Origin of the sequence: Pseudoalteromonas sp. C8 (assembly GCF_011378685.1) — a bacterium.
Classification (GTDB): domain Bacteria; phylum Pseudomonadota; class Gammaproteobacteria; order Enterobacterales; family Alteromonadaceae; genus Pseudoalteromonas; species Pseudoalteromonas arctica.
Window position 1 is genome coordinate 1 of record NZ_WTKT01000026.1, and the last position, 48,636, is coordinate 48,636.

Here is a 48,636-nt window from a genome sequence, read left to right on the forward strand (position 1 = left end):
CTTAACTGAATGGTGTTAGCTGACTAAGGCGGCTTTAATGGAGTATGCTTAAATATTGATTACTGTACTTTTGAAAACTCTTCTTTAGAGATTTCACCATTACCATCAGTATCCAAATCATCAAAAATCTTTACAAGCTGAGGGTTAACCTTTGCTTCTTCCATTGTAATAGCACCGTTACCATCTGCATCAAAAGAGGCAAAATCTACTGCGGCATATGCTGCTGATGAAGATGCTAAAACGATAACTGCAAGTGTTGTATTTAATGTTTTCATAATAATATTCCTAGTAATATGGGAAGTCCTTTTCAAAGATCCCTGACTGTGAAAAATGTTTAATCTGAAAAGATTAATTAGTAATTAGCGAATTCTTCTTTAGAAAGCTCGCCGCTACCGTCGGTATCTAGCTCAATAAATTCAGCCATTAAATCTGTATCGACTGCCGCTTCGCTTGGGCTAATTGTGCCGCTACCATCGATATCAAGGCTGTCAAAATCTGATGCTGCAAATGCAGCGGAAGAAGATGCTAGTACTATAAGTGCTAATGCTTTATTTAAATGTTTCATAACTTAATCCTTCAATGTTCTATCAAAAAAATTGCTTCGTTTAACTCAAAACGTAATTTTTCACTTCCTTGTTATCCTCTTTCGTAAGCTCCCTTGCCTACTTAGGTGTCTTTGGCAACTCAGGATAAATACTTTTTAATTAAGCTTCTGAAAATTCTTCTTTTGATAACTCACCATTTTGGTCAGTATCAAGCTCAGAAAACATGCTCATTAGCTTTGCATCTACTGATGCTTCTGCTTGGCTAATTGTGCCACTGCCGTCTACATCCAGTGTGTCAAAATCTGTTGCAGCAAAAGCGGCTGAAGAAGATGCAATAGCGATAAGTGCTAAAGTTTTATTAATACTTTTCATAATATGTATCCTTCAAATTTATGTGTGTGCGATTAAGTATTTCACTTTGAATCACGATTTCGTTCAGTACACTTAGACTATTACAACTTAGATGCCAACATTTAAAAGCTATTAATTTTCAATAAGTTAAATATAAAACGTACAACAAGAAGGCGTTTTTAGAATAGTTATTGTTGCCCTTTAGCAACACGTTTTAAAGAGATGATATTAAAGTCATTAAAAACATATAGTTATGTTTATATAAAAAGATACATTTTTAAATGTACGGTTTTAAAAGGAGGGATTTAAAATAATAATTGAGATAAATTTTAACGAGGTAGCTTTAATAACAAAAAACAAGCTGTAAAAAACAATACGTAATCAATTGTTTTATTTAAATAATAATTTTAATTATGAAAGAGAGAAAAAACATTTTATAAATACTGACATAAAATGCCTTTTTGTTGCAAATAAGCGAAAACCTATTTATTCAACGGTAGGCTCAAGCGCAGAAGGGTCTATAAAATGCTCTTTCATAAAGGCTTTCATTTCATCCTCGCTTGCTAGTAGCTTAATTCCACAGTGCACGCCTGCGGCATGCTCTTTAACACTGCAAATTTCACCTTCAAAATCTTTATCACTGCTATTAAGTACGACAGTGCATTGCATATCTTTAATACTTTCAACTTGCTGATCGCCTCTAATATCAAACATTACACCAGTGAGTGAAATGTCTTTAATAAGGCCTTCAAGTACCCTATCGTCACTTAGCTTTAGCTTTGCAGGTAATAAGGTAGGTATGCGTGTTTGTGAGCGTAGCGCAAATAACTGCACTTGCTTTGGAAAGTTTATAAACACGAGTTTAGCGGGATGAGAGGCTACCGACATAATTTGCTGGCGAAACGCAATAACTTGCCCACCACTACCTTCAATAAGCGCTCTTACAACAACCATTACGCCATCACGTAAATAGTCACTCGCCGCAGGTAAACGCTTTGCATTGGGATAATTTAAAATAATAAACTGTTTATCGAGTAAACCAACTAATTCAGTTTTAACACGCTTACTGCTTGTAGGTGTTAATATTTCTAGGTCGACTAAGCTGCCTACACTTATATGCTTTAGCTTTTCTAAATTTGTTGGCATATCCCTTTCCCAATAGTTCGTAATTAAAACTTAAGCCGCTCGTTTATCCACGCCAAAAAGTAGGCGTAAATAGCACTAATAAAGTAAATATTTCTAAACGACCAAACACCATTGCAATGGTAAGCAACCATTTAGCACCATCGGTTATAGCGCCATAATGCGATGCTACATCTCCTAAACCAGGCCCTAAGTTATTTAAACAAGCCGCAGTGGCTGAGAACGCAGTTATGTTATCCATACCCGTGCCCATAAGCGCTAACATAATAATAATAAACACCAACGCATATGCAGAGAAAAATCCCCACACGGCTTCTACTACTTTGTCTGGCAACGCCTTTCGACCCAGCTTGATTGAATATATAGCCCGTGGGTGCACCAAACGATTAAGCTCACGCACACCCTGCAAGTAAAGTAAGAACACGCGTACTACTTTCATACCACCACCGGTAGAGCCTGCACAACCACCAATAAAGCTCGAAAATATAAGTAAAATAGGTAAAAATAAAGGCCATGTTGAAAAGTTATCAGTAGCAAAGCCTGCTGTTGTACTCATAGAAACAGCCTGAAATAACGCCTGATCGAGGGTTTCATCGCCATTAGCAAATATTTCGTTAGAGGAAAGTACGGTAAAACAAATAACCACCAGCGCTAATTGAATACACAAAAACACCTTAAACTCAGGGTCTCGAATATAAACTTGTACGTTTCGACTCGCCACTGCAGCGTAGTGCAGGGAGAAGTTAACAGCGGCAATAATTAAAAAGAACACACAAATAAAGTTAATTACAGGGCTGTCAAAGTGCCCCATGGAAGCATCGTAAGTAGAAAAACCACCTATCGCCACCGTTGAGAATGCATGACATATCGCATCAAACCACTCCATCCCTGCTGCCCAATAAGCCAGCATACAAGCAATAGTCAGCGACACATAAATATACCAAAGGTGCTTTGCTGTATCGGCAATTCGCGGGGTCATTTTGGAATCTTTTACAGGCCCAGGTATTTCAGCGCGATATAACTGCATACCACCAACACCTAGCATAGGTAGTATAGCGACAGCGAGTACGATTATACCCATACCGCCAAACCACTGGAGTTGCTGGCGATAAAACAACACCGACTTAGGTAAGTACTCAATACCGGTAAGTACTGTAGCGCCGGTGGTTGTTAAGCCAGAGAATGCTTCAAACACCGCATCGGCGAGCGATAAATTAGGTTCTTGTAAAAATATAAGCGGCAAGGACGCAAACGCCCCAAGTACCAGCCAAAACAAAACAACAATTAAAAAGCCTTCACGTGCTTTTAAGTCACCGTTTTCATGGCGGTTTGGGTAATAAGCCATCATGCCAATAACAACACTAAAGATAAATGCTAAAACAAAAGGAACACCACCACCGTCTTTATATATTAAAGACACCAGTGCCGGAGGCACCATGGTAATACTAAACAGCGCAACAAGTTGGCCAAGAATTTTTATGATGGTACGAAATTGCATTTAGCTTGTCGCTTTTATTATTAGTAAATTCAGGCTGAGTAGTATCAACCAAATTAAATAGGGTCAGTATGCATTACATGCAATTTGTGTAGGTTATTACTCTTTAATAGTTAACTCAACTGCGCCGTGACTTAAATCAAAAATATCTTTGATTGCTTGCTGAGCTTCGCGGCTATCTATTGTAATCACCCATTCAATATTAGCAGTAAATTGCTTATCAATATTAAGCACTTGATACTTTGTTTTTAATAACTGCTCAATCGCACCTTGCATGCTGTACTCGCTACTCCCTGTAATTTCAACACTGGGAACTTTAAGTACCGTTTGCAATTTTACTAATGCATTATTTAATGAGCCACCATAAGCACGTACTAATCCGCCCGTGCCTAATTTTATGCCGCCAAAGTAACGTGTAACAACAGCTGTGATTTCGCCAAGGCCTGAACCCACCAGCACATTTAACATAGGCTTTCCTGCAGTGCCATTTGGTTCACCATCGTCCGAAAAACCATAAACATGGCTGCCACCGGGGTTGCCTGCCACATGTGCCCAGCAGTTATGACGCGCATCGCTATACTTTTCTTCAATGCTTTTAATAAATGCTTTAGCTGAATTTAAATCGGGGGTATGTGCAATGTGAACTATAAACGTACTTTTTTTAATTTCTTCTTGATGAAAAACGTCAGCAGCGGGATATTTATATTCAGGCATATTTTAAACTTGTAAAAAGGGGGCCAAAAGGCCCCTTTAAATAATGTACGTATTTTAACGTGTATAAACTAATTAGTGTTAACTAGAATTAATCGAGCGCTAAATCTCGTGTCATATTCTCTAAGCTATCTTCGTGAACAATAATGTTATCTTCAATACGAATACCGCCAAATGGTTTAAATGACTCAACCTTTTCCCAATTAATAAACTGCTTATTATCGGTTTGCGCTAAATCGCTAAGTAGTGAATCAATAAAATATAAACCTGGCTCAATAGTAAATACTTGGTTTTTTTCGATCAGGCGAGTACAACGCAAGAACGGATGCCCTTCAGGCGATGGCTGATGTGCGCCCTTTTCGTCACTCATAAAACCGCCCATATCATGCACTTGTAAACCTAGGTGATGCCCTAGTCCATGCGGGAAGAAAGTAGAGGTAATTTTACGCTCAACAATTTCCTCAGCGGGTAGGTTAACAATTTTAAAGTCACTGAGTATTTGTGCAATACGGTTATGGCACTCAACGTGTAAGTCACCATAAAGCATACCCGGCTTTAAACCTTTACCTAACTCTATTTGTTGAACTGTCATAGCTTGTACAAGCTCAGCAAACTCACCCTGCTTTTTAAAATCATACGTACGAGTAATATCAGCAGCATAACCATTAAAGTTTGCACCAGCATCAATTAAAAATGAGTTATGAGTGTGTGGCGCTTTTGGATCAAAGTGCGTGTAGTGCAAAATAGCGCAGTTTTCGTTAAGCGCAACAATGTTGCCGTACGGCATTTCATTTTCGCTTTGACGTGTTGCCATTAAGTACGCTTGCTGAATATCGAACTCGCTACCACCATTAAAGAATGTGTCGCGTGCAGCTTTATGCCCATCTACTGCAATGCGGTTAGCGTTGCGTAAACATTCAAGTTCGTACTGCGTTTTATAAGCGCGGTGGTAATGAAAATAGTTAAGTACAGGCTCAGGGTTCATAATACTAAAACCAAGTGCTTGCGCTACTTCAATATATTCGCCCATGTAAGCGTATTTAGCTTTGTCGTATGGTAATAACTTTTCAACTTGATCAGGCTGAAGTAATAGCTCTATATCAAAGTACTCAGCCCAAAAGTCGCGAGGCTCGTCTGGTACTTTATGCCAAAAATCTACCGGGCGATAAAATATTAGTTTTGGTTTGTCGCTGCCATTTACCACAATCCAGCAATGAGGATTATCAATAACCGGTAACCACGCTTTAAACTGTGGATTAACTTTAAATGGATAATACATATCATCTAAAAACTGGCGCTTAGCTTGGCCTGAATGAATTACTAATCCTTCTAACCCTTCGCTATTACAAATTGTACGAGTACGCTGTTGCAGTGTTGCAATATGTTCGGCGTATAAAACGGCTAATTTATCCATTGTTAATCCATCTGTTAAATTTAACTTGCTCTGAGTCTATCACTTATACCAATTGCATTAAATTAATGATCTATTATAGCGACAAGAAAATAGCTTAATAACAAGGCTAAAATTATGATACATAGTTGTTCTATATAAATAATTTTTAACGCAGTTATTGAGTTATTTAATACGCTAGAATGATCATGTTTTTAATAAAATTGGTATTACCCTCAGCGCTCAAAAAAGGGGGATATTTAACATGTAAACATCCCCCTTATTAATACCTATCGTGTTAAGTTATTGGTCGATTGGTCGATTGGTATCATATATTCAACCGCCCATTTTCATTTCGAGTAGCGGCGCTAATACATTACCTTCTCGGCCCATTCTTGTATGGTAAACCTGCCTGTACGCAAATACATTTTTTACGTAATCGCGGGTTTCGCGATACGGAATAAGCTCTACCCATAACTCAGCCGGAATAGCGTCATCAGGTAACCAACGCTTTATACGGTGATAACCCGCATTATAAGAAGCTGTTGCCAGCACCTCATTGCCATGGTTTTTCTTTTTTAAGTACTGTAAGTAACTCGTACCCAACCTAATATTTGTTTTAGGTTGATATAAACGACTACTTGTCACACTGCCTTTATTTACATACTCAGCAGTACTAGGTAATAACTGCATTAAACCACGTGCATTAGCATGCGAGCGTGCATCTGGCGCAAAAGAGCTTTCGCGCCTTGCAATAGCAATACTCCAGGCAACATCTATCTTGCTACGTTTACTGTAGCGCTCAAAAACATCTTGAAACGCAAACGGAAAACGTTGCTCTACGTTATCCCACGCTTTAATTTTTGCTAAAGTAAAAATAGTACTGTCGTGCCAACCTAAATCGGTAGATAGTTGTGATGCTGCTAGCTTTTCTTCATTGCTAGACGTATCCGTTAAATAATTCCACTCACGGCGCGCCGACGTAAAGCGCTCAATATCATAAAGTGCTTTTGCACGCTTAAAGCCAGGTGCATTACTTACTTTATCTACAAGCACCTTATCGACTGCTAAAGGTTGATTATTTAAATCAACGGGCAAACCTAAACGTGCTGCTGCTAAAAAGCCGTAATAATCACGATTAGCCGCTACTTTTTTCCAAATATCGTCTGCTTTTTGTTGCTCGCCACGTTTAGCATAGCTATAAGCTAACCAATATTGCTGGCCAAGGCTTAAATCCTCTTTACCCGTAAAAAATGCAGCAATCCCTTCCCAATCTTGGGTTTTGAGCATATTGCCCAGTTGCCATTGAATAAGCTTGCTGTCTAATCGCTCTTTCGGCACTTTATTTAGCCAAAAGCTCGCTTGCTTATGCCCGCTTGAAGCAAGTGACAACGCAAAGGTGTAATACACGTCAGCTTTATCTTCATCACTATACTTAAATATTTTTTCTAGTTTTTCCCATGCTTTTAAAGCAAGCTCTTTATCGCGCCAAACCAAACGTTTAACACCATAAATTGCTATTTGGCCTTCTTTAGCCGACTTATTTTTATATCGATATAATCCAGCTGCCGTGCTTGGATCTTTTCGCACTTTTAAGTATAAATCAGCTAAGTAACGCTCCTTACTTGGCAGTAAAGTTTTTAAGTAAGGCAATAAGCTTTGCGTCCCGCCTTGTGCAGCAAGTGTTACACGCTTCCAAACCGTTTCTTCTTTCATGTAGCCTTTTTTACGCCACGTAGAAAACAAACTATCACAGCCATTAGGTTGCGATTTACCAACGGCCCATAAGTCGGTCACCTGATTTAGAATCGCCTTTTCAGGCGCGCCCAAGTCGAGCTGAAAATCTAAATAAGTACAGGTAAGCCCAGTATTAGAAGTTTCACGGTAGTTGCGTATATACGCCGCTTTTTCATTGTTCTCTTTTAAATACTCCAACCACGCTTTGCGCACAGGCCACTCAAGCGGTGTATGCTGATATATATTTAAATAGTCTTCTATCTCTGCCTGATGCTTAATACTCGGGTGACGTTGCCAATATGTTTTTTCAACATACGGTTTTAACGGATGATTTAGGTTACTAACCGCTTGTTTAAAGTCTTGGTAACTTCCGTACCTTACTTTTTTTTCGGCATCTAAAAAGGCATCGTTATCGATACTTGCCTCGGCAGAGTGAAGAGGGAAAATGAATGCAGCTGCCGCAACACTTAGTAAATATTTTTTCATAATGTCCTTTAATAAAAATTAAAGTAGTGAATAAAAACTTTTCAACCACCTTAGCACCAAACCAGCTATATTTTAACCAGTCGATTGTAACCGAGTTAAATTTTTCGTTGCATTTTTAATTTAAAGCAAGCACACTGATTGAAATGCAAACTCATCGTACCAGTCTTAGTTCGTCAACTAGGGAGAATAATAATGTTATATAAAAGCGATTCCTTTGAAGTTAGCTTCCTAAAGGAAAACATCGCCGAGTTTAAGTTTTGTGTTGCAGGTTCTGTAAACACATTATCTCAAAAAACTCTTTCAGATTGCGCAGCAGCATTAAAAGAATTAGCTGCCAATACTGATGTCAAAGGCATGATTTTTACCAGTGATAAAGACCACTTTATTATTGGTGCCGATATCTTCGAATTTTTACCTACATTTACTAAACCTGAAGAAGAATTAGTAGTGTGGATCAAAAACGCAACCGACGTTTTTGATGCAATCGAAGATTTGCCATTCCCAACTCTAAGCGCTATAAACGGTATGGCACTTGGCGGTGGTTGTGAGTGGGCACTTGCTACCGATTATCGTGTGGCAAGCGAAACAGCTAAAATGGGCCTACCAGAAGTTAAACTTGGCATAATGCCTGGTTTTGGTGGCACAGTGCGCTTACCACGTATCATTGGCGCCGATAACGCGATGATGTGGATTACCTCAGGCGCAGAAAACCGCGCAGAAGATGCCCTTAAAGTAGGTGCGTTTGACGCGGTAGTTAGTGCTGACAAACTTTTAGAGTCAAGTGTGTCAACACTTGAGCTAGCGATTTCTGGCAAGCTAGATTGGCAAGCAAAACGTAACGTAAAACTACAGCCACTTAAATTAAACCGTGTTGAGCAAGGCATGAGCTTTGCTATGGCAGAAGGTATGGTAATGGGTAAAACCAAAGGCCACTATCCTGCACCGGTTATGGCTGTACGTACTATTAAAGCAGCGGCAAACTGTACTCGCGATGAAGCAATGGCAATCGAAAATGCTAACTTTGCTAAATTAGCACGTACACCAGAAGCAGCTGCACAGACAGGTATATTCCTAGCTGACCAATACATTAAAGGTAAAGCACGTAAATTTGCTAAACAAAGCGATGTAGAAATTAAACAAGCCGCTGTATTAGGGGCTGGTATTATGGGTGGCGGTATTGCATATCAGTCTGCTTATAAAGGCACACCTATTATAATGAAAGACATCCAACAAGATGCGCTTGATTTAGGTATGGGTGAAGCGTCTAAGTTATTAGGTGCAAAAGTTAAGCGTGGCCACATGCCAATGGAAAAAATGTTGGCAACACTTAGCAAAATTAAGCCAACACTTAACGCGTCAGACCTACAAAGTGCCAACATTATTGTTGAAGCCGTTGTAGAAAACCCTAAAGTTAAGCAAGCAGTACTCGCTGATCTTGAAAAGACCATGCCAGAAGGTACGGTACTTACTTCAAACACATCAACTATTTGTATTGATTTACTAGCACAAGCGCTAGATAAGCCAGAAAACTTCTGTGGTATGCACTTTTTCAACCCTGTGCCAAAAATGCCATTAGTAGAAATTATCCGTGGCGCAAAAACCTCAGATAAAACAATTAATGCAGTAGTTGATTACGCACTTAAATTAGGTAAATCGCCAATTGTTGTTAACGATTGCCCAGGCTTTTTTGTAAACCGTGTTTTATTCCCTTACTTTGCAGGTTTTAGCAAATTAGTGGTTGAAGGCGCTAACTTTGCAAAAGTAGATAAAGTAATGGAAAACGTATTTGGCTGGCCTATGGGTCCGGCTTACTTACTTGATGTTGTAGGTATTGATACAGCATTCCATTGTACTGGCGTAATGGCTGACGGTTTCCCTGAGCGTATGGCGCGTGCTGATAAAGACCCAGTGACTATTTTTGCCAACGAAAAACGTTTTGGTCAAAAGAACAAAGCCGGTTTTTACAAATACGAAACAGATCGTCGCGGTCGTCTTAAAAAGTCTCATGACGAGACAGCAGTTGAGCTACTAAGCCCAATTACAGACGCACCAAAAGAATTTGATAAACAAGAAATCATCGACCGTTGTATGATTCCAATGATTAACGAAGTGCTACTGTGTTTGCAAGAAGGCATAGTTGCCTCGCCGCAAGAAGCAGATATGGCATTAGTTTACGGTGTTGGTTTCCCTCCATTTAGAGGCGGCGCGTTCCGTTACTTAGATCAAACTGGTTTAGCTAACTTTGTTGCAGCAGCAGACAAATACGCTCACCTAGGTGCGATTTACCAAGTATCTGAGCAAACTCGCAAGTGGGCCGAAGAAGGTCGTGTTTTCTATAAGGTGGAAGGTTAATATCATGAATAATCCAGTAATTGTAGATTGTATCCGCACACCAATGGGTCGCTCTAAAAGTGGTGTATTCAAACATAAACGTGCTGAAGACTTAAGCGCACATTTAATGAAAGGCTTACTTGATCGCAACCCAGCAGTTGATCCAGCATCAATTGACGATATTTATTGGGGTTGTGTACAGCAAACATTAGAGCAAGGCTTTAACGTAGCACGTAACGCAGCATTACTTGCCGGTATCCCACACAGCGTACCTGCTGTAACGGTTAACCGTTTATGTGGATCGTCAATGCAAGCATTGCATGACGCTGCACGCGCAATAATGACAGGCGCTGGCGACACTTACCTAATTGGTGGTGTTGAGCACATGGGTCACGTACCTATGACTCACGGCAACGACTTTCACCCAGGCCTTGCAACAACGATTGCACAAGCATCGGGCTCAATGGGTTTAACAGCAGAATACCTTGCTACGCTTCATGGCATTAGCCGTGAGCAACAAGATGAATTTGCTTACCGCTCACATCAACGTGCACAAGCGGCAACTGTTGAAGGCCGTTTCCGTCGCGAAATTTTAGCAATGGAAGGTCACGCAGCAGATGGTTCGCTTATATTAGTTGAAGACGACGAAGTAATTCGCCCAGAAACAACAGTAGAAGGCCTATCAAAGCTTCGCCCTGTATTTAATCCTGCATCGGGTACGGTAACAGCCGGTACTTCTTCTGCACTTTCTGACGGCGCATCTGCAATGTTAGTAATGAGCGAAGAGAAAGCAAAAGAACTTGGCTTACCAATTCGTGCACGCATTAAAGCAATGGCAGTCGCTGGTTGCGATCCATCAATCATGGGTTACGGCCCAGTACCAGCAAGTAAAAAAGCACTTGCTCAAGCCGGTATTACAATTGATGACTTAGGCGTAGTAGAGCTTAACGAAGCCTTTGCAGCACAATCATTACCTGTAATGAAAGATTTAGGGTTAATGGATGTTGTTGACGAAAAAGTGAATTTAAATGGCGGCGCAATCGCACTTGGTCACCCACTGGGTTGTTCGGGTTCGCGTATTAGCACATCGCTTATTCACTTAATGGAAGACAAAAATGTACGATACGGTTTAGCAACTATGTGTATTGGTTTAGGCCAAGGCATTGCCACTGTATTTGAACGTGTTCAAGACTAATTAGTTTTAAACATGTAAAACCATCTTGGTGATTAAAAAGGCGGACTGATTTTATTCAGTTCGCCTTTTTTATTAGCTTTAATTAAGTGAAAACGACCCTTTATCAAACAAGCATGTAACAGCGTAATTATGTGATCGGGCGTATTATTAAATAAAGTCTTTTGCAGCAATAAAGTTTCAAATAATATGGGCATATTAAGATAAGTAAAATAGTTAAATTACACTTAAAATTGCGTTAAACTCCCAAACTTATTAATTGCTATACCTAAGCACTCGCGTACACAGCAATCACTTTAATTAAACAGGCCAATTTATTATGAGCTTTGATAATCCCGATCACCAATTAGATGCCATAGGCCTTCGCTGCCCAGAGCCAGTAATGATGGTACGTGCTGCTATTCGTAAAATGAGTGATGGTGAAACGTTATTAATAACTGCTGATGACCCGTCAACAACTCGCGACATTCCGAGTTTTTGTACGTTTATGGATCACACGCTGGTGGCTAAAGATGCAGAAGAAGCACCGTATAGATATGTGGTTAAGAAAGGGCTTTAAAATAACGTAGGTTGGGTTGAGTTTTACGAAACCCAACGTATCTTATAATAATCGAAATAATTTCACTCATCGTATATATCGTTTAACTTATTATCACTCCCTCAGTTACTCGGTAATTTTGAATCTTTAACATATCGATGAAAACTCGAAAAAGGCCAATTACTGACTTTAGAAACATATTTATGTTTCACAGGGTTGTAGTGGATATAATTAATATGGTTATTTAAGTCTTCTTCATCTCTAATTTTATGCTCCCAATAACGGCGCTGCCAAATTCCACGCTCTCCCTTCGCTATTCGACTTTTATTACAAAATTCTGTTGCTGGAAGCTCTCGAGAAAAGCCTGATTTTATAAGCCGCCAACGCATTGCATAATTATTATCGCCTTTTGGTAATTGCCAAATAACATGAAGGTGATCGGGCATGATAACGATTGCAATCGTCTTTATTGGATGCTTTTTTGCCACCTTTGAATACACACGACGTAATAACTCTATATTTTCCACGAGCAAATGCTGAGATCTATCTTCTAAATTTACCGTAAAAAAATAACATGCGCCCGCCTCTAACATACGCTTATAACGCATATTTTTACCTATAGAATAAACAGATAAATAAGAGTATAGATTAGTTTTGTTAATTATAATCAAGACAATTTTAAGTCAAACTTATCCATGATATTGTTACACGCTTATAGCAACCACATAAACTTGTGTCTGGCGTAGGTTGTTTAATAACCACCAAAATAGTTTTATTCGCCACACATGTTGGGTTTCGTTTCACTCTACCCAACCTACGAAACCCCCTTGGTGTTAATGCTGAATAAACACTACAACGTCCTTGTCACAAATCCATTAATTCACTCGGGCTGCTTTAAAAATACAGCTATCACTTCTTCGTTATCGTCACTTGTGGCTTGTCGTAGTCACTGTAATCAATACTTACTATGTATATGCCTTTTATTGCTGGTGTGAAACTAAAGTAGTTATAAATAGTATTACAGTCTGCGATAGCTGGTTGGCCGAGTGTTAGGCTTTGCCCTGCTGGTTGTGCGTCGCTGTAACCACAGTTGTAACCTTCACTAAAATCGACATCGGCTATTTTAAATTCGTACACTTTACCAGGCGTCGAAAATTTCACTTCTGCTTGATAAAGCGCAGGGCCAACTGGTGCAAACTGATACTGGGGTTCTGCATCCCACAGTGTAAAGTCGCCACGTAAGTAAATTGTGCGGTCAAGCTCTTGCTGTGGTAATACATCATTAATCGAAATTTGGCTTGTACAGGCAGTAAGTAAAGCAGCAATTGCTAAGGTTAAAATTCGTTTCATAGAAATCATCAATGGGGTTTCCTTTGCATACAGTGAAAACTAAAAAGCCAGCAAAACGCTGGCTTTTAAAATTGCTAATCGGTGTTATTTTTGTAAAACAGAAATATCTGCAATACCTAAAAACAATCCGCTTAACTGGCTTAGCAGCGCAAGACGATTTTGCTTAACAGCTTCATCGTCGGCCATAACCATTACGTTGTCAAAAAAGTTATCAACACTTTCGCGAATACCTGCCAATTGGCTTAATGCTTCTTGGTAGTTTCCATCTGCGTAAAGTGGTGCAAGGTCAGTGGCAAATTTTGCTACTTGTGATGCTAATACTTTTTCAGCGTCGTCGCTTAATAAGCTCTCATCAACACTACCTTGGCTGGTAATGTCGTTTTTAGCCAGAATATTACCTACACGCTTATTAGCTGCTGCAAGCGCTTCTGCTGCGTCTAATGTACGGAAGTGGCTTACGGCTTTAACACGGCGATCAAAATCAACAGGTTTAGTCGGACGACGTGCAAGCACTGCTTGAATTACGTCTACTTCAATACCTTCGTCTTGATACCAAGCACGGAAGCGCCCTAGCATAAATTCAAATACGTCAGTTGATACATTTAAGTTAGTTAACTTGTCGCCAAACAATGTTTGCGATTTAGCTACTAGGTCTAAAATATCAAGTGGTAGTTCTTTTTCTACCATAATGCGAAGTGCACCAATAGCAGCACGACGAAGAGCAAATGGGTCTTTGTCACCTTTAGGTGCTTGGCCTATACCAAAAATACCCACCAGCGTATCAAACTTATCAGCAATCGCTACTGCGCAGCTAATTAAATTTGTAGGTAAGTTGTCGCCTGCAAAGCGTGGCATGTACTGCTCGTTTTGCGCTACGGCTACATCTTCGGCTTCACCATCGTGGCGAGCGTAATGCATTCCCATTACACCTTGCACGTCGGTAAATTCCATTACCATTTCAGTCATTAGGTCAGTTTTACTTAATAAGCCTGCACGCTGCGCTAACACTTTATCAGCACCTAATTGCTCAGCAATATAACCTGCAAGCTCACTAATGCGCTCAGACTTATCTTTAAGCGTACCAAGTTGCTTTTGGAACAATACGCTATCAAGCGATTCTAATCGGCTTTCTAGAGTTTTCTTTTTATCTGTTTCAAAGAAGAACTGTGCATCGGCTAAACGCGGGCGCACTACTTTTTCGTTACCAGAAATAACCACACTTGGATCTTTACTTTCTATGTTAGATACAAACAAAAATTTATTTAAAAGTTTGCCGTTTTGATCTAATAACGGAAAGTATTTTTGATCGTCTTTCATGGTGTAAATTAACGCTTCGGCTGGTACATCTAAAAATGCTTCTTCAAATGTTGCCGTTAAAGTAACTGGCCACTCTACAAGTGATGTTACTTCTTCTAGTAAATCTTCATCCATTGCAACAACAGCATTAACTGCTTTTGCAGCCTCTTCTATTTGCGTACGAATTTGTGCTTTACGTTGTTCGTAATCGGCAATAACGTAAGCAGATTTAAGTACGTCAAAAACGTCATCTGCATGGTTTATGCTAATTTTTTCTGGGTGGTGAAAGCGATGACCCTGAAGCTGGTTAGTTATTTTCTTACCAAGGATCTCACCTTCAAGTAACTCATCACCAAACAAAATAGTTACCGTATGCACAGGACGAATAAATTGTGTTTTATTCGCGCCCCAACGCATTGGTTTAGGAATTGGTAATTTAGCCAACGCTTTAGTAATTGCACCTGTCATTAGCGTTTTAGTTTCTTGCCCTGCTACTTTAGCAATGTGCAATAACCATGCGCCTTTGTCTGTTTCGAGTGTTTGTGCGTCTTTTACTTCAATACCACAACCACGTGCCCAACCCATTGCTGCTTTTGTTGGGTTACCGTCACCGTCAAATGCAGCTTTAGTTGCTGGACCGCGTTTTTCAACTTCTTTGTCTTGTTGCTTAGCTTCAAGCGCTTTTACTTGTAAACCTAAACGACGAGGCGATGCATACCAGCTTACGCCTTGATGTGCTAACTCTAGTGTTTCAAGCTCTGCAGTTAAGTTTGCAGCAAAAGCTTCTGCTAATTTACGCAGCGCTTTTGGTGGCAACTCTTCTGTGCCAATTTCTACTAATAAATTTTGTGCTGACATACTTACTTATCCTTACACAGCGGGAAACCAAGCGCTTCGCGTTTGTCATAGTAACTTTGTGCACACGCTTTTGATAACGCACGAACGCGTAAAATATAACGTTGACGTTCAGTTACCGAAATTGCGTGGCGTGCGTCTAGTAAGTTAAATGCGTGCGATGCTTTCATTACTTGCTCGTAAGCCGGTAGTGGTAAGTTTGCTTCAATTAACTTTTGGCTCTCTGCTTCACATTTATCAAACTGAGCAAATAAGTCTTCTACGTTTGCGTGTTCAAAATTGTAAGTAGACTGCTCTACTTCATTTTGATGGAACACGTCGCCGTAGGTTACGCGCCCTAGTGGACCGTCTGCCCATACTAAGTCGTAAATACTATCTACGCCTTGAATGTACATTGCTAAACGCTCTAGGCCGTAAGTGATCTCACCCGTTACTGGTGAACACTCAATACCACCAACTTGTTGGAAGTAGGTAAACTGCGTTACTTCCATGCCGTTTAACCAAATTTCCCAACCTAGGCCCCACGCACCTAACGTAGGTGATTCCCAGTTGTCTTCTACAAAGCGAACTTCGTGAGTTAGTGTATCGATACCCATAGCCGCTAAAGAGCCTAAATAAAGCTCTTGGATGTTATCTGGCGATGGCTTTAAAACTACCTGAAATTGGTAGTAGTGTTGTAAGCGATTTGGATTTTCACCGTAGCGACCATCGGTAGGACGACGACACGGTTGCACGTATGCACTCGCCATTGGCTCTGGACCAATAGACTTTAAAAAAGTTTGCGGGTGAAATGTCCCTGCGCCCACTTCCATATCAAGTGGTTGAATAATGACACAGCCTTGCTGCGCCCAATAATCCTGTAAAGCCAGGATCAAACCTTGAAAGGTTTTTACGTCATATTTTTGCATATTTGGCTTTTTACTATCTAAGAAGTAGCGTGAAAATTACCCTTAGTATACCGTGTGTACACTCAGGTTTTAAGCAGTTTGTGTAATTGAAGAAAATAAAAAAGGAGCCATTAGGCTCCTTTTTCTATGTAAGCAATATTTTTTACACGTCTAAGTTAACTACACGTAGTGCGTTCTTTTCAATAAACTCACGACGAGGCTCTACTTGGTCACCCATTAAGGTCGCAAATAATTGATCCGCGCCAACAGCATCTTCGATCGTTACTTGTAACATACGGCGAGCACTAGGATCCATTGTGGTCTCCCAAAGCTGGCTTGGGTTCATTTCGCCCAGTCCTTTATAGCGTTGAATATAGATCCCGCGTTTCGATTCTGTGATCAACCATTCCAAAGCATCCACAAAGTTATCAACAGGTTTTGTTTTCTCACCACGTTGAATATATGCACCTTCGCTAAGGATGTTTGCGATGTTAGTACCAGTCACAGCAATGCGTTGGTAGTCACGTGACGCAATAAAGTCATAATGAAGTACGTGTGCTTTATCTACACCGTGCTGACGAATATTCACAACCGGGTAATACATATTACGCTCAGCATCATGCTCTGTACCAGCATGGAAAATAGTCGCATCTTCATCACGTGCAATCAGGTCGTCAACCAACACTTTAGTCCAAGCAATTACTTTAGCTTCATCTGAAAGGTCATCAGTTTTCAATTCTGTTTGATAAATTAAGCGTTCCATTACCGTGTTAGGGTATTTACGCTTTAAACGCTCAATTACTTTAACTGTGTTTTGATAATCGTGAACGATTTCTTCTAGTGCCTCACCTTCAAGAGCTGGTGCATCTGTACTTGCATACAACGCTGCACCATTAAGAGCAAGCGATGTTAGGTATTCAACTAATGCAGGGTCATCTTTAATATAACGCTCCTGCTTACCTTTTTTCACTTTATAAAGTGGTGGTTGAGCAATGTAAATATAGCCGCGTTCTACAATTTCAGGCATTTGGCGATAGAAGAATGTTAATAGTAACGTACGAATGTGAGAACCATCCACGTCCGCATCGGTCATGATGATGATACGGTGGTAACGTAATTTCTCAGGGTTATATTCGTCACGACCAATACCACACCCTAATGCAGTAATTAGTGTTGCTACTTCTTGTGAAGATAACATTTTATCAAAACGTGCTTTTTCTACGTTTAAGATTTTACCTTTAAGCGGAAGAATAGCTTGGTTTTTACGGTTACGTCCCTGCTTGGCTGATCCGCCAGCAGAGTCCCCTTCCACTATATATAGTTCAGATTGGGCAGGATCTTTTTCTTGGCAATCAGCTAGCTTACCAGGTAAGCCTGCTAAGTCCATTGCACCTTTACGACGTGTCATTTCACGGGCTTTACGCGCCGCTTCACGAGCACGTGAGGCATCAATAATCTTACCTACAACAATTTTGGCATCAGTTGGGTTTTCTAATAAAAACTCAGTGAATTTTTCAGCCATTGCTTGTTCAACTGCAGACTTAACTTCACTTGAAACAAGCTTGTCTTTAGTTTGCGATGAGAACTTAGGATCAGGAACTTTAACACTAACAACAGCCGTTAAGCCTTCACGGGCATCATCACCGGTAGCATTGCTGGTTGTTTTAGCTTTTTTGTTAAAGCCTTCTTTTTCCATGTAGTTATTAAGTGTACGTGTTAGCGCTGATCTAAAACCGGCTAAGTGAGTACCACCATCACGTTGTGGAATATTATTTGTGAAACAGTAAATATTTTCTTGGTATGCATCATTCCACTGCATTGATACTTCAACGCTAATACCATCTTCTTCACGTTCGTGAGTAAAATGGAATACACCTTTATGTATAGGTGTTTTATTACGGTTTAAGTATTCAACGAAAGCTTGAATACCGCCTTCGTATTTAAAGTGGTCAGATTTATTTTCTTCACGTTCATCATTTAAAATGATGCTCACACCTGAATTTAGGAATGAAAGCTCGCGTAAACGCTTAGCTAAAATTTCGTAATGAAAATCTAAGTTTGTGAATGTTTCACCACTTGGCCAAAAACGCAGTTCTGTACCAGTCGTGTCTGATTCGCCAATAACAGCTAAAGGTGCATCTGGAACACCCATAGTGTAAAACTGCTCATGAAGTTTACCTTCACGGCGAACTGTAAGTTTTAGCTTTTCTGAAAGTGCATTTACAACAGAAACACCAACACCGTGTAAGCCACCTGATACTTTATAAGAGTTATCATCAAACTTACCACCGGCATGAAGTACCGTCATAATAACTTCGGCTGCTGATACGCCTTCTTCTTCATGGATAGAAGTTGGAATACCACGACCGTTATCTCGTACTGAGACAGAACCGTCTAAGTGAATCGTTACATAAATATCATCACAATGACCTGCTAAGGCTTCATCGATCGAGTTATCAACGACCTCAAACACCATGTGGTGTAAGCCTGTGCCATCATCGGTGTCCCCAATATACATTCCAGGACGCTTTCTTACTGCGTCTAATCCTTTAAGTACTTTAATACTCGACGAGTCATAATTCTCAGACATGGTTAATCCCACTTATCTTGTTATTAGGTTGCCATGTTTCACGTGGAACATTTGTAGTTCTCGTTGCATGGGTTCCACCACAGCAGAAATACTTTCAGACAAAATTGAAGAGATAAAAATTTGAGAACTGCAGTGAGCAAGTAATTGTCCCACTTTCTCTTTTGTATCTTCGCCTAACTCTGAAGGTAGATCATCTATTAGCAATATAGATTGCTTATCTGTCTCTGACTCAATTAAGCTATTTTGCGTAACTTTTAACGCATATAATAGTAACTTCAATTGACCGCGTGAGAATGTATTCTCCACGCTGTTGCCAGCGACACTAAAACTAAAATCGGCCTTATGAGGGCCTTTACTTGTAAACCCTTGGCGAGCATCTCGCTCAAAGTTTTGCTCTAACGCATCTGCAAGAGATTCGGTCTCTTTCCAGCCAGCGTTAAAGGTCATTTCTAAATCACGTACAAGCGTTAATTCTGCACACATTTTATCAAAAAACTGCTGCTTAAACCTACTTATATACGCCAATCTTAATTTATTTATTTCTTCAGCCAGTCTAACAAATTCTTTGTCCCAAAACTTAATTTGGTCAAAATAATTCTTGGGCTTAGTTTTTAACAATGCATTACGTTGTTTAAGTACTTTATTAAACGATTGCCATAAAAAAAAGAACTCATGTTCCACGTGGAACAAACCTAAATCTAAAAACTTTCTGCGCTCTTTAGGCCCACCAAAAAACAAAGAATAGCTCTCTGGTGTAATAATTTGCACTGGCATGAGTTGAGCTAGTTCGGATATTTTACGGCTCGCCTTACCTTGAATTTTTAAATTAGTTTCACCCGTTTGGGTTTTACTAATACCAATTGGAATAGATAAGTCGTGTATTGTTTTGCGCCCGTGAATTACAAACTGCTCTTGCTGATGCGCGATAATACTTTTGTGTTTTGGAGTACGAAAAGATTTGCCGTGAGAAAGGTAATAGATAGCCTCTAAAAGGCTGGTTTTTCCGCTGCCATTTTCACCATATATTATATTAACGCCGTTAACTGGTTCTAGCGTCAGCGCCTCAATATTACGAAAATATTTGAGGCTCAAATGACTTAAGCTCATTATGTATTTATAGTCTTATAAACGCATAGGCATAACAACGTACATTGCTTCTTCATCGCCTGCACCTTCAATTAATGCACTGCTGTTTGAGTCGGCTAATGTAAATAGTACGTCTTCTGTTTTTAATGTGTTTAGTACGTCTAATACGTAAGACACGTTAAACCCTATTTCTAGGTCGGCACCTTCGTAACTTACTTCAACAACTTCTTCAGCTTGTTCTTGCTCTGGGTTGTTGGCCGTAATTTTTAATAAACCATTTGATAAGTTTAAGCGTACGCCACGAAACTTTTCATTAGATAAAATAGACACTCGTTGGAACGCATTACGTAACCATTCTCGGTTAGCTGTAATTACTTTGTCGCCACCACGTGGTAATACACGACGGTAATCTGGAAAACGCCCATCAACCAGTTTACTTGTAAATGTAAACTCAATATCAATAATACGGATATGGTTAGCACCAAACTGAATTGTTACCAATTCATCATCAGCGACCATAAGGCGCATAATTTCTTGCACACCTTTGCGAGGTATAATTAATTGACGTTGAGTATTAAGCGATTGCGTTAATTGCTTTTGCGCTATAGCTAAACGGTGGCCATCTGTTGCTACTGTTTTTATGTCGGTATTATCTACTTCAAACGACATACCATTTAAGTAATAACGTACGTCTTGATTTGCCATCGAAAAATGCGTGCTTTCGAGTAACTTACGAAGCTCTAAACGAGTTAGTTGAAATTCAACCTCTCCGTCCCACTCTTCTAAGTTAGGAAAATCATCAGCCGATAAAGTCGTTAATGAAAAACGGCTTTTACCACTGGTCAAAAGTAATTGATGCTCTTGCAAGCTTAAAGTAATGTCTGAACCATCTGGTAGACTTTTACAAATATCGAGTAACTTTTTAGCGGGTAACGTTAGTTTTGTATCGGCAATATCATCACCTACAAATACGCCAGAAACTAATTCAATTTCAAGGTCAGTACCCGTCATTGAAAGTTGTCCGTTTTCTACCACTAACAAAACGTTAGATAAAATTGGCAACGTGTGTTTGCGCTCTATTGCGCCCGACACTTGCACCAATGGCTTTAAAAATTGTTGTCTTGATATTGTTATTTGCATAATAAAGTCAGCCCTAAGATGACAATGTTCTTATTAAGTTTTGGTAATCTTCTTTAATTTCGTGGCTTTCGTCACGTAGTGATTTTATCTTACGACATGCATGTAATACGGTCGTATGATCGCGCCCACCAAATGCGTCACCAATCTCAGGTAAGCTGTGATTAGTTAATTCTTTAGACAATGCCATAGCTACCTGGCGTGGCCTCGCTATAGAGCGGCTGCGGCGCTTAGATAACAGGTCTGATATACGAATTCGATAGTACTCAGCAACAGTGCGCTGAATATTGTCTATGGTAACCAGTTTATCTTGCAAGGCAAGTAAATCGCGTAGCGCTTCTTTTACAAAATCGATTGAAATAGGACGACCGGTAAAGTTCGCATTAGCGATTACACGGTTAAGTGCACCCTCTAGTTCACGAACATTTGAACGTAATTTTTTGGCAATAAAAAAAGCAACTTCGTGTGGTAAGTTAATCTTACTTTGCTGGGCTTTTTTCATTAAAATAGCAACGCGTGTTTCAAGCTCTGGTGGCTCAATCGCAATTGTTAATCCCCAACCAAAACGTGATTTTAGCCTGTCTTCAACGCCTTCAATCTCTTTAGGGTAACGGTCAGAGGTTAAAATAATTTGTTGGTTGCCTTCAAGCAATGCATTAAAGGTATGAAAAAATTCTTCTTGTGAACGCTCTTTGTTAGCAAAAAATTGAATATCATCAATCATTAATGCATCAACACTACGGTAATAACGCTTAAATTCTTCTATCGCATTATTTTGAAGTGCCTTTACCATGTCTTGAACAAAGCGTTCTGAATGCATGTAAACAATTTTAGCATCTGGCTTATTTGCCATAATGCCATTACCTACTGCATGTAATAAGTGAGTTTTACCTAAACCAGTGCCACCGTATATAAATACAGGGTTAAAAGCAGAGCCAGGATTGTCGGCAACCTGTGTGGCCGCAGCTTTTGCTAATTGGTTTGATTTACCTTCAACAAAGCTATCAAAAGTATAGTTTTCTTTAATGTTAGATTTGTAACCTGACTTAGGTGCAGGTTCAACAACTGGCTTTTGCTCGCGAGGCTGTTGTTTTGCTGAAGCGTGTGCACTTGGTGCCGATTGAGTTTCTATAACCGGTGCAGCTTGTGCATTTAATAAAGGTTTACTACCTACATCAAAACGTAGTTTTGGTGCTTCAACACCACAAATCTCTACTAGTAATTCGTTAATTCTATTTAGGTACTTTTCTCTCACCCAATCAAGCACAAAGCGATTAGGTGCATAAATCGTCAAGGTATCTTCGGTACTTTCTGCTTGTAGCGGTCTTACCCACATACTGAATTGCTGCGAAGGCAGCTCATCTTGCAATACATATAAACAACTTTGCCAAACCGACAGATACACAGTTAAACTCCCAGAGATATAATTTTTATTCCCGCACATCATTAATGATTATAAATCATACATTTATTACGTTCAAATGGTCCAATAAGCGACCCAAGACCGCGTATTATGAAGACACTTTATCCACAAGTAAAAGATTGATTTTTATAAAAATGTTGATATCGATGTATAAAATCATTAACAAGCTGATTTAAAACAGTTTTTATTTTAGATCCTGAGAGGAGATCATAACAAAATAACACCAAGATCGCGAACCAAATTTACGATCCAATTTACTTTTCCCCCGCTTTTATTCACTTTTTATACAGGGGCTGTGGAAAACTTCTTATTTATGATGATCCTAACAGATCGCCTTATATGATCTCTTATATAGTAGTAGGTGGGTTATATACCCTTAACGTAATTATGATTGACTTTACATTACTTACTCTATAATATCTCGCGCTCGCAATGGCACCTATGCCAGGATCGCGACCTGTATAGGATGTTTTAACTTTAACCGATCGGATGAGATTGTTATGAAAAGAACTTTTCAACCTAGCGTTTTAAAACGCAAACGTGCACACGGCTTCCGTGCTCGCATGGCAACTGTAAATGGCCGTAAAGTATTAGCACGTCGCCGCGCTAAAGGCCGCAAAGTTCTTTCTGCTTAATTTATAAGTGGAAGACTTTAGCTTTGGCAGGGAGTTACGTCTGTTAACTCCCTCGCATTACTCTCGCATATTTAATGAACCCGCTCGGGCTGCAACTCCTTTCTTTACTCTATTAGCTAAACCAAATGACCAAGAAAAACCTCGGTTAGGTCTTACTGTTGCTAAAAAACGTGTAAAAAAGGCATGCCAACGAAACCGTATTAAACGTCTCGCTCGCGAAAGTTTTCGTTTAAATCAACACAGCATCGATAATATTGATATTGTGCTTATGGTTAAAAATGGTATTGATGAGCAGTCTAATGAAGAAATAACCAAACAACTTACTAAATTATGGCGAAAAATTAACGAACGCTGTAAACCAGGTGCACCTAAACCGCCACCTTTTAAGAAACGCCCAAACAAATCAGCTAAATCTAACAAACAAACCTAATTGCAATAGAATTGCAGGGTTAATTAATGTATCTTTAGCTCACCTTTTAATCATGCATTTAAATTTTCTAATTGAGTCTTTAAATACATGATATCTATCTCACTAAACTTAAGTAGGGGCATAAACATCATGAGGTTACTTAAACCACTTGTTGCTTTACCAACTTTTTGTTTAGTGTTATTTATCCGCGGTTATCAAAAGTGGATTAGCCCGCTGTTAGGTCCGCATTGTCGTTTTAATCCAACCTGTTCTAGTTATGCTATTCAAGCAATTAAATTGCATGGATCGGTAAAAGGTAGTTGGTTAGCTTTAAAACGCATATTAAAATGCCATCCTTTACATTCAGGCGGAAACGACCCCGTTCCTGAAAAATTAACCCATATTAACCACCAACACGAGAAATAAGAGCTGTTATGGAATCGCAACGCACGTTTTTATTAATTGGCCTAATGCTAGTGTCGTTTTTATTGTTCCAAGAATGGGATAATGATTACAACAAGCCTAAAGTCGATCCAAGTGCCACAACACAAACACTACAAGCAAATTCACCAGAGTCGGATGATTATATTCCTTCATCGTCAGATTCAGAGTTACCTGCTTCAGCAACTTTAGCTAAGCGTTCAGTTATTGAAATTACAACTGACGTTTTTAAAGTTAAAATTGACACCAAAGGCGGTGACATTGTTGAAACAGACCTTCTTCAATACGAAGAGACAAAAGGCAGTGAAACGCCTTATATGCTTCTTGGTCAGCTTGATGGTGGCAAACAATACTTTTCACAAAGTGGCTTAATTGGCTTAAATGGCCCTGACGCATCAGCTAACGGTCGCCCTACTTACAATACCGAACAAAAGTCATATACCTTAACGGGTGATGAGCTTCGCGTTCCACTTCAGTTTACCGATAGTAATGGTGTTAGTTTTACTAAAACGTATGTATTCAAAAAAGGTCAGTATGACGTAGGCTTAGAATACAAAATTAACAACACTACCAGCGCACCTCTTCAAGTACAGCTATACACGCAAATTAAGCGTACCGTACAAGAAAAAGGTAGCATGGTTGATCAAAACTATTTAGGTGCAGCATACGGTACTGATGAAGAAAAATACGAAAAGTATAGTTTTTCAGATATGGCTGATAAAAACCTAAATAAAAGCACACAAGGTGGTTACGTTGCCTTTATTCAACATTACTTTGTAAGTGCTTGGGTTCCAATGCAAGATCAATCAAATACACTTTATAGCTTAATTACAAAAAGTAATGCCGCTATTATTGGTGCTAAAGATCCCGCTGTAAATATTCAAGCTGGTAGTGAGCAAATACTAACTGCTACTTATTATATGGGCCCGAAAGAATCAGATATTCTTGAAGCGATTCACCCAGACCTAGACCTAACCGTAGATTACGGTTGGTTATTTTTTATCTCGCAACCTTTATTTGTATTGCTAAAATGGCTACACAGCATTTTAGGTAACTGGGGTGTAGCAATTATTGCCATCACTATTATCGTTAAATCGTTAATGTATCCACTTACTAAAGCGCAATACACTTCAATGGCAAAAATGCGTGCCCTACAGCCTAAAATGGCAGCCCTTAAAGAAAAGTTTGGTGATGACCGTCAAAAGTTCGGTCAAGCGACTATGGAAATGTACAAAAAAGAAAAAGTTAACCCAATGGGTGGCTGTTTCCCTATTTTGCTACAAATGCCAATTTTCTTAGCCTTGTTCTACGTATTCTTAGAGTCTACTGAACTTCGCCATGCTGAATTCATTTTTTGGTTAACTGACCTTTCTGCGAAAGACCCGTACTACGTATTGCCAATATTATTTGGTGCGAGTATGTTTGTGACGCAAAAGCTACAACCTATGACGGTTACTGATCCAATGCAGCAAAAAATGATGACCTTTATGCCGGTTATCTTCTCTGTATTCTTCTTATGGTTCCCATCTGGTTTAGTTCTTTACTGGTTAGTGTCTAACCTTATTTCTATTGTCCAGATGTTAATCATCTACCGTGGCATGGAAAAGAAAGGAATTAAAGTAAGAGGCTAACTAAGCTCCTACTTATATAAAGGCGACTTCGGTCGCCTTTTTTATTGCCTGTTTTTCACCACAGCTATTCGCTACAAATAAATCGATAGGTTACAATACGGGCATAAAGTTACTCATCGTTGGCAAATTAATAGCATGATCAATCAAGATACAATTGCAGCACAAGCAACAGCACCTGGACGTGGTGGTGTTGGTATTATTCGCGTTTCAGGTAGCCTTGCTAAAAGTGTCGCCGAAAAAGTAGTTGGTAAAATACCTAAAGTTCGCTACGCCGATTATGTGCCATTTAAAAGCCTTGCTGGCGAGCAACTTGATCAAGGTATTGCCATTTACTTTGCAGGTCCTAACTCATTTACTGGTGAAGACGTACTTGAATTACAAGGCCACGGCGGTCCTGTAGTACTGGATATGTTACTTAAAGAAATTAGTAAAATAGAGGGCGTTCGTTTAGCAAAGCCTGGTGAGTTTTCTGAGCGCGCATTTATGAATGACAAGCTTGATTTAACACAAGCAGAAGCCATCGCCGACTTAATTAATGCCACTAGCGAGCAAGCCGCTAAAAGCGCCCTACAGTCTCTCCAAGGTGAATTTTCTAAGCACATAGAAACACTCGTAGAAAAAGTAATTCACTTACGTATGTATGTAGAAGCGGCAATAGATTTTCCTGATGAAGAAATTGATTTTTTATCAGATGGTAAAGTGTCAGGCGACTTAGACGCGATTATTACTCAGCTTAACACTGTAACCAACCAAGCCAAGCAGGGCAGCATCATGCGCGAAGGTATGCGTGTTGTTATTGCAGGTCGCCCTAATGCGGGTAAATCAAGCCTGCTTAACGCTCTAGCCGGTCGTGAAGCCGCAATCGTAACAGAAATAGCCGGTACCACTCGCGACGTACTACGAGAGCATATACATATAGATGGTATGCCACTGCATATTATAGATACAGCAGGCCTACGCGAAAGCCCAGACAGAGTAGAACAAATAGGTATTGAGCGTGCATGGGATGAAATAAACCAAGCCGATCGCGTTTTATTTATGCTTGATGGCACTGATACTATAGATACTGACCCGCACAAAATTTGGCCTGAATTTATGGCAAAATTACCAGAAGGTATGGGGGTTACGGTCATCAGAAATAAAGCTGATTTATCGGGCGACATAGTCGGAATGGAGCAAGAGCAACAATACCCGGTCATCAGCTTAAGTGCTAAAAATGCTGACGGTATTGAACTTGTTCGCGAGCATTTAAAGGCTTGTATAGGTTTTCAAGGCGCAACAGAAGGTGGCTTTATGGCGCGCCGTCGTCATTTGGATGCACTAGAAAGTGCTGCGTATCATTTAGAAACGGGTAAAACACAGTTAGAAATGCACATTGCTGGTGAAATACTCGCTGAAGAACTGCGTTTAACACAGCAGTATTTGAATGAAATTACAGGTGAATTTACCTCAGACGACTTACTTGGCAAAATATTTAGCTCGTTTTGTATTGGTAAATAAACACCCTATTACAGATATATTTTTATTATAAGAGCACTTAGGTGCTCTTTTTTTATGTAAAATATTCTGCTGTAAAATATGTATTTATACACCTGATGCCTGCAAATTACTGCCAATAAAATCATATCCAAAACTACCTTTGTTACGTGCTAAGAGAGGTCAGATTATATAAAGTAGGCAATACTGAGAGTGCTTATTGGGGGAATTAATAGCACAAATTACACCTATTATTAAGGCTAAAACCGATGCCTTTTCAAACAACCGCACGCTTTAATAGCATTATATGTCATACAAAAAGTAGTTATAAATGGCTTCCTTATACTTACTTTAGCTCACAAAAATGCACTAAAACACACCTCATACACGCAAAAAATAATGCTATTCGCTCAATTAAAGAGCTAAAAAACACTGATTAGTACTCTAAAAAGCTTACTTTTGACAACATATAATTTGATAATCACCGTGATTTTTAAATAAAATAACTCAACTGTTAAGTATTCAACACTTTTGATCTGCTAACTCCACCAGCAAAATTAATAAAAATAGCAGCTCTAAATTCGCATAAAATTAAAAATACCGAGATCACTTATCCACAATACCTAATTTTCAGCTCAAATAAATACCAAAACTAGGTAAATCAGTCGCAAAAACCTCATGATCAATTGTAATTTATCTATTTATGAACTTATTTTTAATTAATTTCATTAGATCTGCTTTATTAGATCATTTTTAAAAATTATTTTCGATCTAAATTTAAGGTTATCAACAGGCTTTATATCCACATTATGATCAATATGTATTTTAAATTGAGATATTTACAATTTAATTTTTTACTGACAAGTAATATCAATAACTTAGCGAATATAAAACAACCTAAAAAAACAGTTTAAGCAGAGCTTTCCCCACTGTTATCAACAACTTGATCAGAAGATTACACTTAAAGATAATTTGTTAAACACTATATTATCAACAACTTAAAGACACAATTTTGAATGAGTGTAAAATTACCGCAAAAATAGTTATACAAAAAAGCACTCTTAACTTTACTGTTATCCTCACTCAGTTATCATAGGCGGCAATTATAACCAATGTGATCACTAATATTCATGAGTTCAGTAAATCTTATTGTCGGCAGCCAAATGGGATCAGCCGAGTATGTTGCAGAGCAATTAAGCGACGCGCTTAATAACCTTGGTATTACTACGCAACTACATGATCAACCTGAATTTAGCGATATTGATCAGCAAAATACCATTTGGTTAATCTGCACATCAACTTATGGTGCAGGTGATTACCCTGAAAATCTTATTAGTTTTGTTGAAGATGTAACTCAAGCAGATGATTTATCTGAATTAAAATATTCAGTAATAGCTTTAGGCGACACTAGTTATGACACTTATAACCTAGCAGGACGTAATATAGATGCCTTATTAACTCAAAAAGGCGCTATAAAAGTAGCAGAACGTTTAGAGCTTAATATTCTCGATGAAGCACTACCAGAAGACACTGCATTAACATGGTTAGACTCTTGGATAGCTCAAACAGGCATAAAATAGATAGATCAAGTAAAAAGTTATATATAAAGTTACCCACAATTTACTAATAATTTACTAGGTTTTGTGGATAAAGATTGAATAAACTGCGTTTTAAAGCATGCTTATCCATTGGATAAGATCCAACTGATTCAACCCTGTGCATAAAGTGCCTTTTTGATCAGAGCTTATTTGCTGGATGATCCGATCATATTAACACCTTTAGATCTGATCTAATTTCATGTTTTAAATGAAGATCTAAACCTTATCAACAGAAAAGTCGATCAGTAGTAGTAATAGTAATAAAAGATCTCTTTAAAAGATCCTTTATATTATTAGAGATCACATACTTAGATCTTGCCCTTTGTTTAATCATTTATCTTCTGCCAATTTCTAGGTAGAATACGCTCCCTTTTGAAGTTTACCGGTTTGATTTAAGTAGGATCCCATTAATGATTTTTCACGAAAATTTTGACGTTATCGTAGTAGGTGGTGGACATGCTGGCACTGAAGCCGCATTAGCAGCTGCCCGTATGGGGATGAATACCCTGCTACTGACTCACAATATGGATACCCTTGGTCAAATGTCTTGCAACCCAGCAATTGGTGGGATTGGCAAAGGTCATTTGGTAAAAGAGATCGACGCGCTTGGTGGTGCAATGGCACAGGCCATTGATAAAGGCGGGATCCAATTTCGTACACTAAATTCTTCAAAAGGACCTGCTGTTCGTGCTACTCGAGCACAAGCAGATCGTGCTTTGTACAAAGCGGCTATTCAAACAACATTACAAAACCAAGATAACCTTAAGATTTTTCAACAATCATGTGATGATCTTATTGTTGAAAACGATCGTGTTACTGGCGTAGTAACTCAAATGGGTTTACGTTTTAGTGCACCAAGTGTTGTTTTAACCGTGGGTACTTTTTTAGGCGGCTTAATTCATATTGGTTTAGAAAATTATAAAGGCGGTCGTGCAGGCGATCCTCCTTCAATCGCTTTAGCTGATCGCTTACGTGAACATCCATTTAGAGTTGATCGTTTAAAAACAGGTACACCTCCACGTATTGATGCACGTACTGTTGATTTTACAAAAATGGAAGCACAGCCAGGTGATACACCAACTCCTGTGTTTTCGTTTATGGGTAAACAATCAGATCACCCACAACAGATACCGTGTTACATAACTTACACAAACGAAAAAACACATGATGTTATTCGTAAAAACTTACATCGCTCACCTATGTACTCGGGTGTAATTGAAGGTATTGGTCCACGTTACTGCCCTTCAATTGAAGATAAAATTGTTCGTTTTGCAGATAAAGATAAACATCAAATATTTGTTGAGCCTGAAGGTTTAACATCATACGAATTATACCCAAATGGTATTTCGACTAGTTTACCGTTTGATGTACAACTTGAAATTGTGCAATCGATTACAGGTTTTGAAAATGCACATATTTGTCGACCTGGTTACGCAATTGAATATGATTACTTTGATCCACGTGATTTAAAACAATCTTTAGAAACTAAATTTATTGAAGGTTTATTTTTTGCGGGTCAAATTAACGGTACTACCGGCTATGAAGAAGCGGGTGCACAAGGCTTAATTGCAGGTATGAATGCTGCACTAAAAGTACAAGGCAAAGATTCTTGGACACCACGTCGTGATGAAGCTTACGTTGGTGTATTAATCGACGACTTAGCAACACTGGGTACAAAAGAACCATACCGCATGTTTACCAGTCGTGCCGAATACCGTTTATTACTTCGTGAAGATAATGCTGATATTCGTTTAACTGAAAAAGGCCGTGAGCTAGGTTTAGTTAATGACGAACGCTGGCAGGCATTTAACGAAAAAATGGAAGTAATCGAAAAAGAGAAGCAACGCATTAAAGATACGTGGATTCATAAAGATCACGCCGTTGTAGATCAAGTAAATGCATTACTGAAAACACCGCTTACACGTGAAGCAAGTTTAGAAGAATTACTTCGTCGCCCAGAGATTCGTTATAACGATCTTATGGCTATAGAAGGATTAGGATCTGAATTTACAAACAAAGCGGCACTTGAACAAGTTGAGATCCATACTAAGTACGCAGGTTATATTGCGCGTCAACAAGATGAGATCAACAAACAGCTTCGTCATGAGCAAACAATTTTACCAAAAGAGTTTGATTATAAAACCGTATCTGGTTTGTCAAATGAGGTAGTTGCCAAGCTTATTGAGTCGCGTCCTGACACTATTGGTCAAGCATCGCGTATTTCTGGTATCACCCCAGCGGCGATTTCGCTATTATTAGTGTATCTGAAGAAGCAAGGCTTATTACGCAAATCCGCGTAACGGTAAGGGTACATAGTGTTACAGCAACAATTAACTACATTGTTAGCGCAAACTGATATTGCGCTAACAGAAAAACAACAGCAACAGCTAGTTCGTTACGTCGAGTTATTGAATAAGTGGAATAAGGCTTATAACTTAACCTCAGTACGCTTACCTGAAGAAATGATGATTAAGCATATTATGGATAGCTTAGTTGTTGCGCCTCACTTACCCGGTCATCATTATATTGATGTTGGAACGGGTCCTGGATTACCGGGTATCGTATTAGCAATTGCATTACCTAATACACATTTTGTGTTATTAGATAGCTTAGGTAAACGTGTACGATTTTTAATGCATGTTAAACATGAGCTTGGTCTTGATAATGTAACCCCGGTTCAGTCAAGAGTTGAAGAATATCAACCAAGTGTTAAATTAGACGGCGTACTAAGTCGTGCTTTTGCTTCATTACAAGATATGGTTGACTGGTGTTCGCACTTAATCGATCATTCGGGTAAATTTATAGCACTTAAAGGCGTGTTCCCTAGCGAAGAGCTAGAGTCACTACCTGCAGGCGTTAAGTTTGAGCAAAAAATTGCATTAGAAGTACCTAATTTAGATGCACAACGACATTTAATTATTCTTTCTAAAGACTAGGGATCAGAGACACCGTGGCAAAAGTCATCGCATTAGCAAATCAAAAAGGTGGAGTGGGTAAAACTACAACCGCTGTTAACCTCGCTGCGTCTATGGCTGCAACGAAACGTAAAGTGCTGTTAATTGATCTCGATCCGCAAGGTAATGCGACTATGGGTAGTGGCGTAGATAAATATGGCGACGTGCCAACTATTTACGACCTACTTATTGAAGATAAACCTATAGAAGACGTTATCATTAAAGAAACGTCTGGTGAATACCATATGATTGCTGCAAACGGTGATGTAACCGCTGCAGAAGTTAAATTGATGGAATTATTTGCCCGTGAAGTGCGTTTACGTAATGCACTTGAAAAAATTCAGGACCAGTACGAATTTATTTTTATCGACTGTCCACCCTCTCTAAATATGTTAACTGTTAATGCAATGGCCGCAGCTGATTCTATTTTAGTGCCAATGCAGTGTGAGTATTATGCACTTGAAGGGTTAACCGCATTAATGGATACGATTACGCAGCTTGCTAAGTTAGTGAATCCTAGCTTACAAATTGAAGGCATACTTCGTACTATGTACGACCCGCGTAACCGTTTGGCAAATGATGTATCAGAACAATTAAAACAACATTTTGGCGATAAAGTATACCGTACGGTGATCCCGCGTAATGTTCGTTTAGCTGAAGCACCTAGTTTTGGTACTCCTGCTATGTACTATGACCGGGCATCAAGTGGCGCTAAAGCATATTTAGCACTCGCTGGTGAAATGTTACGCAGAAAAGAAAAAACAGCGTCCGTTGTCGCCTAACTTTGAGGTAAAAAAATAACATGTCTGCTAAAAAACGAGGTTTAGGCCGAGGACTCGATGCACTTTTAAGTTCGTCAAAGCCTGCACCAAGCCCAAGCAAGGAACAAGACACATCAAACGTTTCTGAGGCTGTGCAAAATGCCGCGGCTAATAATAGTGAATTACAAAAACTCCCAATAGAGTTTTTACACTCTGGTAAATACCAACCTCGTAAAGACATGTCTGAAGAGGCGCTAGAAGAGCTTGCTAGTTCTATTCGCTCACAAGGTATTATTCAACCTATTGTTGTGCGCCCTATTGCACACAATAGCTTTGAAATTATTGCTGGTGAGCGTCGTTGGCGCGCAGCGCAAATAGCTAAGCTTGAAACAGTGCCTTGTATTATTAAAGATGTACCTGATGAAGCTGCCGTTGCGATTGCACTGATAGAAAATATTCAGCGTGAAGATTTAAATGCCATGGAAGAAGCAGTTGCACTTAATCGTTTGCTAATAGAATTTGAATTAACACATCAGCAAGTAGCAGACGCGGTGGGTAAATCACGTACGACTGTAACTAACTTACTGCGTTTAAATAACTTAAATAGTGATGTAAAAATTCTGTTAGAACATGGCGATATTGAAATGGGCCATGCTCGTTGCCTGTTAGCCCTTGAAGGTGAAGCGCAGTCAGATGCTGCTCGTTTAGCTGTAGCTAAAGCATTAACAGTTCGAGAAACTGAAAAGCTCGTACGTTCAATTTTAGAACCTTTACCTGCTAAAGAAATAACCGAAAAAGATCCAGATGTTAAGCAGTTAGAACAACAACTCGCTGAAAATCTAGGTGCTAAAGTAGAGATTAACTACAATAAAAAAGGCAAAGGTAAACTGGTTATTTCGTATACTAACCTAGATGAACTTGACGGCATTTTAAATCGTATCAATCACGACAATACCCACCATTAGTTTTCTACATGTCTAAAAAGGGACATTTGTAGCTATTTCGTGTTACAAAGCATCTACTCAAGTTGCAAAACTGGCAGGATTAAGTATAATTTCGCCAGTTTTCACACCCTAACAATTAGAACGCAATAAAGGTTAACTAAACGTGACTGATAAGTTAGCGAGTCCATATCGACTTGCCGTATTAAAGTTAATTTGCCTTCAGGGTGTTGTAGCATTAGTTGCTGCTGTAATTATTTTTTTTAGTTCGGGAGTCAATGCCTCGCTTTCATCACTCGCTGGTGGAGCTGTAGCAGTACTTCCGCACTTTGTATTTGCACTTTATGCATTCAGATATATGGGTGCAAGTCGAGCAAATCAAGCGTATGCCTCGTTGAAACGCGGCAACGGATTAAAGTTTATGCTAACAATTGTATTGTTTGCGCTAGTACTGAAGCATTTTCCGGTAATTTTATTACCCTTTTTTAGTACTTATATACTGGCGCTCTTTACTGGATTGTTCGCACCCGTTTTTTTTAAACATTAACTTTTGGGATATAACATGGCAGCAGAAGAAGTTACTCTATCTGGCCATATCCAGCACCATTTGACCAATGCTAAGATGTGTTCGACCGATACAGGTCTCGCCTTCAATAAAGCATGTACGGACAGTGGATTCTGGACATGGCATATAGATACCCTTGCATGGTCTATCGGTTTAGGTCTTATATTTTTATGGATCTTTCGTAGTGCCGCTAAAAAATCAACACTAGGTGTACCTGGAAAATTTCAGTGTTTTATTGAAATAATCGTAGAATTTGTTGGTGACAACGTACGCGATACTTTCCATGGTAAAAGCAAGCTTATTGCACCATTAGCCTTAACGATTTTCGTTTGGGTGTTCTTAATGAACTTAATGGATTTAATACCAGTTGATTTCCTTCCAGCATTTGCAGGTTTCGTTGGTGAGACTGCATTTGGTATGGATTCTCACGATGTGTACATGAAAATTGTACCAACGACTGACATTAATATGACTTCAGCGCTAGCGCTGGGTGTATTTATACTAATGGTTGGCTTTTCAATCAAAATAAAAGGTATTGGCGGGTTTATTAAAGAGTTAACGCTTCATCCGTTCAACTCAAATAACATGTTTGTTCAAATTATTTTGATACCATTTAACTTATTACTTGAACTGATTGCACTCGTTTCTAAACCGTTTTCATTAGCACTACGTTTGTTTGGTAACTTATATGCTGGTGAGTTGATTTTCATCTTGATCGGCGCTATCGGTTTTATGCAACTACCGTTGCACTTTGTTTGGGCTGTATTCCACATTCTAGTTATTACATTGCAAGCATTCTTATTCATGATGCTTACGATTGTATACCTAAGCATGGCAAGTTCAGATAATCACTAATTTTTAGATTTACAATTTTACTTTTACTTTTAACTTTACAATTGAAACTTTGGAGAAATAAATGGAAGCTTTAGAATTATTAACAGGCTTAAAATACATCGCAGTAGCTTTACTAATCGGTTTTGGTGCAATCGGCACAGCAATCGGTTTTGGTAACATGGGCGGTAAATTCCTTGAAGCATGTGCGCGTCAACCTGAGCTTGCACCTTCGCTACAAGTTAAGATGTTTATTCTTGCTGGTCTAATCGATGCTGTAGCAATGATTGGTGTTGGTATCGCTATGGTATTGTTGTTCGTACTTTAATTTTATTCTTTGAACAGCTTACTATTTAAGGAGGAGCGGTTGTGAATTTAAACGCCACTCTTATCGGTGAATTGATTGCGTTTACGGTGTTCGTATTATTTTGTATGAAATACGTATGGCCACCACTAAACGGTGCAATTGAAGCTCGCCAGAAAAAAATCGAAGATGGTTTAGCTGCCTCTGATAGAGCCGAAAAAGACTTAGAACTTGCGCAAAAGAAAGCTGCTGAACAGCTTAAAGATGCAAAAGCTCAAGCGGCTGATATCATTGATCAAGCTAAAAAGCGTGCAGTGCTAATTGTTGACGAAGAAACACTTCGTGGTCAACAAGAGCGTGAAAGTATCATTGCTCAAGGGCACTCTGAAGTTGAGTCTGAACGTAATCGCATAACAGAAGAACTACGTAAGCAAGTAGCAACTCTGGCAGTGATTGGCGCAGAACGTATTTTAGAGCGTGAAATTAATCAAGCCGCACATAGTGACATCGTTGAAAAACTTGTCGCTGAGCTGTAATTAGGAGGGTATGAGCATGTCTAATTTGACTACTATCGCTCGCCCATACGCTAAAGCGGCTTTTGAACTTGCCGTTGAGAAAGGCACTCTAGAAAGCTGGAATGATATGTTGTTCTTTGCAGGCCATGTAGCCAGCAATGAGCAAGCATCGTCTGTTTTAGCGAGTATGCCTACAGCTACTGCACAAGCTGAATTATTTATTCAACTTTGTGCTGAGCAGCTCAACGAACAAGGTCAGAACCTAGTTAAGGTGATGGCTGAAAATGGACGTTTGACAGCTCTACCTGAAGTTGCACAGTTATTTGCTGAATTTAAAGCAGAATACGATAAAGAAATCGAAGTAGATGTGATTTCTGCAACTCCTCTTGTTGCGCAGCAACAAGAGTCATTGGTAGCGGCACTTGAAAAACGTTTCGCACGCAAAGTTAAGCTGAATTGTAGTGAAGACGCGTCAGTGGTTGGTGGACTTATTATTAGGTCTGGCGACACTGTAATCGACGGTACTATTCGCGGTAAATTAAACCGCTTAGCTACAACACTACAATCGTAATTGGGAAAAAGAGCATGCAACTTAATTCCACTGAAATTTCAGATCTGATCAAACAACGTATTGAGAAGTTCGAAGTTGTAAGTGAAGCTCGTAACGAAGGTACTATTGTATCTGTTACTGACGGTATCATCCGCATCCACGGTCTTGCTGACTGTATGCAAGGTGAAATGATTGAGCTTCCTGGCAGCCGTTATGCTATCGCACTAAACCTTGAGCGCGACTCAATTGGTGCAGTAGTAATGGGTCCGTACGCTGACCTTACTGAAGGCGTAAAAGTATATACAACTGGTCGTATTTTAGAAGTTCCTGTTGGTCCTGGTTTACTTGGTCGTGTTGTAAACACACTAGGTGCTCCAATCGATGGTAAAGGCGCTCTAGATAACGACGGGTTTGAACCTGTAGAAAAAATTGCACCAGGTGTAATCGAGCGTAAATCTGTAGATGAGCCAGTTCAAACTGGTTATAAATCTATTGATGCGATGATTCCAGTTGGTCGTGGTCAACGTGAACTTATCATTGGGGATCGCCAAACAGGTAAAACTGCACTAGCAATCGATGCAATCATCAATCAAAAAGACACAGGCGTTAAGTGTGTGTACGTTGCGATTGGTCAAAAAGCATCTACTATTGCAAACGTAGTTCGTAAATTAGAAGAGCATGGTGCACTAGCAAATACTATCGTAGTTGTTGCATCTGCTTCTGAATCTGCGGCACTTCAGTACTTAGCACCGTTCGCGGGCTGTACTATGGGTGAATACTTCCGTGACCGTGGTGAAAACGCATTAATCGTATATGATGATTTGTCTAAGCAAGCAGTTGCTTACCGTCAAATTTCATTACTACTTAAGCGTCCACCAGGCCGTGAAGCATACCCAGGTGACGTATTCTACCTTCACTCTCGTCTTTTAGAGCGTGCATCGCGTGTAAACGCAGATTACGTTGAAAAGTTCACTAATGGTGAAGTGAAAGGTAAAACTGGTTCATTGACGGCATTGCCAATCATTGAAACTCAAGGCGGCGACGTTTCTGCGTTCGTACCGACTAACGTTATCTCTATCACCGATGGTCAGATCTTCTTAGAAACTGACTTATTCAACTCAGGTATCCGTCCGGCAGTAAATGCTGGTATCTCGGTATCGCGTGTTGGTGGTGCTGCACAAACTAAAATCGTTAAGAAACTAGGTGGCGGTATCCGTCTAGCCCTAGCTCAGTACCGTGAATTAGCTGCGTTTTCGCAGTTCGCGTCTGACCTTGATGATGCAACTCGTGCTCAACTTGAGCATGGTGAGCGTGTAACAGAGCTAATGAAGCAGAAACAGTACGCGCCAATGTCTGTTGCTGATATGTCTTTGTCGTTATTTGCTGCTGAAAAAGGCTTCCTTCAAGACATCGAAATCGCGAAAATCGGTGACTTTGAAGCAGCTTTACTTTCGTATGCAAATAGCACATACGCAGAGCTTGTGGCTCAAATCAATGAAACTGGTAACTTGAATGCCGAGATCGAAGCGCAGCTTAAAGAACTTCTAACGAAGTTCAAGTCTACGCAAACTTGGTAATTTAGTTATTAATGGTGCGCTTTAGGAAACTAAAGCACACCTTGATTCGGAGAGAGAGTCATGGCCAGCGGAAAAGAGATTAAAAGCAAGATCGGGAGTATTAAAAATACTCAAAAGATCACTAGCGCAATGGAAATGGTTGCTGCGTCTAAAATGAAAAGGGCGCAAGAACGCGTTGCTTCAAGCCGTCCATACGCTGACAAATTACGTGAAGTAATTGGTCGTGTTGCTCAAGCAAATCTTGATTTTACTCACCCGTTCTTAAAAGATCGTGAAGTGAAACGAGTTGGTTATATTGTTATCTCTACAGACCGTGGTCTGTGTGGCGGTCTAAACTCAAACGAGTTTAAGAAAGTTGCACTTGATGTTAAAGCGTGGAAAGAAAAAGGTGTTGATGCTGAATTTGCTACTTTAGGTAGTAAAGCAGCTGGCTTCTTTCAACGTTTTGGTGGTCAACTACTCGCTAAAAAAGCGGGCCTAGGAGATAAACCTTCAGTACAAGACGTTATTGGTCCTGTAAAAGTTATGCTTGATGCATTTTCTGAAGGCAAAATAGACCGTTTATTCTTGGTATATAACAAATTCGTTAATACCATGAGGCAAGAGCCAATTATAGATCAGTTACTCCCTTTGCCAAAAGCTGAAGAAGAAGTATCTGCTCACACATGGGATTACTTATACGAGCCAAATCCAGAGGCTATTTTAGAGTCTTTGTTAGTACGCTTTATTGAGTCTCAAGCATACCAAGGTGTGGTAGAAAATGCTGCCTCTGAACAGGCTGCTCGTATGGTTGCAATGAAAGCTGCAACTGATAACGCAGGTGACCTTATGGACGAGCTACAGCTTGTTTATAACAAGGCTCGCCAAGCAGCAATCACACAAGAAATTAGTGAGATTTGTTCTGGCTCAGCAGCAGTTTAATGCTTCGGGTAAAGATTAACGAGAGGAATAGACATGAGTTTAGGTAAGGTCGTCCAAATTATCGGCGCCGTTGTGGATATTGAATTTCCACAAGATAGCGTGCCAGCGGTATACCACGCACTAAGAGTAACAGATGGCGATTTAGCTGGTTTGACTCTAGAAGTTCAACAACAGCTAGGTGGCGGTGTAGTGCGTACTATCGCTATGGGTACTACTGATGGTTTACGTCGTAGTGCTTTAGTTATGAATACAGGTGAATCGATTCAAGTTCCAGTTGGTAAAGCAACACTTGGTCGTATCATGAACGTACTTGGTGAGCCAATCGATGAAGCGGGTCCAATCGGCGAAGAAGACCGAATGTCTATTCACCGTGCAGCACCTTCATACGAAGAGCAATCAAGTTCAGTTGAACTTTTAGAAACTGGTATCAAGGTTATCGACCTTGTATGTCCGTTTGCTAAAGGTGGTAAAGTTGGTTTATTCGGTGGTGCCGGTGTTGGTAAAACTGTAAACATGATGGAACTTATCCGTAACATCGCAATCGAGCACAGCGGCTACTCAGTATTCGCAGGTGTTGGTGAGCGTACACGTGAGGGTAACGATTTCTACCATGAGATGAACGATTCAAACGTACTTGATAAAGTATCGCTTGTATACGGTCAGATGAACGAGCCTCCTGGTAACCGTTTACGCGTAGCGTTAACTGGTCTTACTATGGCTGAAAAGTTCCGTGATGAAGGTCGCGATGTACTTTTCTTCGTAGATAACATCTACCGTTATACTCTTGCTGGTACAGAAGTATCTGCACTACTTGGTCGTATGCCATCAGCGGTAGGTTACCAGCCTACACTTGCTGAAGAAATGGGTGTGCTTCAAGAGCGTATCGCTTCTACTAAGACGGGTTCAATTACATCAATCCAAGCGGTATACGTACCTGCGGATGATTTAACGGATCCATCTCCAGCAACTACCTTTGCTCACTTAGACGCAACAGTAGTACTTTCACGTGATATCGCGTCACTTGGTATCTACCCAGCGGTAGACCCACTTGATTCATCTTCACGTCAACTTGACCCACAAGTAATTGGTCAAGAGCACTACGATACAGCACGTGGCGTTCAAACAGTTCTTCAGCGTTATAAAGAACTTAAAGACATCATTGCAATCCTAGGTATGGACGAGCTTTCTGACGAAGATAAGCAACTTGTATCTCGTGCACGTAAAATCCAACGTTTCCTATCTCAGCCATTCTTCGTGGCAGAGGTGTTTACAGGCGCGTCTGGTAAATACGTATCACTAAAAGATACAATTTCTGGCTTTAAAGGCATCTTAAACGGTGAATTTGATGATATGCCAGAGCAAGCGTTCTACATGGTTGGCTCTATCGAAGAAGCTCAAGAAAAAGCCAAAGGCATGTAACTAGGAGGGTAGTATGACAGCTATGACTGTACATCTTGACGTAGTAAGCGCTGAGCAGAGTTTGTTCTCTGGTCTTGTTGAATCGATTCAAGTATCTGGTAGTGAAGGCGAGTTGGGTGTAAACCTAGGCCATGCTCCACTACTAACTGCCCTTAAACCTGGTATGGTACGTTTAGTTAAGCAATTTGGTCACGAAGATGTGATATATGTTGCTGGCGGTACATTAGAAGTTCAACCAAATCACATCACGATTCTTGCAGATACTGCGGTTCGTGGTGAAGATTTAGATGAAGATTCTGTACAAAAAGCTAAACGTGAAGCTGAAGAACATATGGCGAATTCGTCAGCTGTTGAGTTTGATTATCAGCAAGCGGCTACGCGACTGGCAGAAGCAGTTGCTCAGTTACGCGTAATTCAGCAATTACGTCACAAGTAAGCCTATCCGGTTTGTAAAAAGCCCACTTTAAGTGGGCTTTTTTGTGCCTGAAGAGATGACACTGAAACACTAAACTGTTAACCTTCAGTTAATGGAGTGTGGCGGTTTATTGTGAAAATCAAGCAACGAATAGACTGCTATAAGGATATAAAGTAAGTGAAAAAATGAAACAAGCAGAGTTTTCTGATTCAGTAGTAGAAGTCAAATTTGGTGCTTGGTGTTTAAATATAAAGCGGCAAATAATTAGTGATGGCACTGTAGAAAAAGAGTTAGAGCCACTACTGTACAAAATTTTAAGTTACCTTATCTTAAATCAAAACATGATTATTACCCGCGAAAATCTAATTGAAGATGTTTGGTGTCAGACTTATGTTGACGATAACGCCATTAATCGAGCTATTTCAGAACTTCGCAAAATATTAAAATCGCCGCAACAAAGCGAGCTAGTAGTAAAAACCCATTATCGTAAAGGATATAGTTTTGTTCCTAGCGTTGAATTTATTGGAAGCGAATACCAAAACCTCCCCATAGATAACCTTAATAAACCAGATGTAATAAAAAAAGCAAAACCTGTAATAAATAAAACTCGCTTAAGGGCGTTCCTACTACTTTTATTAGTTAGTATCCTGTTAATTTCTTTTATTTGGCCAGTCAAAAATCGTGAAGTAAAAACAACTTACAAAGACTACCAAGAAGAGGTTTTATCAATGAAAGATGGAACCCATAGTTTTCTTGTACTTTCACCTAATGAAAAGAACTTAGCGTTTATTGTTTCAAAAAATGAAGGGCTAGAGTCTTATTTAATCAATAAAGATCTTATTACAGGCAGAGAAAAGGTATTATTTAAAATAGGATATGAATTAACTCCAGTTGGTTGGTCATATAATAATAGTGATATTATTTATAGACAGAATAGTGGCAAGAAAGACTGCCAAGTGTTTATTATTGATAGTAATTTTATAGGTGAAGCAAAGCATTTGTTTGATTGTAATAATTTACCTTTTTTTGGTGAAGGGGTTAATAATACGAATTTTGTATATTCTAAACTTGGTTACCGTAATCGGGATGAGCTTGCTGTATTGATGAATCGTAACCTCATAACGGGTGAAGAGTATCAAATAAGCTCTCCCAATTTAAATTCTTACGGTGATAAATTTCTGGCTCATATAGAAGATAAAAATAAGGTGGTTTTCGAGCGCCATCAATTTGGTTTTAGTGAATTGTACATTGCAGATACTGAAGGCGGAGCTCAAACTCACCTTTATACGACCAAAAATCGTATCTGGTCATTAAACTACGATCAAAAATCGAACTCATTACTTTGGTACGATAATGTTGATAATATTCTTTATCAGTACTCCCTCGTTAGTCAAAAATTACTTCAAAAAGTATCTATGCAGGGAGTTTCAGGTTATTCAACTACGTTACCTTTGAGCCCAAGTGAAATGCTAGCGACACAATACCCGTACACCCGCCACATTTATCAACTCAGTTTAGATGCCCTTAATTTAGAAGATATTGCACCGGAAAATATAAATACATTCAACGCTCAGAACACTAATAATGGATATATTTATTATTTATTTAATGATGCACAAATAAAAAGGTTAGCTGTTTTAGATACTGCTACGGGTACTGTGAGTATTAAATCAAACATTATTGATTTTTCAATAATGAAAGTTTCAAGTGATGGGGAAGAGCTATTAGCATTAAAGAGCAATGTAATTGATATCCGCGACACTGCTGAGTTAAGTTTAAAAGATACTATTACAGTTGATGGTAATATTGTAAATGTAGAGTATTTGAATAACAAAAATATAGGCTACATTTTGCGGGGTGATATAGCTACCAGTAACACGGCTTACCTATATGATAGGGCTACCAAAAAAAGTATGTTGCTACCAATTAGCAATCCAGTTTGGTTTGAGCAACTTTCAACCTCAAAGTTTATATTCCTTTCTGCGCAAAATAAGTTACAGATTTTTGATAGTTGGAATAATTTGATAACCCATGAATTTGAATTAAACTCTGTTCTATACAAGCATTCATTTGCACTTAATGATAATAAACTTTTTCATTCTGATGGCTCTAATATCTATTTATATGATTTGAATTTAGGCTTTAAAGCGAATGCTGAGCTTATTTACACATTAAAGGTTGGTTTGATAACACAGCTAAGCTATGCAAAAGAGCTTGGTACTCTAGCCTTTACCACTATTACTATTAACAATAATAAGCTAGTAAAAGCTATAGAAGTGCCTAAGTAAGCTTTATTGAGTTTTTTACTTTTTAATTTAATAAGAATGAAAGCACTATAACGATAATTTTCACTTATATCCTTCACCAATCCTCGCTACAATAACGTCATCCAATTAAGTGTGTTTTTTCAGTCAAGATTCAGTACTAATAAACTAACCTACTGAGTATTTGCACAAGAAGTGATTTACGTAATCTTCTGATCGAACATAAGACTTATTTAGCTAAAACAACGAAAAAAGGAAATTGTTTTAATGGCTCTAACAACTATTATTCTTGCTGCGGGTAAAGGTACTCGTATGCGCTCTGCTTTACCTAAAGTTTTGCACAAAGTTGCAGGTAAACCAATGGTACAGCACGTTATTGATAATGCGATGGCATTGGGTGCAACGACTACAAACCTAGTTTACGGGCACGGCGGCGAACTATTACAACAACAACTTGCCGATAACAATGTAAATTGGGTACTTCAAGCTGAACAACTTGGTACTGGCCACGCAGTAGCGCAAGCCAACTCTCATGTTAATGATGAAGACACGGTATTAATTTTATACGGTGATGTACCACTAACAAAACAATCAACACTGGAGCGTTTATTAGCCGCAACACCTAAAAATGGTTTAGCTGTATTAACGGTAAATTTGGTAAACCCAAATGGCTATGGTCGAATGCTTCGTGCCGGAGGTAAGTTAGTCGGTATTGTTGAGCAAAAAGATTCAAGCCCAGAGCAGTTACTTATTAACGAAGTAAATACAGGCATTATGGCTGTTAACGGTAAGCTATTAAAAACATGGTTAGGTAACTTATCTAACAATAATGCACAAGGCGAGTACTACTTAACAGATATCGTTGCAATGGCTCACAGTGAAGGCGTAGAAATCACTTCAGCTCAGCCAGACCATGCAATGGAAGTTGAGGGCGCAAATAACCGCGTACAACTTGCAGGCTTAGAGCGCGCTTACCAAGCATGGCAAGCAGAAGAGTTAATGTTAAATGGCGCAACACTTGCTGACCCTGCGCGTATTGATGTGCGAGGAACAGTTACCACCGGTGAAGATGTACTTATCGACGTAAACGTTATTTTTGAAGGCACGGTCACGCTTGGTAATAATGTACAAATAGGTCCTAACTGTGTCCTTAAAAATTGTAGTATTGGTGATAACGTTATTATTAAAGCTAATACACTGATTGAAGATGCCACAGTTGCAGATAAGTGTACGCTTGGTCCTTATGCTCGCCTTCGCCCAGGCGCTGTAATGGAAGAAGACTCACACATTGGTAACTTTGTTGAGATGAAAAAAACCCGTCTAGGTAAAGGCTCTAAAGCCAACCACTTAAGTTATTTAGGTGATGCTGAAATTGGCGAAAAAGTGAATATTGGCGCTGGCACTATTACCTGTAACTACGATGGTGTTAACAAAGCAAAAACTATTATTGGCGATAATGCCTTTATTGGTTCTAATTCATCACTGGTTGCCCCAGTAAATATAGGCGCAACTGCAACAATTGGTGCAGGCTCTGTGATCACCAGTACCGTTGAAGATGACCAATTAGCAATAGCACGCTCTAAACAGCGTAATTTAACGGGTTGGAAACGCCCAGTTAAAAAATAACAATAGAGGCTACTTAGGTAGCCTTTTTTATTTTAGCTGAAGTTTAAATTGCTCTTTATAGCGTCTAGACAAGTTAAGTACTTTACCTGTTGTTAGTTTTATTTCACTGTCGCCACTGGGGAGTGCTGTAATGGACTCCACTTTATCGAGTTTTACGCCATGGCTGCGGTGAATTCTACAAAACCCCTGCACTTCAAGTTGTTTGCTCAATGCTGTAAGCGTTGCCCTTAAAGGATATATACGTGAGCCTATATGTAGGTTTACATAATTACCCGACGATTCAAGCCAATCAACATCCTCTATTTTTATAATGAATTCTTTTCCGAGCTTTTTAACCAATAAGCGATTTATGGTCGATGTTGTTTGCTGCTCACTTTCTTCAATTGAAGAAGCTTCACCTAATAATTGCTGCACCACATATTGATATACTTTGATAAGTACGATGAAAAATACAAAGCTTATAGCATCTTTCTGGTATTCATAAATAAGCTCAAACCAACTAAGTCCAAAGTTGTAAGACCCATCATTCAACAAATATATGAATTTACGAACCCCTACCATAATACCAACGTGTAACACGCTGAATATAATAGAGGCACCAAAGTACATACCTAATGAGGCTGTAATGTTTTGCCAATTAAAAGGTAAGTATCTTAAAAACCAAATTAAAATAGGGAATATAAGCAAAGTACTCAAGGCACTTGAATACTCCCAAACAAAAGGTTCCCACATTAAAAATGTTAAAACACCCTCTCTTTGGGCTTCCATTATTTGGGTTGTAGCGTTTACTGTATTATTAATTAATACGTAAGCACACAGTAATACTGATGCGTAAATGCTTTGAAAACGTTGAAAGTGCTGTAGGTTCATAAATATATGCTTATTGCTGATGTGGCACGCTTATCCCTGTATACCACCTTTTATCACTATTGCTTGTAATATAAGCACTTATAGATAGTTTTAGCGAGAGCTTTAGGTATCAATAGCGCATAACATTTATTAAGTAGTAAAAGCATGAGCGCTCAAACACAACACCCTTTATTAGTTAATTCGCGTAAATATTATCTTGATTGGCTTAGGGTAATCGCATTTGCGTCGCTAATTTTTTATCACATTGGCATGTTGTATAGCGAAAACTGGGGATTTCATTTTAAAAGTAATTACACATCGCAGTATATTGAATATTTAATGTTGGTGTTTTCACCTTGGCGCATGTTGCTCATTTGGTTTATATCGGGCGTAGCACTGCGTTTTATGATTGATAAAGTAAGCGGCTTTAAGCCTTGGTTATTGTTCACTTTAAATCGTTCCATTTTTTTACTATTACCCTTGCTGGTGGGATTATGGCTAATAGTGCCTTTTCAGCTGTTTGCAGAAATGTCGCAGCAAGGTGTTATTGATATTAGCTATTGGCAATTTTATTTAGCTTTTATAGAGACGAACAATACGCTTTTTATTAATTATCAGTCTGGAGTGTGGCCGAATGTGGATGTAAATCACTTATGGTATTTGCGCTCGTTGTGGCAATTTATGCTGATCATTATTGTTTTAACTCTTTTTGCACGCTTGCCCTTTATTGCGCCTTTAAAAACATTTGTTAAAGGGGGTATGTCATTTGGGTTTTTAATTACCTTGCTCATTATTGCCAAACTATTTACAAGCCATTACTTAACTGGCGATTCAATCAGAGAGACTAACAGCTTAATACTGCTACTCTCAGGATACATACTTGCTAAAAACACTTACTTTTGGAACTGCTTAAATAAAAACTTGGTATTACTGGCTTTGAGTTTTGCGGTTTTGTTTGTACTTATAATATTAAGTTATCAGAAGGTGTTTACTCTTCCTCATTTTATTTTAATCGGTAGCTACAATATTCAACGTGTTGTAGGTGTATTTTTTGTACTTGCGCTCGCTCGTCGATTTTTAAATTTTAATACTTACTATTTAAAACAGCTCAATGTATGGGTGTTTCCCTTTTATTTATTGCATCAAAGCATTTTGATTGTTTTGTGTTTTTTACTACAGCCTTTAAGTTTAGGGCCTGTTGCTGAACCATTCATCATTATTACAGGGACTTGGTCTTTTTGCGGTGTTATTACATGGGGTATTACACGTATTGATGTACTTAGACCTTTGCTAGGGGTTGCAATTAAACGAAATTATTCCCCGACTGTAAAAACGATTGGCTATACGGCCGCTTTAATTTTAATAACTCCGCTAGCGTATAAGCTAATTACTTAGGCTAAGGGGCTGTATTAAAACTGCCATAATCTTGTCATGCCTGTGTGTTGATATTTAGCAAATACAATACTAAGGAAAATTACATGTTTAAAAAATCAATTATTGCGCTGTCACTTATATCTGTTCTTACTGGTTGCTCACTTGATGGTGACGATGGTCAAAACGGCTCTCAAGGATTACAGGGAGAACAAGGCACAGGTGGGACTAATGGGTTAAATGGTATAAATGCCAATTCAGCATTAAATATTAACCTTGTGGGTAGAGGTGTATTAAATGCACAAAGCCCAGAAGGTGCAGCTGAAATAGTTGCATATCAAGCATCTAAAAAATGGATTTACGCTATTAACAGTTCAGGTGATGACGCTGTTATTAATATTTTACCCGCAGACACCTTTGATACTGCCGCACTCGTTAAAGATAACGAAGGGGTTATAAACGGCACAAATTTAACATCCGTTATTACGTTGCCTTTAAACGAGTTTACCCAAGGCGATGCAAACAGCATTGCTATTGATGAAAATAACAATCTACTTGCAGTGGCAATGGCTGCTGAAAGCACGGGTGATGCAGGTCAAATTGCTTTTTACGATATAAGCGGCGACTCACCTGTATTTATTAAAAATGTTACAGTCGGATTTTTACCAGACATGGTGACGTTCACCCATGATGGTGCAAAGGCAGTGGTTGCTAACGAAGGTGAACCAAGTGGCGACTACAGCGTAGATCCTGAAGGTTCTATTAGTATTATCGATATAACAAATAATGTAATAGCCGATACAGCAATAAATATTGATTTTAAAGCCTATAACAACAAACAAACCGAACTAGAAGCGCAAGGGGTAGTTTTTGCAAACCCAAATGGTCGTACTATTAACGGTAATCTAATAAATACCACAGTAGCTATGGATTTAGAGCCCGAGTACGTTAGCATTTCTAAAGATAACAAATATGCTTATGTATCTATTCAAGAAAACAATGCACTTGCAATAGTTAACCTACAAGACAACAGTCTTGAGCTAAAGGGCTTAGGCTTTAAAGATTGGTCAAGCTTACAACTTGATGCCTCAGATAAAGACGGCGGTGTTAATTTAAAATCATACCCAGGGCTCTATGGTATGTACCAGCCCGATACTATCTCAAGCTTTAGTTGGAAAGGCGCTAACTTTATAGTTACTGCCAACGAAGGTGACGCAAGAGAATACTTTTTTGATACAACGGATGAAGCAGACTGTATAGCAAAGGGCGGACTTGATTACGATAAAGACGACGGCTGCTTAGCTTATATAGATGAGAGTCGCGTTGAAGATTTAACGCTTGCTGCTAATTTTGATTACTTAAATAATGACGATGATGATATTGGTCGCTTAAAAGTAACAACAATAAAAGGCGATACCAATAACGACGGACAATACGAATCGCTTTACGGCTATGGCGCACGTTCTTTTACTATTTGGGATAGCAATGGGCTGGTGGTTTTTGATTCAGGTGACGATATAGCACGTATAACAGCATCGGTGCATGGTGAATCATTTAACAATAATGAAGATGAAAACAAAGGTGACTCACGTTCAGATGATAAAGGCGCAGAGCCTGAAGCGCTGACTATTGGTAAAATTGACGATCGTACATTTGCTTTTGTTGGATTAGAACGTATGGGCGGTATTATGGTTTACGACATTACTAATCCATACAATGTGCAATTTGAAGACTACTTCTATAATAGAGGCTTAATTAAAGGAGCGAATATTACAGGCGATTTAGCACCTGAAGGAATGGTATTCGTTTCAGCAGAGCAAAGTGCAACAGGAAATCCACTCTTAATTGTTGGAAATGAAATATCAGGCTCTATTGCCGTATGGGAAATAGCATCTAAATAAATCTTTAATTTTAAATAAAGCTGTGTGTTGTTTGTTTAACATACAGCTTAGTTTAAACCTTACTAATACATCATCAATTGATACATAAATTATGAGTGTTTTTTAAACTAAAAGTATCCTGCAGCCCTTTATTTGTATA

43 protein-coding genes are annotated in these 48,636 nt (G+C 39.1%); 26 read left to right on the top strand and 17 right to left on the bottom strand.

The genetic code is table 11. The features are described 5' to 3' along the window. Nucleotides 1-59: 59 nt before the first annotated feature. The 8 genes from GQR39_RS18525 to GQR39_RS18560 form a co-directional block, all read right to left on the bottom strand. Nucleotides 60-275, bottom strand: a complete 216-nt coding sequence (locus GQR39_RS18525) for an EF-hand domain-containing protein (RefSeq protein WP_007584177.1) — start codon at nt 273-275, stop codon at nt 60-62. Between the two features lie 77 nt (nt 276-352). Next, on the bottom strand, nt 353-565 hold the full coding sequence (locus GQR39_RS18530; RefSeq protein WP_004335174.1) for a calmodulin: 213 nt from the start codon (nt 563-565) through the stop codon (nt 353-355). 139 nt (nt 566-704) lie between these two features. Next, nucleotides 705-917, bottom strand: coding sequence for an EF-hand domain-containing protein (locus GQR39_RS18535; RefSeq protein WP_004335175.1), 213 nt, complete (start codon nt 915-917; stop codon nt 705-707). Between the two features lie 465 nt (nt 918-1,382). Beyond that, the gene (locus tag GQR39_RS18540) at nt 1,383-2,042 is read right to left on the bottom strand and encodes a flagellar brake protein (RefSeq protein ID WP_007584185.1); all 660 of its coding nucleotides are present in this window, start codon (nt 2,040-2,042) and stop codon (nt 1,383-1,385) included. A gap of 43 nt (nt 2,043-2,085) precedes the next feature. Further along, nucleotides 2,086-3,537 (bottom strand): TrkH family potassium uptake protein, encoded by a 1,452-nt coding sequence (locus GQR39_RS18545; protein WP_121953916.1) that lies wholly within the window; start codon nt 3,535-3,537, stop codon nt 2,086-2,088. 96 nt (nt 3,538-3,633) lie between these two features. Continuing rightward, nucleotides 3,634-4,248, bottom strand: a complete 615-nt coding sequence (locus GQR39_RS18550) for a YigZ family protein (RefSeq protein WP_101216558.1) — start codon at nt 4,246-4,248, stop codon at nt 3,634-3,636. Between the two features lie 88 nt (nt 4,249-4,336). Further along, nucleotides 4,337-5,659 carry a Xaa-Pro dipeptidase gene (pepQ, locus tag GQR39_RS18555; protein WP_165736324.1) on the bottom strand — a complete coding sequence of 441 codons (1,323 nt, stop codon included), beginning with the start codon at nt 5,657-5,659 and terminating at the stop codon, nt 4,337-4,339. Nucleotides 5,660-5,971: 312 nt separating this feature from the next. Next, complete coding sequence (locus GQR39_RS18560) at nt 5,972-7,858, bottom strand: transglycosylase SLT domain-containing protein (RefSeq protein WP_101216557.1); 1,887 nt, start codon at nt 7,856-7,858, stop codon at nt 5,972-5,974. 192 nt (nt 7,859-8,050) lie between these two features. Here GQR39_RS18560 and fadB point away from each other — a divergent pair, with 192 nt between their 5' ends. From fadB to tusA, 3 genes are all read left to right on the top strand, one after another. Next, nucleotides 8,051-10,210 (top strand): fatty acid oxidation complex subunit alpha FadB, encoded by a 2,160-nt coding sequence (fadB, locus tag GQR39_RS18565; RefSeq protein ID WP_165736325.1) that lies wholly within the window; start codon nt 8,051-8,053, stop codon nt 10,208-10,210. Nucleotides 10,211-10,214: 4 nt separating this feature from the next. Beyond that, the gene (fadA, locus tag GQR39_RS18570) at nt 10,215-11,384 is read left to right on the top strand and encodes an acetyl-CoA C-acyltransferase FadA (protein ID WP_007584192.1); all 1,170 of its coding nucleotides are present in this window, start codon (nt 10,215-10,217) and stop codon (nt 11,382-11,384) included. 316 nt (nt 11,385-11,700) lie between these two features. Next, a complete protein-coding gene (tusA, locus tag GQR39_RS18575; RefSeq protein WP_007377644.1) occupies nt 11,701-11,940 on the top strand; it encodes a sulfurtransferase TusA in 240 nt (79 codons plus the stop codon). 101 nt (nt 11,941-12,041) lie between these two features. Here tusA and GQR39_RS18580 read toward each other — a convergent pair whose 3' ends face one another. The 8 genes from GQR39_RS18580 to dnaA all read right to left on the bottom strand — a co-directional run bounded on the left by GQR39_RS18580 (nt 12,042) and on the right by dnaA (nt 22,525). Continuing rightward, on the bottom strand, nt 12,042-12,527 hold the full coding sequence (locus tag GQR39_RS18580; RefSeq protein ID WP_101163030.1) for a transposase: 486 nt from the start codon (nt 12,525-12,527) through the stop codon (nt 12,042-12,044). Nucleotides 12,528-12,828: 301 nt separating this feature from the next. Then, entirely contained in the window at nt 12,829-13,278 is a 450-nt protein-coding gene (locus GQR39_RS18585) for a hypothetical protein (RefSeq protein ID WP_165736326.1), read from the bottom strand. Between the two features lie 75 nt (nt 13,279-13,353). Further along, nucleotides 13,354-15,423 (bottom strand): glycine--tRNA ligase subunit beta, encoded by a 2,070-nt coding sequence (glyS, locus tag GQR39_RS18590; protein WP_165736327.1) that lies wholly within the window; start codon nt 15,421-15,423, stop codon nt 13,354-13,356. Nucleotides 15,424-15,425: 2 nt separating this feature from the next. Then, nucleotides 15,426-16,328 (bottom strand): glycine--tRNA ligase subunit alpha, encoded by a 903-nt coding sequence (glyQ, locus tag GQR39_RS18595; RefSeq protein WP_007584197.1) that lies wholly within the window; start codon nt 16,326-16,328, stop codon nt 15,426-15,428. A 142-nt stretch (nt 16,329-16,470) separates the two neighbouring features. After that, entirely contained in the window at nt 16,471-18,897 is a 2,427-nt protein-coding gene (gene gyrB / locus GQR39_RS18600; protein WP_008172005.1) for a DNA topoisomerase (ATP-hydrolyzing) subunit B, read from the bottom strand. Between the two features lie 12 nt (nt 18,898-18,909). Beyond that, the gene (recF, locus tag GQR39_RS18605) at nt 18,910-20,004 is read right to left on the bottom strand and encodes a DNA replication/repair protein RecF (RefSeq protein ID WP_008138030.1); all 1,095 of its coding nucleotides are present in this window, start codon (nt 20,002-20,004) and stop codon (nt 18,910-18,912) included. 15 nt (nt 20,005-20,019) lie between these two features. Beyond that, nucleotides 20,020-21,123: a DNA polymerase III subunit beta gene (dnaN, locus tag GQR39_RS18610; RefSeq protein ID WP_010555149.1), complete on the bottom strand. Its 1,104-nt coding sequence runs from the start codon at nt 21,121-21,123 to the stop codon at nt 20,020-20,022. Nucleotides 21,124-21,136: 13 nt separating this feature from the next. Beyond that, nucleotides 21,137-22,525 (bottom strand): chromosomal replication initiator protein DnaA, encoded by a 1,389-nt coding sequence (gene dnaA, locus GQR39_RS18615; protein WP_010555148.1) that lies wholly within the window; start codon nt 22,523-22,525, stop codon nt 21,137-21,139. A 518-nt stretch (nt 22,526-23,043) separates the two neighbouring features. On the opposite strand from dnaA, the gene rpmH reads away from it, so the two are divergent. The 21 genes from rpmH to glmU all read left to right on the top strand — a co-directional run bounded on the left by rpmH (nt 23,044) and on the right by glmU (nt 44,376). After that, nucleotides 23,044-23,178 carry a 50S ribosomal protein L34 gene (gene rpmH / locus GQR39_RS18620; RefSeq protein ID WP_004335215.1) on the top strand — a complete coding sequence of 45 codons (135 nt, stop codon included), beginning with the start codon at nt 23,044-23,046 and terminating at the stop codon, nt 23,176-23,178. Nucleotides 23,179-23,185: 7 nt separating this feature from the next. Next, complete coding sequence (gene rnpA / locus GQR39_RS18625; RefSeq protein ID WP_007584204.1) at nt 23,186-23,608, top strand: ribonuclease P protein component; 423 nt, start codon at nt 23,186-23,188, stop codon at nt 23,606-23,608. Between the two features lie 129 nt (nt 23,609-23,737). Beyond that, nucleotides 23,738-24,013, top strand: a complete 276-nt coding sequence (gene yidD, locus GQR39_RS18630) for a membrane protein insertion efficiency factor YidD (RefSeq protein ID WP_101216553.1) — start codon at nt 23,738-23,740, stop codon at nt 24,011-24,013. A gap of 8 nt (nt 24,014-24,021) precedes the next feature. Next, the gene (gene yidC, locus GQR39_RS18635; protein WP_165722847.1) at nt 24,022-25,659 is read left to right on the top strand and encodes a membrane protein insertase YidC; all 1,638 of its coding nucleotides are present in this window, start codon (nt 24,022-24,024) and stop codon (nt 25,657-25,659) included. A gap of 135 nt (nt 25,660-25,794) precedes the next feature. After that, a complete protein-coding gene (mnmE, locus tag GQR39_RS18640; RefSeq protein ID WP_007584209.1) occupies nt 25,795-27,159 on the top strand; it encodes a tRNA uridine-5-carboxymethylaminomethyl(34) synthesis GTPase MnmE in 1,365 nt (454 codons plus the stop codon). A gap of 1,106 nt (nt 27,160-28,265) precedes the next feature. Then, on the top strand, nt 28,266-28,715 hold the full coding sequence (gene mioC / locus GQR39_RS18645) for an FMN-binding protein MioC (protein WP_024591277.1): 450 nt from the start codon (nt 28,266-28,268) through the stop codon (nt 28,713-28,715). Nucleotides 28,716-29,143: 428 nt separating this feature from the next. Continuing rightward, entirely contained in the window at nt 29,144-31,033 is a 1,890-nt protein-coding gene (gene mnmG / locus GQR39_RS18650; RefSeq protein WP_007585991.1) for a tRNA uridine-5-carboxymethylaminomethyl(34) synthesis enzyme MnmG, read from the top strand. Between the two features lie 15 nt (nt 31,034-31,048). Further along, nucleotides 31,049-31,669: a 16S rRNA (guanine(527)-N(7))-methyltransferase RsmG gene (gene rsmG, locus GQR39_RS18655; protein ID WP_007585988.1), complete on the top strand. Its 621-nt coding sequence runs from the start codon at nt 31,049-31,051 to the stop codon at nt 31,667-31,669. Between the two features lie 14 nt (nt 31,670-31,683). After that, the gene (locus GQR39_RS18660) at nt 31,684-32,469 is read left to right on the top strand and encodes a ParA family protein (RefSeq protein WP_004335235.1); all 786 of its coding nucleotides are present in this window, start codon (nt 31,684-31,686) and stop codon (nt 32,467-32,469) included. A 20-nt stretch (nt 32,470-32,489) separates the two neighbouring features. Continuing rightward, nucleotides 32,490-33,413, top strand: coding sequence for a ParB/RepB/Spo0J family partition protein (locus tag GQR39_RS18665; RefSeq protein ID WP_024607965.1), 924 nt, complete (start codon nt 32,490-32,492; stop codon nt 33,411-33,413). Between the two features lie 142 nt (nt 33,414-33,555). Then, complete coding sequence (locus GQR39_RS18670; protein WP_007585983.1) at nt 33,556-33,936, top strand: ATP synthase subunit I; 381 nt, start codon at nt 33,556-33,558, stop codon at nt 33,934-33,936. Nucleotides 33,937-33,951: 15 nt separating this feature from the next. Beyond that, entirely contained in the window at nt 33,952-34,809 is an 858-nt protein-coding gene (gene atpB / locus GQR39_RS18675) for a F0F1 ATP synthase subunit A (protein ID WP_165736328.1), read from the top strand. Between the two features lie 61 nt (nt 34,810-34,870). Then, nucleotides 34,871-35,113 carry a F0F1 ATP synthase subunit C gene (gene atpE / locus GQR39_RS18680; RefSeq protein WP_007585980.1) on the top strand — a complete coding sequence of 81 codons (243 nt, stop codon included), beginning with the start codon at nt 34,871-34,873 and terminating at the stop codon, nt 35,111-35,113. Between the two features lie 41 nt (nt 35,114-35,154). Then, complete coding sequence (gene atpF, locus GQR39_RS18685; RefSeq protein ID WP_004335264.1) at nt 35,155-35,625, top strand: F0F1 ATP synthase subunit B; 471 nt, start codon at nt 35,155-35,157, stop codon at nt 35,623-35,625. 16 nt (nt 35,626-35,641) lie between these two features. After that, complete coding sequence (atpH, locus tag GQR39_RS18690; RefSeq protein ID WP_010555142.1) at nt 35,642-36,175, top strand: F0F1 ATP synthase subunit delta; 534 nt, start codon at nt 35,642-35,644, stop codon at nt 36,173-36,175. Nucleotides 36,176-36,189: 14 nt separating this feature from the next. Then, on the top strand, nt 36,190-37,731 hold the full coding sequence (gene atpA, locus GQR39_RS18695; RefSeq protein WP_007585976.1) for a F0F1 ATP synthase subunit alpha: 1,542 nt from the start codon (nt 36,190-36,192) through the stop codon (nt 37,729-37,731). A 60-nt stretch (nt 37,732-37,791) separates the two neighbouring features. Then, nucleotides 37,792-38,652 carry a F0F1 ATP synthase subunit gamma gene (gene atpG, locus GQR39_RS18700; RefSeq protein ID WP_007585974.1) on the top strand — a complete coding sequence of 287 codons (861 nt, stop codon included), beginning with the start codon at nt 37,792-37,794 and terminating at the stop codon, nt 38,650-38,652. A gap of 33 nt (nt 38,653-38,685) precedes the next feature. Beyond that, nucleotides 38,686-40,071 carry a F0F1 ATP synthase subunit beta gene (atpD, locus tag GQR39_RS18705; RefSeq protein ID WP_007585971.1) on the top strand — a complete coding sequence of 462 codons (1,386 nt, stop codon included), beginning with the start codon at nt 38,686-38,688 and terminating at the stop codon, nt 40,069-40,071. 13 nt (nt 40,072-40,084) lie between these two features. After that, nucleotides 40,085-40,507: a F0F1 ATP synthase subunit epsilon gene (locus GQR39_RS18710; RefSeq protein WP_007377666.1), complete on the top strand. Its 423-nt coding sequence runs from the start codon at nt 40,085-40,087 to the stop codon at nt 40,505-40,507. 164 nt (nt 40,508-40,671) lie between these two features. After that, entirely contained in the window at nt 40,672-42,774 is a 2,103-nt protein-coding gene (locus GQR39_RS18715) for a winged helix-turn-helix domain-containing protein (RefSeq protein ID WP_165736329.1), read from the top strand. A gap of 243 nt (nt 42,775-43,017) precedes the next feature. Further along, complete coding sequence (gene glmU, locus GQR39_RS18720; RefSeq protein WP_101163105.1) at nt 43,018-44,376, top strand: bifunctional UDP-N-acetylglucosamine diphosphorylase/glucosamine-1-phosphate N-acetyltransferase GlmU; 1,359 nt, start codon at nt 43,018-43,020, stop codon at nt 44,374-44,376. A 27-nt stretch (nt 44,377-44,403) separates the two neighbouring features. Here the strand turns inward: glmU and GQR39_RS18725 are convergent, their stop codons facing one another. Next, nucleotides 44,404-45,246 (bottom strand): LytTR family DNA-binding domain-containing protein, encoded by an 843-nt coding sequence (locus tag GQR39_RS18725; protein WP_121953905.1) that lies wholly within the window; start codon nt 45,244-45,246, stop codon nt 44,404-44,406. Between the two features lie 144 nt (nt 45,247-45,390). Between GQR39_RS18725 and GQR39_RS18730 the strand changes: the two genes are divergently transcribed. Beyond that, nucleotides 45,391-46,620, top strand: a complete 1,230-nt coding sequence (locus GQR39_RS18730) for an acyltransferase family protein (protein WP_165736330.1) — start codon at nt 45,391-45,393, stop codon at nt 46,618-46,620. A gap of 83 nt (nt 46,621-46,703) precedes the next feature. Continuing rightward, on the top strand, nt 46,704-48,497 hold the full coding sequence (locus tag GQR39_RS18735; protein WP_165736331.1) for a choice-of-anchor I family protein: 1,794 nt from the start codon (nt 46,704-46,706) through the stop codon (nt 48,495-48,497). Nucleotides 48,498-48,636 lie beyond the last annotated feature (139 nt).

What these genes read in the sequence shown, in the direction of transcription:
- GQR39_RS18540 (WP_007584185.1), bottom strand. Translation starts at nt 2,042, where the DNA reads ATGCCAACAAATTTAGAAAAGCTAAAGCATATAAGTGTAGGCAGCTTA.
- GQR39_RS18550 (WP_101216558.1), bottom strand. Translation starts at nt 4,248, where the DNA reads ATGCCTGAATATAAATATCCCGCTGCTGACGTTTTTCATCAAGAAGAA.
- GQR39_RS18560 (WP_101216557.1), bottom strand. Translation starts at nt 7,858, where the DNA reads ATGAAAAAATATTTACTAAGTGTTGCGGCAGCTGCATTCATTTTCCCT.
- atpD (WP_007585971.1), top strand. Translation starts at nt 38,686, where the DNA reads ATGAGTTTAGGTAAGGTCGTCCAAATTATCGGCGCCGTTGTGGATATT.
- glmU (WP_101163105.1), top strand. Translation starts at nt 43,018, where the DNA reads ATGGCTCTAACAACTATTATTCTTGCTGCGGGTAAAGGTACTCGTATG.
- fadB (WP_165736325.1), top strand. Translation starts at nt 8,051, where the DNA reads ATGTTATATAAAAGCGATTCCTTTGAAGTTAGCTTCCTAAAGGAAAAC.
- mnmE (WP_007584209.1), top strand. Translation starts at nt 25,795, where the DNA reads ATGATCAATCAAGATACAATTGCAGCACAAGCAACAGCACCTGGACGT.
- glyQ (WP_007584197.1), bottom strand. Translation starts at nt 16,328, where the DNA reads ATGCAAAAATATGACGTAAAAACCTTTCAAGGTTTGATCCTGGCTTTA.
- GQR39_RS18725 (WP_121953905.1), bottom strand. Translation starts at nt 45,246, where the DNA reads ATGAACCTACAGCACTTTCAACGTTTTCAAAGCATTTACGCATCAGTA.
- GQR39_RS18535 (WP_004335175.1), bottom strand. Translation starts at nt 917, where the DNA reads ATGAAAAGTATTAATAAAACTTTAGCACTTATCGCTATTGCATCTTCT.
- fadA (WP_007584192.1), top strand. Translation starts at nt 10,215, where the DNA reads ATGAATAATCCAGTAATTGTAGATTGTATCCGCACACCAATGGGTCGC.
- GQR39_RS18580 (WP_101163030.1), bottom strand. Translation starts at nt 12,527, where the DNA reads ATGCGTTATAAGCGTATGTTAGAGGCGGGCGCATGTTATTTTTTTACG.
- glyS (WP_165736327.1), bottom strand. Translation starts at nt 15,423, where the DNA reads ATGTCAGCACAAAATTTATTAGTAGAAATTGGCACAGAAGAGTTGCCA.
- GQR39_RS18710 (WP_007377666.1), top strand. Translation starts at nt 40,085, where the DNA reads ATGACAGCTATGACTGTACATCTTGACGTAGTAAGCGCTGAGCAGAGT.
- atpA (WP_007585976.1), top strand. Translation starts at nt 36,190, where the DNA reads ATGCAACTTAATTCCACTGAAATTTCAGATCTGATCAAACAACGTATT.
- GQR39_RS18545 (WP_121953916.1), bottom strand. Translation starts at nt 3,537, where the DNA reads ATGCAATTTCGTACCATCATAAAAATTCTTGGCCAACTTGTTGCGCTG.
- mnmG (WP_007585991.1), top strand. Translation starts at nt 29,144, where the DNA reads ATGATTTTTCACGAAAATTTTGACGTTATCGTAGTAGGTGGTGGACAT.
- gyrB (WP_008172005.1), bottom strand. Translation starts at nt 18,897, where the DNA reads ATGTCTGAGAATTATGACTCGTCGAGTATTAAAGTACTTAAAGGATTA.
- GQR39_RS18730 (WP_165736330.1), top strand. Translation starts at nt 45,391, where the DNA reads ATGAGCGCTCAAACACAACACCCTTTATTAGTTAATTCGCGTAAATAT.
- atpE (WP_007585980.1), top strand. Translation starts at nt 34,871, where the DNA reads ATGGAAGCTTTAGAATTATTAACAGGCTTAAAATACATCGCAGTAGCT.
- GQR39_RS18585 (WP_165736326.1), bottom strand. Translation starts at nt 13,278, where the DNA reads ATGATTTCTATGAAACGAATTTTAACCTTAGCAATTGCTGCTTTACTT.
- GQR39_RS18715 (WP_165736329.1), top strand. Translation starts at nt 40,672, where the DNA reads ATGAAACAAGCAGAGTTTTCTGATTCAGTAGTAGAAGTCAAATTTGGT.
- atpH (WP_010555142.1), top strand. Translation starts at nt 35,642, where the DNA reads ATGTCTAATTTGACTACTATCGCTCGCCCATACGCTAAAGCGGCTTTT.
- yidC (WP_165722847.1), top strand. Translation starts at nt 24,022, where the DNA reads ATGGAATCGCAACGCACGTTTTTATTAATTGGCCTAATGCTAGTGTCG.
- yidD (WP_101216553.1), top strand. Translation starts at nt 23,738, where the DNA reads ATGAGGTTACTTAAACCACTTGTTGCTTTACCAACTTTTTGTTTAGTG.
- dnaN (WP_010555149.1), bottom strand. Translation starts at nt 21,123, where the DNA reads ATGCAAATAACAATATCAAGACAACAATTTTTAAAGCCATTGGTGCAA.
- atpG (WP_007585974.1), top strand. Translation starts at nt 37,792, where the DNA reads ATGGCCAGCGGAAAAGAGATTAAAAGCAAGATCGGGAGTATTAAAAAT.
- recF (WP_008138030.1), bottom strand. Translation starts at nt 20,004, where the DNA reads ATGAGCTTAAGTCATTTGAGCCTCAAATATTTTCGTAATATTGAGGCG.
- GQR39_RS18735 (WP_165736331.1), top strand. Translation starts at nt 46,704, where the DNA reads ATGTTTAAAAAATCAATTATTGCGCTGTCACTTATATCTGTTCTTACT.
- GQR39_RS18530 (WP_004335174.1), bottom strand. Translation starts at nt 565, where the DNA reads ATGAAACATTTAAATAAAGCATTAGCACTTATAGTACTAGCATCTTCT.
- GQR39_RS18665 (WP_024607965.1), top strand. Translation starts at nt 32,490, where the DNA reads ATGTCTGCTAAAAAACGAGGTTTAGGCCGAGGACTCGATGCACTTTTA.
- atpB (WP_165736328.1), top strand. Translation starts at nt 33,952, where the DNA reads ATGGCAGCAGAAGAAGTTACTCTATCTGGCCATATCCAGCACCATTTG.
- rpmH (WP_004335215.1), top strand. Translation starts at nt 23,044, where the DNA reads ATGAAAAGAACTTTTCAACCTAGCGTTTTAAAACGCAAACGTGCACAC.
- tusA (WP_007377644.1), top strand. Translation starts at nt 11,701, where the DNA reads ATGAGCTTTGATAATCCCGATCACCAATTAGATGCCATAGGCCTTCGC.
- pepQ (WP_165736324.1), bottom strand. Translation starts at nt 5,659, where the DNA reads ATGGATAAATTAGCCGTTTTATACGCCGAACATATTGCAACACTGCAA.
- GQR39_RS18525 (WP_007584177.1), bottom strand. Translation starts at nt 275, where the DNA reads ATGAAAACATTAAATACAACACTTGCAGTTATCGTTTTAGCATCTTCA.
- mioC (WP_024591277.1), top strand. Translation starts at nt 28,266, where the DNA reads ATGAGTTCAGTAAATCTTATTGTCGGCAGCCAAATGGGATCAGCCGAG.